At 53.0% G+C, this 57,671-nt stretch carries 52 protein-coding genes, 1 other RNA gene and 1 other annotated feature (1 of these 54 only partly in view); of the genes, 22 read left to right on the forward strand and 31 right to left on the reverse strand.

All coding sequences use genetic code 11. The annotated features are described in order from the left end of the window. Both OLG56_RS15995 and ybaK read left to right on the forward strand, forming a co-directional pair. A protein-coding gene (locus OLG56_RS15995; RefSeq protein ID WP_000421861.1) for a TraB/GumN family protein crosses the window boundary here: on the forward strand, positions 1–92 show its final stretch. The gene continues 703 nt to the left of window position 1, outside the view; only the last 92 of its 795 coding nucleotides appear in the window; its start codon lies beyond the left edge, outside the window; the stop codon is at positions 90–92. Between the two features lie 201 nt (positions 93–293). After that, positions 294–773 carry a Cys-tRNA(Pro)/Cys-tRNA(Cys) deacylase YbaK gene (ybaK, locus tag OLG56_RS16000; protein ID WP_000186618.1) on the forward strand — a complete coding sequence of 160 codons (480 nt, stop codon included), beginning with the start codon at positions 294–296 and terminating at the stop codon, positions 771–773. A gap of 116 nt (positions 774–889) precedes the next feature. Here the strand turns inward: ybaK and ushA are convergent, their stop codons facing one another. Continuing rightward, on the reverse strand, positions 890–2,542 hold the full coding sequence (gene ushA, locus OLG56_RS16005) for a bifunctional UDP-sugar hydrolase/5'-nucleotidase UshA (protein ID WP_001602962.1): 1,653 nt from the start codon (positions 2,540–2,542) through the stop codon (positions 890–892). Positions 2,543–2,714: 172 nt separating this feature from the next. Between ushA and OLG56_RS16010 the strand changes: the two genes are divergently transcribed. Both OLG56_RS16010 and ybaL read left to right on the forward strand, forming a co-directional pair. Beyond that, a complete protein-coding gene (locus tag OLG56_RS16010) occupies positions 2,715–3,935 on the forward strand; it encodes an MFS transporter (protein ID WP_001251593.1) in 1,221 nt (406 codons plus the stop codon). 214 nt (positions 3,936–4,149) lie between these two features. Continuing rightward, the gene (ybaL, locus tag OLG56_RS16015) at positions 4,150–5,826 is read left to right on the forward strand and encodes a YbaL family putative K(+) efflux transporter (protein WP_000546202.1); all 1,677 of its coding nucleotides are present in this window, start codon (positions 4,150–4,152) and stop codon (positions 5,824–5,826) included. A gap of 48 nt (positions 5,827–5,874) precedes the next feature. Here ybaL and gsk read toward each other — a convergent pair whose 3' ends face one another. Beyond that, positions 5,875–7,179, reverse strand: a complete 1,305-nt coding sequence (gsk, locus tag OLG56_RS16020) for an inosine/guanosine kinase (protein WP_000671593.1) — start codon at positions 7,177–7,179, stop codon at positions 5,875–5,877. Between the two features lie 152 nt (positions 7,180–7,331). Between gsk and aes the strand changes: the two genes are divergently transcribed. Next, the gene (gene aes, locus OLG56_RS16025) at positions 7,332–8,303 is read left to right on the forward strand and encodes an acetyl esterase (protein WP_000801786.1); all 972 of its coding nucleotides are present in this window, start codon (positions 7,332–7,334) and stop codon (positions 8,301–8,303) included. On the opposite strand, the gene hemH is transcribed toward aes, so the two are convergent. The 8 genes from hemH to OLG56_RS16065 all read right to left on the reverse strand — a co-directional run bounded on the left by hemH (position 8,300) and on the right by OLG56_RS16065 (position 16,464). Continuing rightward, a complete protein-coding gene (hemH, locus tag OLG56_RS16030; protein WP_001250078.1) occupies positions 8,300–9,262 on the reverse strand; it encodes a ferrochelatase in 963 nt (320 codons plus the stop codon). The genes aes and hemH overlap by 4 nt on opposite strands. 227 nt (positions 9,263–9,489) lie before the next feature. Then, a complete protein-coding gene (adk, locus tag OLG56_RS16035; RefSeq protein ID WP_001220237.1) occupies positions 9,490–10,134 on the reverse strand; it encodes an adenylate kinase in 645 nt (214 codons plus the stop codon). 241 nt (positions 10,135–10,375) lie between these two features. After that, a complete protein-coding gene (htpG, locus tag OLG56_RS16040) occupies positions 10,376–12,250 on the reverse strand; it encodes a molecular chaperone HtpG (RefSeq protein WP_001523272.1) in 1,875 nt (624 codons plus the stop codon). A gap of 110 nt (positions 12,251–12,360) precedes the next feature. Continuing rightward, a complete protein-coding gene (recR, locus tag OLG56_RS16045) occupies positions 12,361–12,966 on the reverse strand; it encodes a recombination mediator RecR (protein ID WP_001195023.1) in 606 nt (201 codons plus the stop codon). Next, entirely contained in the window at positions 12,966–13,295 is a 330-nt protein-coding gene (locus OLG56_RS16050) for a YbaB/EbfC family nucleoid-associated protein (protein WP_000467098.1), read from the reverse strand. The genes recR and OLG56_RS16050 overlap by 1 nt, the downstream gene beginning before the upstream one ends. 45 nt (positions 13,296–13,340) lie before the next feature. After that, positions 13,341–15,269, reverse strand: coding sequence for a DNA polymerase III subunit gamma/tau (gene dnaX / locus OLG56_RS16055; RefSeq protein WP_000121958.1), 1,929 nt, complete (start codon positions 15,267–15,269; stop codon positions 13,341–13,343). After that, positions 13,944–14,008 (reverse strand) — a sequence feature (DnaX frameshifting element). It overlaps the preceding gene by 65 nt. A gap of 113 nt (positions 15,270–15,382) precedes the next feature. Then, positions 15,383–15,934, reverse strand: a complete 552-nt coding sequence (gene apt / locus OLG56_RS16060) for an adenine phosphoribosyltransferase (RefSeq protein WP_207011571.1) — start codon at positions 15,932–15,934, stop codon at positions 15,383–15,385. Between the two features lie 152 nt (positions 15,935–16,086). After that, positions 16,087–16,464: a DUF454 family protein gene (locus OLG56_RS16065; protein ID WP_001189860.1), complete on the reverse strand. Its 378-nt coding sequence runs from the start codon at positions 16,462–16,464 to the stop codon at positions 16,087–16,089. A gap of 68 nt (positions 16,465–16,532) precedes the next feature. Here OLG56_RS16065 and priC point away from each other — a divergent pair, with 68 nt between their 5' ends. The 3 genes from priC to OLG56_RS16080 all read left to right on the forward strand — a co-directional run bounded on the left by priC (position 16,533) and on the right by OLG56_RS16080 (position 18,246). Next, entirely contained in the window at positions 16,533–17,060 is a 528-nt protein-coding gene (priC, locus tag OLG56_RS16070) for a primosomal replication protein N'' (RefSeq protein ID WP_001575715.1), read from the forward strand. Between the two features lie 13 nt (positions 17,061–17,073). Next, a complete protein-coding gene (gene rsmS, locus OLG56_RS16075; protein WP_000051161.1) occupies positions 17,074–17,241 on the forward strand; it encodes a pleiotropic regulatory protein RsmS in 168 nt (55 codons plus the stop codon). A gap of 69 nt (positions 17,242–17,310) precedes the next feature. Then, complete coding sequence (locus OLG56_RS16080; protein WP_080086714.1) at positions 17,311–18,246, forward strand: Rpn family recombination-promoting nuclease/putative transposase; 936 nt, start codon at positions 17,311–17,313, stop codon at positions 18,244–18,246. 41 nt (positions 18,247–18,287) lie between these two features. Here the strand turns inward: OLG56_RS16080 and mscK are convergent, their stop codons facing one another. Both mscK and acrR read right to left on the reverse strand, forming a co-directional pair. Next, entirely contained in the window at positions 18,288–21,650 is a 3,363-nt protein-coding gene (mscK, locus tag OLG56_RS16085) for a mechanosensitive channel MscK (RefSeq protein ID WP_000178238.1), read from the reverse strand. Positions 21,651–21,768: 118 nt separating this feature from the next. Beyond that, positions 21,769–22,422, reverse strand: a complete 654-nt coding sequence (gene acrR, locus OLG56_RS16090) for a multidrug efflux transporter transcriptional repressor AcrR (protein WP_000101755.1) — start codon at positions 22,420–22,422, stop codon at positions 21,769–21,771. A gap of 141 nt (positions 22,423–22,563) precedes the next feature. On the opposite strand from acrR, the gene acrA reads away from it, so the two are divergent. The 6 genes from acrA (at position 22,564) to OLG56_RS16120 (ending at position 29,363) form a co-directional block, all read left to right on the forward strand. Continuing rightward, positions 22,564–23,757, forward strand: a complete 1,194-nt coding sequence (gene acrA, locus OLG56_RS16095) for a multidrug efflux RND transporter periplasmic adaptor subunit AcrA (protein WP_079980911.1) — start codon at positions 22,564–22,566, stop codon at positions 23,755–23,757. A gap of 22 nt (positions 23,758–23,779) precedes the next feature. After that, positions 23,780–26,929 carry an efflux RND transporter permease AcrB gene (gene acrB, locus OLG56_RS16100; RefSeq protein ID WP_039512904.1) on the forward strand — a complete coding sequence of 1,050 codons (3,150 nt, stop codon included), beginning with the start codon at positions 23,780–23,782 and terminating at the stop codon, positions 26,927–26,929. A gap of 495 nt (positions 26,930–27,424) precedes the next feature. Then, positions 27,425–27,799, forward strand: coding sequence for an Hha toxicity modulator TomB (gene tomB, locus OLG56_RS16105; protein ID WP_000344807.1), 375 nt, complete (start codon positions 27,425–27,427; stop codon positions 27,797–27,799). Between the two features lie 27 nt (positions 27,800–27,826). Next, positions 27,827–28,045, forward strand: coding sequence for a hemolysin expression-modulating protein Hha (gene hha, locus OLG56_RS16110; protein ID WP_001280991.1), 219 nt, complete (start codon positions 27,827–27,829; stop codon positions 28,043–28,045). 178 nt (positions 28,046–28,223) lie between these two features. Next, positions 28,224–28,775 (forward strand): maltose O-acetyltransferase, encoded by a 552-nt coding sequence (gene maa / locus OLG56_RS16115; RefSeq protein ID WP_001278791.1) that lies wholly within the window; start codon positions 28,224–28,226, stop codon positions 28,773–28,775. 117 nt (positions 28,776–28,892) lie between these two features. Beyond that, entirely contained in the window at positions 28,893–29,363 is a 471-nt protein-coding gene (locus tag OLG56_RS16120) for a YlaC family protein (RefSeq protein ID WP_000136183.1), read from the forward strand. Positions 29,364–29,418: 55 nt separating this feature from the next. On the opposite strand, the gene ykgO is transcribed toward OLG56_RS16120, so the two are convergent. Then, positions 29,419–29,559 (reverse strand): type B 50S ribosomal protein L36, encoded by a 141-nt coding sequence (ykgO, locus tag OLG56_RS16125; protein ID WP_001197749.1) that lies wholly within the window; start codon positions 29,557–29,559, stop codon positions 29,419–29,421. Positions 29,560–29,564: 5 nt separating this feature from the next. Continuing rightward, positions 29,565–29,825 (reverse strand): type B 50S ribosomal protein L31, encoded by a 261-nt coding sequence (locus OLG56_RS16130; RefSeq protein WP_000801415.1) that lies wholly within the window; start codon positions 29,823–29,825, stop codon positions 29,565–29,567. Between the two features lie 224 nt (positions 29,826–30,049). On the opposite strand from OLG56_RS16130, the gene pdeB reads away from it, so the two are divergent. Continuing rightward, a complete protein-coding gene (pdeB, locus tag OLG56_RS16135; protein ID WP_001642888.1) occupies positions 30,050–31,600 on the forward strand; it encodes a cyclic di-3',5'-guanosine monophosphate phosphodiesterase PdeB in 1,551 nt (516 codons plus the stop codon). 49 nt (positions 31,601–31,649) lie between these two features. On the opposite strand, the gene ffs is transcribed toward pdeB, so the two are convergent. Beyond that, positions 31,650–31,746, reverse strand: an RNA gene (ffs, locus tag OLG56_RS16140) — signal recognition particle sRNA small type. 84 nt (positions 31,747–31,830) lie between these two features. Between ffs and OLG56_RS16145 the strand changes: the two genes are divergently transcribed. Next, on the forward strand, positions 31,831–32,220 hold the full coding sequence (locus OLG56_RS16145; protein ID WP_000961285.1) for an MGMT family protein: 390 nt from the start codon (positions 31,831–31,833) through the stop codon (positions 32,218–32,220). A 32-nt stretch (positions 32,221–32,252) separates the two neighbouring features. Here OLG56_RS16145 and OLG56_RS16150 read toward each other — a convergent pair whose 3' ends face one another. Then, on the reverse strand, positions 32,253–32,822 hold the full coding sequence (locus OLG56_RS16150; RefSeq protein WP_000779802.1) for a YbaY family lipoprotein: 570 nt from the start codon (positions 32,820–32,822) through the stop codon (positions 32,253–32,255). A gap of 214 nt (positions 32,823–33,036) precedes the next feature. On the opposite strand from OLG56_RS16150, the gene tesB reads away from it, so the two are divergent. Then, positions 33,037–33,897 (forward strand): acyl-CoA thioesterase II, encoded by an 861-nt coding sequence (gene tesB, locus OLG56_RS16155; RefSeq protein ID WP_024797536.1) that lies wholly within the window; start codon positions 33,037–33,039, stop codon positions 33,895–33,897. Positions 33,898–33,996: 99 nt separating this feature from the next. Here the strand turns inward: tesB and amtB are convergent, their stop codons facing one another. The 5 genes from amtB to decR form a co-directional block, all read right to left on the reverse strand. Continuing rightward, positions 33,997–35,283 (reverse strand): ammonium transporter AmtB, encoded by a 1,287-nt coding sequence (amtB, locus tag OLG56_RS16160; protein ID WP_000684912.1) that lies wholly within the window; start codon positions 35,281–35,283, stop codon positions 33,997–33,999. Between the two features lie 31 nt (positions 35,284–35,314). Further along, positions 35,315–35,653, reverse strand: a complete 339-nt coding sequence (glnK, locus tag OLG56_RS16165; RefSeq protein WP_000780341.1) for a P-II family nitrogen regulator — start codon at positions 35,651–35,653, stop codon at positions 35,315–35,317. Between the two features lie 212 nt (positions 35,654–35,865). Then, positions 35,866–37,647 carry a SmdB family multidrug efflux ABC transporter permease/ATP-binding protein gene (locus OLG56_RS16170; RefSeq protein WP_001256074.1) on the reverse strand — a complete coding sequence of 594 codons (1,782 nt, stop codon included), beginning with the start codon at positions 37,645–37,647 and terminating at the stop codon, positions 35,866–35,868. Then, on the reverse strand, positions 37,640–39,412 hold the full coding sequence (locus OLG56_RS16175) for a SmdA family multidrug ABC transporter permease/ATP-binding protein (protein ID WP_001235560.1): 1,773 nt from the start codon (positions 39,410–39,412) through the stop codon (positions 37,640–37,642). Before OLG56_RS16175 ends, OLG56_RS16170 begins: the two co-directional genes overlap by 8 nt. Positions 39,413–39,452: 40 nt before the next feature. Beyond that, positions 39,453–39,911: a DNA-binding transcriptional regulator DecR gene (decR, locus tag OLG56_RS16180; RefSeq protein ID WP_061377230.1), complete on the reverse strand. Its 459-nt coding sequence runs from the start codon at positions 39,909–39,911 to the stop codon at positions 39,453–39,455. 112 nt (positions 39,912–40,023) lie between these two features. Here decR and cdsH point away from each other — a divergent pair, with 112 nt between their 5' ends. Further along, a complete protein-coding gene (gene cdsH / locus OLG56_RS16185; protein WP_000987850.1) occupies positions 40,024–41,079 on the forward strand; it encodes a cysteine desulfhydrase in 1,056 nt (351 codons plus the stop codon). Positions 41,080–41,128: 49 nt separating this feature from the next. Here the strand turns inward: cdsH and cof are convergent, their stop codons facing one another. Further along, positions 41,129–41,947, reverse strand: coding sequence for an HMP-PP phosphatase (cof, locus tag OLG56_RS16190; protein ID WP_000113033.1), 819 nt, complete (start codon positions 41,945–41,947; stop codon positions 41,129–41,131). A gap of 99 nt (positions 41,948–42,046) precedes the next feature. Here cof and OLG56_RS16195 point away from each other — a divergent pair, with 99 nt between their 5' ends. Beyond that, complete coding sequence (locus tag OLG56_RS16195) at positions 42,047–43,747, forward strand: SgrR family transcriptional regulator (RefSeq protein WP_207011570.1); 1,701 nt, start codon at positions 42,047–42,049, stop codon at positions 43,745–43,747. A 64-nt stretch (positions 43,748–43,811) separates the two neighbouring features. After that, positions 43,812–44,507, forward strand: coding sequence for a 7-cyano-7-deazaguanine synthase QueC (gene queC / locus OLG56_RS16200; RefSeq protein ID WP_000817203.1), 696 nt, complete (start codon positions 43,812–43,814; stop codon positions 44,505–44,507). 107 nt (positions 44,508–44,614) lie between these two features. On the opposite strand, the gene fadM is transcribed toward queC, so the two are convergent. The 9 genes from fadM to bolA all read right to left on the reverse strand — a co-directional run bounded on the left by fadM (position 44,615) and on the right by bolA (position 55,179). After that, a complete protein-coding gene (gene fadM / locus OLG56_RS16205) occupies positions 44,615–45,013 on the reverse strand; it encodes a long-chain acyl-CoA thioesterase FadM (protein WP_001194543.1) in 399 nt (132 codons plus the stop codon). A 103-nt stretch (positions 45,014–45,116) separates the two neighbouring features. Then, positions 45,117–45,491 (reverse strand): helix-hairpin-helix domain-containing protein, encoded by a 375-nt coding sequence (locus OLG56_RS16210; protein WP_000680322.1) that lies wholly within the window; start codon positions 45,489–45,491, stop codon positions 45,117–45,119. Positions 45,492–45,640: 149 nt separating this feature from the next. Further along, complete coding sequence (gene ppiD / locus OLG56_RS16215) at positions 45,641–47,512, reverse strand: peptidylprolyl isomerase (RefSeq protein ID WP_023197727.1); 1,872 nt, start codon at positions 47,510–47,512, stop codon at positions 45,641–45,643. Positions 47,513–47,802: 290 nt separating this feature from the next. Further along, on the reverse strand, positions 47,803–48,075 hold the full coding sequence (gene hupB, locus OLG56_RS16220; protein ID WP_001043544.1) for a nucleoid-associated protein HU-beta: 273 nt from the start codon (positions 48,073–48,075) through the stop codon (positions 47,803–47,805). A 208-nt stretch (positions 48,076–48,283) separates the two neighbouring features. Next, a complete protein-coding gene (gene lon, locus OLG56_RS16225) occupies positions 48,284–50,638 on the reverse strand; it encodes an endopeptidase La (protein WP_001067723.1) in 2,355 nt (784 codons plus the stop codon). A gap of 185 nt (positions 50,639–50,823) precedes the next feature. Next, the gene (clpX, locus tag OLG56_RS16230; protein ID WP_000130314.1) at positions 50,824–52,095 is read right to left on the reverse strand and encodes an ATP-dependent protease ATP-binding subunit ClpX; all 1,272 of its coding nucleotides are present in this window, start codon (positions 52,093–52,095) and stop codon (positions 50,824–50,826) included. A 251-nt stretch (positions 52,096–52,346) separates the two neighbouring features. Continuing rightward, a complete protein-coding gene (gene clpP, locus OLG56_RS16235) occupies positions 52,347–52,970 on the reverse strand; it encodes an ATP-dependent Clp endopeptidase proteolytic subunit ClpP (RefSeq protein WP_000122257.1) in 624 nt (207 codons plus the stop codon). Between the two features lie 246 nt (positions 52,971–53,216). Continuing rightward, entirely contained in the window at positions 53,217–54,515 is a 1,299-nt protein-coding gene (tig, locus tag OLG56_RS16240) for a trigger factor (RefSeq protein ID WP_001602814.1), read from the reverse strand. A 346-nt stretch (positions 54,516–54,861) separates the two neighbouring features. Further along, entirely contained in the window at positions 54,862–55,179 is a 318-nt protein-coding gene (bolA, locus tag OLG56_RS16245; RefSeq protein ID WP_000973433.1) for a transcriptional regulator BolA, read from the reverse strand. Between the two features lie 303 nt (positions 55,180–55,482). Between bolA and OLG56_RS16250 the strand changes: the two genes are divergently transcribed. After that, positions 55,483–56,061, forward strand: coding sequence for a lipoprotein (locus tag OLG56_RS16250; RefSeq protein ID WP_001539323.1), 579 nt, complete (start codon positions 55,483–55,485; stop codon positions 56,059–56,061). Between the two features lie 43 nt (positions 56,062–56,104). Continuing rightward, positions 56,105–57,580 (forward strand): muropeptide MFS transporter AmpG, encoded by a 1,476-nt coding sequence (gene ampG / locus OLG56_RS16255; RefSeq protein ID WP_000098482.1) that lies wholly within the window; start codon positions 56,105–56,107, stop codon positions 57,578–57,580. The last annotated feature ends 91 nt before the right edge of the window (positions 57,581–57,671 follow it).

Raw genomic sequence — 57,671 nt, forward strand, 5'->3', positions numbered from 1 at the left:
CGCTGCTGGCACTGCCGCCGGGACGCTACGTGGTAGCCGTAGGGGCGCTACATCTGTACGGCGAAGGCAACCTACCGCAAATATTGAAATAAAAAAATGGCCAATATCGCTATTGGCCCGTCAAAGAGGAATTTCATCGTTATTATTATCCCGACGCTTTCGCTTCGGATCTTCAGATTGTCGCTCAAAGTTGCCGCAACTGCCAAGACCTAATGCACAAGATTATACTATTTTTTAGTCCGCTTTCGGGCGTATGCTGATGGCAAATCACGTCTGTAGTAAGAAGGAACGTTATGACACCCGCAGTTAAGTTACTCGAAAAGAATAAGATTCCGTTTAACATTCACACCTACGATCACGATCCGAATGAAACTAACTTTGGCGATGAAGTGGTGCGTAAGCTCGGGCTAAACGCCGATCAGGTGTATAAAACGCTTTTGGTTGCCGTGAATGGCGATATGAAGCAACTGGCCGTCGCCGTGACGCCTGTAGCCGGGCAGCTGGATTTGAAAAAAGTCGCCAAAGCTCTGGGCGCGAAAAAGGTCGATATGGCCGACCCGATGGTGGCGCAACGCACCACGGGATATCTGGTCGGCGGGATCAGTCCGCTGGGACAGAAGAAACGGCTGCCCACGCTGATTGACGCGCCAGCCCGCACGTTTGCCACTATTTATGTTTCCGGTGGTAAACGCGGGCTGGATATTGAACTGGCGGCTGACGATTTGGCCGCCATACTGGGTGCTAAATTCGCTGATATCGCGCGTCGGGATTAAGCCTGCGTAAAATACATTGCCGGATAGCGGCGCAAACGCCTTATCCGGCCTACAGCAGACATAATCCGTAGGCCTTAAGGCTGCGCGCCATCAGGCAGAAATGGCTATCCGTACCGCTACAGCCAGCTCACCTCGCCTTTTGGCGTAAACGCCGCCGCATCCAGCGGTGAATTTTGCTGAATAAACTCTTTCAGCACTTCCGCGTCAATAAACCCGGTATTCACGTATCCCGGTTTGTTATCGATGCGCGGATAACCATCGCCGCCCGTGGCGTTGAAACTCAGCGTCGCCATGCGATAGGTTTTGGCCGGATCAACAGGCTCGCCTTTGATTTTCAGATCGGTGAGCTTGCCCTCTTTGGCGACAAAGCTCACATTGGCGAACTGTGGATAGGCGCCGGAGTCCGGCTTCATCTGCGCTACGGCGGTGAGATAATCAACCACCTCTTTGCCACTCATATCGGCATACACCACAATGTTGCCGAATGGCTGTACCTTGAGCACGCTTTTATAGGTAATATCTCCCGCCTCAATCGAGTCGCGAATACCGCCGCCGCTCATCACGCCAAAATCGGCACCGGTGCGCGCGATCTGCGCAGCCAGAATCACCCGTCCCATATTGGTCTGGACAAATCTGACCTTACTGCGATCGCCTTCAAGAAGGCCATTCACGCTACCAATTTTCACCTCCAGTTGCGCTTTACCTTTATTCTGGAACGGCGTTAATAACGAGAGCATTTGCGGATTTTCGGCGATTTCCGGCGTGTAAAGTACACGCTCGCTTTTCCCGTTATCCCAGGTCACTTTTTTCTTGAGATTTACCGGAATAAGCTGGTAGTTAACCATTTTCATCTCGCCGTTACGGAATTCGAAATCCGCGCGGCCCACATATTTACCCCACTCATGCGCCTGCACGATCCAGATGCCATTTTGCTTATCCGGCGCGCAGGGCGTTCCCGGTACGTAATTCACCTGTTTTTTATTTTCCGACGCCATGCATACCGGGTCTTGTGAGTGACCGCCCACAATCATCGCCAGCGAACCGGCAGGCAGGCTACGCGCCATCTCAACGTCGCCCGGCGCATTCGAACCGTGATCGCCGTTGTCATAATGTCCCATATGCGTGGTCGCGATAATCACGTCCGGTTTTTCATTCATATTAAGTTCCTGAATCACCACCTTTGCTTCTTCAGCAGGTTTACGAAACTCAATATCAGTGAAATATTCCGGGTTGCCTATTTTCGCCGTGTCATCGGTGGTTAAGCCGATTACCGCGATTTTTATATCCTGGCGTATAAAAATAGCCCACGGCTTAAACAGACGCTCGCCGGTACTTTTTTGATAAATATTGGCGGAAAGAAAGGGAAACTTCGCCCACTTTTCCTGCTGGCGCAATACGGTGAGCGGGTTATCAAATTCATGATTACCGACGGCCATAGCGTCGTAGCGAATCAGATTCATCCCGCGGAAATCGGGCTCCGCATCCTGGAGATCGGATTCCGGCACCCCGGTATTAATGTCGCCGCCGGATAACAACAGGACGCTTCCCCCCTCTTGCGCCACCTCTTTACGGATACTGTCCACCAGCGTTTTTTGCGCCGCCAGACCATATTCGCCATATTCGCTGCGCCAGAAGTGACCGTGGTGATCGTTGGTATGCAGGATAGTAATTTTATAGGTTTTATCTTTTTCGTAAGCCTGTGCAGGCTGAGTCGTCAGCGCGAACGCCGCCAGTAACGCCAGCGCCACACCCCGTTTCAAAAATTTCATCTTTCTCTCCCTGACTCAATATCAACCGCAGAAATTACCTTTCCTTGCAATAATAGACAAATATGTTTTCAGAATTGAGACTTCCTTCAAACACATTTCACAGGTATGTTAGGCAAGTAATAATTACACATCCTACTATCTCCAACATCGCATAAAATTTAAGTGACTTTCTATGGCCATGAGTGAACCAACCCAGCCGTTAGCCGGCGCGCCCGCAGCGGCCGCTAAAGCACGTACTTCGTTTGGTATTTTGGGCGCGATCAGTCTTTCCCATCTGCTGAACGATATGATCCAGTCGCTAATCTTAGCCATTTATCCCCTGTTGCAGGCGGAGTTTTCGCTGACTTTCGTCCAGATAGGTTTGATCACCCTGACGTTCCAGCTCGCCTCATCGCTACTGCAACCGGTCGTCGGCTACTGGACGGATAAGTATCCCATGCCGTGGTCGCTGCCTGTCGGCATGTGTTTTACCCTGAGCGGGCTGGTACTGCTGGCAATGGCGGGAAGTTTTGGCGGCGTATTGCTCGCTGCGGCGCTGGTGGGTACCGGCTCGTCCGTTTTTCACCCGGAATCGTCCCGCGTGGCGCGCATGGCCTCCGGCGGACGTCATGGTCTGGCGCAGTCTATCTTCCAGGTCGGCGGAAACTTCGGCAGTTCATTGGGCCCGCTGCTGGCCGCCGTGATTATCGCGCCCTATGGCAAAGGGAATGTCGCCTGGTTTGTGCTGGCCGCGCTGCTGGCGATCGTGGTGCTGGCGCAGATCAGCCGCTGGTATGCAGCCCAGCACCGGATAGCGAAAGGCAAGCCAAAAGCGATAATCGCTAACCCGCTGCCGCGCAATAAAGTCGTGCTGGCGGTCAGCGTGTTATTGCTACTCATTTTCTCGAAATATTTTTATATGGCGAGCATCAGTAGCTATTACACCTTTTATCTGATGCAAAAATTCGGATTATCAATACAAAACGCGCAGCTCCATCTGTTTGCCTTCCTGTTTGCGGTGGCTGCCGGGACGGTAATCGGCGGGCCGGTGGGCGATAAAATCGGCAGAAAATATGTGATATGGGGCTCTATTCTCGGCGTCGCGCCGTTTACCCTTGTTTTACCCTACGCCACGCTGTACTGGACGGGGATTTTAACGGTGATTATCGGCTTTATTCTCGCGTCGGCGTTTTCCGCCATTCTGGTGTATGCCCAGGAGCTGCTGCCAGGACGCATCGGTATGGTTTCCGGCCTGTTTTTCGGGTTTGCCTTCGGAATGGGAGGCCTGGGCGCAGCGGTGTTGGGGCTGATTGCCGACCATACCAGTATCTATTTAGTTTATAAAATCTGTGCTTTCCTGCCGCTTCTGGGGATACTGACCATATTCTTACCTGATAATCGACATAAAGCGTGATTTTATGGCGGTTAAAGGTACGCTTTAACCGCCTGTACATCCTGATGCCATCTTGCTTTGTCCATCCCATACTTATCACTTTTACGTTCCGTGCTCTTTTTGCCTTCAGATCGTATCTTTTTATAAAACACAACCATTTTTTATAAACATCCTGATTGAAATTGTCATAAACTATTACCCGGAGTTTTGGAGTCCAGCAACCAAAGGAGACGGAATGCATCACGCTACCCCGCTTATCACCACCATTGTCGGCGGCCTTGTGCTCGCTTTTATTCTCGGCATGATTGCCAACAAATTGCGTATTTCTCCACTGGTGGGATATCTGTTAGCGGGCGTTCTGGCGGGACCTTTTACCCCTGGTTTTGTTGCGGATACCAAACTGGCGCCGGAGCTGGCGGAGCTCGGCGTGATTCTATTGATGTTCGGCGTCGGGCTGCATTTTTCGCTGAAGGATTTGATGGCGGTAAAGTCTATCGCCATTCCCGGCGCTGTCGCTCAGATAGCGGTGGCGACGCTGCTGGGTATGGCGCTTTCCGCCGTGCTGGGATGGTCATTAATGACCGGCATCGTTTTTGGGCTCTGTCTGTCTACCGCCAGTACCGTCGTCCTGCTGCGCGCGCTTGAGGAGCGACAACTCCTTGATAGCCAGCGCGGGCAAATCGCCATCGGCTGGCTGATTGTCGAAGATCTGGTGATGGTGCTGACGCTGGTCTTGCTGCCCGCCGTTGCCGGCATGGTGGAAAAAGGCGATGTCGGCATAGCCTCGCTGGCAGTCGATATGGGGATAACCATTGGTAAAGTGGTAGCGTTTATCGCCATCATGATGCTGGTCGGACGCCGCCTGGTGCCGTGGATTATGGCCCGCAGCGCCGCCACCGGCTCGCGCGAATTATTTACCCTTTCCGTACTGGCCCTGGCGTTAGGCATTGCGTTTGGCGCGGTAGAACTGTTTGACGTCTCTTTTGCGCTGGGCGCGTTCTTCGCTGGAATGGTGCTTAATGAGTCGGAACTGAGTCACCGGGCGGCGCACGATACGTTGCCGCTGCGCGACGCCTTTGCCGTCCTGTTTTTTGTTTCCGTCGGCATGTTGTTCGATCCGTTAGTCTTGATCCAACAGCCGCTGGCGGTGCTGGCGACGCTTGCCATTATCGTCTTTGGTAAATCGATCGCTGCGTTTTTCCTGGTGCGTATGTTCGGCCACTCGCCGCGAACCGCGCTGACCATTGCAGCCAGCCTGGCGCAAATCGGCGAGTTCGCCTTTATTCTCGCCGGACTCGGCATGGCGCTCAACCTGCTGCCGCAAGCGGGACAGAACCTGGTGCTGGCAGGCGCTATTTTGTCGATTATGCTTAATCCCGTACTGTTTACCCTGCTGGAGAAGTATCTGGCGAAAACCGAAACGCTGGAAGAGCAAACTCTGGAAGAGGCTATCGAAGAAGAGAAGCAAATTCCGGTGGATATCTGTAATCATGCCCTGCTGGTGGGTTTTGGCCGCGTAGGCAGTCTGCTGGGAGAAAAATTACTGGCGGCGGGGATTCCGCTGGTGGTTATCGAAACGTCCCGTACCCGCGTGGATGAGCTGCGCGAACGCGGGATTCGCGCCGTGCTGGGCAACGCCGCTAACGAAGAAATCATGAATCTGGCGCATCTGGACTGCGCCCGCTGGCTGTTGTTGACCATCCCCAACGGTTACGAAGCCGGCGAGATTGTCGCCTCAGCGCGGGAAAAAAGTCCTGATATCGAGATAATCGCCCGCGCGCACTATGATGATGAAGTGAAATATATTACCGAGCGGGGAGCCAATCAGGTAGTGATGGGCGAGCGAGAAATTGCCCGGGCGATGTTGGAACTGCTTGAAACGCCGCCCGCAGGTGAAGTCGTCGCCAGTTAAGGGTTTGCCGGACGGCCCGATGCGCGCAGCGCTATCGGGCAAGCCAGATTAGCGATCCCAGTACGACTCTTCCAGGCTGTCCTCACGCTCCGGCAGCCCGCGTGTCAGACGCGGAGAATGCTGGTTCAGTACCTGATAACTGACACGGTTAGCATATTTACACACCTGCGCCAGCGACGAATAGGTCAGCCAGGTGAATTTGTGCTTACTGGAGTTCGGTACGTTGCTACGATGGTAACTGTTCGCCGTAATATCGTGCAGCAGCGCCGCCAGCGCGCCATCGCCCGCGCCGTTGGTGTTCATGATTTTTTCCGGCCCGCCCATATACGGCGCAATATGCGAATAAACGCGCAGCGGATTAGTACAATCTTTATGGCGCATTGCCCGGCTAAATTCATACTGGTTAAATTCAGCAATAGCCCCCGGCAGCAGAGGATGCTGGGTTTTACGTTTTGCTTCCTCTTCGGTGAAGCCTGCCATATATAACCCTATCGGCCCGGCGGTGCATAACACCAGGTCGACCCAGTCCAGCGCCTTATCCGCCGCCAGCAGCGGGTCGTTTTCGCCGGTCAGCGCTTCCGCTTCTTCTTCATTCATTGCCAGAATCGAGACATTCTCTTTGAGAAACGCCTGCCACCACTGCGGATTATCGGCGATCACAAATTTGGTGCCCAGCGTCATGACAACCGGCACGTTATGCTTTTTCGCGTATTCGATCGCTTTCATCGTCGCGTCAGGCATCGGTTCGCCAGGCTTACAGCGCACCAGATATGAGGTCAACACCAGCGCGGAAGCGCCAGCGATCACCGCTTCCGGAATACTTTCCGCCCGTAGCTGATTCATATGGCCGGGGCTGATAGCGAAGGTACGCTCGCCGGATTCGCCAATCAGCGTGAAACAGCGGCCAATCGGGCCATCTACCGCTTGCAGATAATTCAGGTCGGTACGGCTGGAAGTATTACACAGGTAGCGATAAGCGTAGCTGCCAATCTCAATATTGCTGCACATCACGCCCAGTAACACCGAACGGTCATCCGCCAGTACCGAGTAATTATGCATCGTATTGCCTATGGTGCCGCCAGCAAACTGATGGGTGATCAGATTTTCCCGCGTCAGTTCCTGATACAGCTTCTCCGCCACCTCGTCTTCTATCACCAGAGAATGCCCGGCGCTTAATCCATAGCGTGTAATAAAATCGTCATCCACTTTCGCCTCAATATCCACCAACGTCTGGTCGATACCGACGACCCAGGAGGCGTTGGTTTCCTGTTCTGGCTGAATTTGTTGCAACAACGGGTCACGCGCATTGACGGGAAAATAGTGTTTGGATTTACGTTTACCGGGAAATTTCATGATTGTGCTTACGGATGAATAACGGAGCGCTGCATGGTAGCACATTCCCCCCGCTGCGCGCGACGGACGATGGCGTTTCAATATCGGACGACGAGATCGCAGTTTCTCCAGCCGCGTTTTTTACAATGGTTCACTTTCACAAGGAGCGTTTTATGAAGCCGGAAAATAAAATTCCCGTACTCACCCGACTGTCAGACGAAATGACAGCCGTCGTAAACTTCCAGCAACCAGGCCTTCCCCCCTGGCCTGCCGATGGCGATATTGAGACCCAGCGTCAGTATTATCTTCTTGAGCGCCGTTTCTGGAATGCCGACGCGCCGTCCATGACCACCCGCACCTGCGCCGTCCCTACGCCTTATGGCGATGTAACAACCCGGCTCTACTCGCCGCAGCCGACCAGTCAGGCCACCTTATACTATCTGCACGGCGGCGGATTTATCCTCGGTAATCTGGATACGCATGACCGGATAATGCGTCTGCTGGCGCGTTATACCGGCTGCACCGTGATCGGTATTGATTATTCGCTGTCGCCGCAAGCGCGTTATCCGCAGGCCATTGAAGAAACCGTCGCGGTATGCAGCTACTTCTCTCAACATGCCGATGAATACTCGCTCAATGTGGAGAAAATCGGTTTCGCCGGGGATTCCGCAGGCGCCATGCTGGCGCTTGCCAGCGCGCTCTGGCTACGTGATAAGCACATTCGCTGCGGTAACGTTATCGCGATTCTGTTGTGGTATGGGCTGTATGGGTTGCAGGATTCGGTAAGCCGCCGTCTGTTCGGCGGCGCGTGGGACGGCCTGACGCGTGAAGATCTGGACATGTACGAAAAGGCCTATCTGCGTAACGATGAAGATCGGGAATCGCCCTGGTATTGTCTGTTTAATAACGATCTCACGCGCGATGTGCCGCCCTGCTTTATTGCCAGCGCGGAGTTTGATCCGCTCATTGATGACAGCCGCTTGCTGCACCAGACATTACAGGCGCACCAGCAGCCCTGCGAATACAAAATGTATCCCGGCACGCTGCACGCCTTTCTGCACTATTCGCGAATGATGACAATCGCCGACGATGCCTTGCAGGACGGCGCACGCTTCTTTATGGCGAGGATGAAGACGCCGCGTTAACGGTACGGCGCCGTGAGTTTCAGCATCATATCAATATGTTCCGGCGTCGCGTTCAGCGCCGGAATGTACGCATATTTTTTGCCGCCCGCTTCAAGGAAGATCTCGCGATTCTGTTCCGCTATCTCTTCCAGCGTCTCCAGACAATCCGCGGCAAATCCCGGACACATGACCTGAATATGGCCAGTCCCCTTTTCACCCAACATTTTTAGCGTTTCATCGGTGTACGGCGTCAGCCACGGTTCACGGCCAAAGCGCGACTGGAACGTCATCATTACCTTTTCCGGCGGCAGTCCCAATGCGGAAACCAGTTCACGCGTGGTATCGCGACAGCGCTGCGGGTAGTCATCGCCTTCATCCGCATAACGTTGTGGAATGCCGTGATAGGAGAGCAGAAGCACATCCGGCTCGCCGTGTCTGGCGAACGACTCACGCGCGCTTTTCGCCAGCGCATCGATATAAGCGCCGTCATCCGCGTAATCGCGAATAAATGAGATACCGGGAATACGACGTTTACGCGCCAGTATCCGCCCCAGTTCGTCCCAGACTGCGCCCACCGTTGAGCAAGAGTATTGCGGGTACAACGGCAGCACGACGATATGGTCGACGTCGCTTGCTAACAGTTCATCGACAGCGCTTTCCAGCGAGGGCGAGCCGTAGCTCATCCCCAGCGCGACGGGCGTGTCTGGCAGCCGCGCGGCCAGCGCCTGTTGCTGTTCGCGGCTATATACCATGAGCGGCGAACCGCCATCCATCCAGATAGATTGATAGAGTTTCGCGACGCGCGGCGAACGCAGCGGTAAAATAACGCCACGCAGCAGCGGCCACCACAGCAGACGAGGAGTATCCACCACGCGTCTGTCGCTTAAAAATTGTTTCAGGTAGCGCTTTACCGCTTCGGGAGTTGGGGCATCTGGCGTGCCAAGGTTAGCCAGCAGGATACCGGTTTTCGTCTGACGCATTGCCGCCTCTTATCTATTCAAATTGTTGATAATTGTAGCGGAAAAGTGATAAAGAAGAACTAATTGCTGCGAGAGGTAAGACGAGAATTTGCCGAATGGCGCTAACGATGCCAGTAGGCCGGATAAGGCGTTCAGGCCGCATCCGGCACCGATTGCCTGATGGCGTTACGCTTATCAGGCCTGCGGGATAATGGCAGGCCTGATAAGCGGTTCACTACGCGAAAAAATTAACCGAGGATTTTTTCCAGCGCTGCGCGCACGTCGGCAACGGCCTGCGTACCATCAACTTTAGCGTATTTGGTGTTGCCCGCTTCCGCTTCTTTCTGGTAGTAGCCAATCAGCGGCGCGGTCATCTGATGATATTCCACCAGACGTTTGCGAACGGTCTCTTCCTGATCGTCTTTACGGGTGGTCAGATCTTCGCCGGTGACGTCATCTTTGCCTTCCACTTTCGGCGGATTAAACTTTACGTGGTAAACGCGGCCAGAGGCGGCGTGTACGCGACGACCCACAATACGGTCAACGATCAGTTCGTCCGGTACGTCGAATTCCAGCACGTAATCCACGACAATACCCGCTTCTTTCATCGCGTCAGCCTGCGGGATCGTGCGCGGGAAACCGTCCAGCAGAAAACCGTTACGGCAGTCTTCCTGGGCGATACGCTCTTTAACCAGCGCAATCACCAGTTCATCGGTCACCAGTTTACCGGCGTCCATGATATCTTTCGCCTGTTTGCCCAACTCGGAGCCTGATTTCACTGCGGCGCGCAGCATATCGCCAGTGGAGATTTGCGGAATACCATATTTCTCCATGATGAACTGAGCCTGAGTTCCTTTACCCGCGCCCGGAGCGCCAAGCAGAATAATACGCATTACGAAAATCCCCTCAAAGGTTGTCGATATTTTTTAAAAAGCGCTAAACGATACCACCATCACGCATTTCGCTCAAGGAAGCCGCCTGATGCTGAAACGGTTAACGAAGAGAAATCCAGAAAAGAGAAGGTATTATAAAAAATGCCGGATGGCGCTGGCGCTTATCCGGCCTACAAACAGTACTCGTCCGTAGGCCGGATAAGACGTTTCGCGTCGCTATCCGGCAATCAGATGAGCGTTATCAGGACACCAGCAACTGGTTCATACGGCGGATAAACTGGTTCGGATCTTCCAGCGTACCGCGTTCAGCGAACAGCGCCTGATCCAGCAGCAGCTCGACCCACTCTTTAAACTGCGCTTCATCCTCGGTATCGGCAGTGCGTTTGACCAGCACATGATCCGGGTTGAGCTCAAAGATGTATTTCACTTCCGGCACGGACTGACCGGCCGCGGCGAACAGTTTCGCCATCTGGGTGCTCATTTCATCCGCATCGGTGGTGACAATCGCCGGCGTGTCGGTTAAACGGTGCGTCAGACGCACCTCTTTCACGCGATCGCCCAGCAGGGTTTTGACACGCTCCACGAACGGCTCAAGCGCCTTTTCCGCTTCTTTCGCGTTTTCGTCGACTTCATCTGCCAGTTTTTCGATGGACTCATCGGCTTTAGCGACCGACTGGAATGCTTTACCGTCAAACTCGGTCAGGTAGTTCATCATCCACTCATCGATGCGATCGGAGAGCAGCAGCACTTCGATGCCTTTCTTACGCAGCAGTTCCAGGTGCGGGCTGTTTTTCGCCGCCGCATAGCTGTCTGCGGTGATGTAGTAGATTTTTTCCTGCCCTTCTTTCATCCGGGAGACGTAATCTTCCAGCGACACGGTCTGGGCGGAAGAGTCGGTATGGGTGGAGGCAAAGCGCAACAGTTTGGCGATCGCTTCCTGGTTGGCGTGATCTTCCGCCGGGCCTTCTTTCAACACCAGACCGAACTGTTTCCAGAAGGTTTGGTATTTTTCCGCGTCGTCTTTCGCCAGTTTTTCCAGCATTTGCAGAACGCGTTTGGTCAGGGCGCTGCGCAGATTACGCGTTACCGTGCTGTCCTGCAGGATTTCACGGGAGACGTTCAACGGCAGGTCGTTAGAATCAATCAGGCCGCGCACGAAACGCAGATAGTTCGGCATGAACTGCTCGGCATCGTCCATAATGAATACGCGCTGTACGTAAAGCTTCAGACCATGTTTGTGATCGCGGTTCCACAGATCCCACGGCGCCTGCGACGGGATATACAGCAGGCTAGTGTACTCCTGCTTACCTTCCACGCGGTTGTGGCTCCAGGTCAGCGGATCGGTGAAATCATGCGCGATGTGCTTGTAAAACTCGTTGTACTCGTCGTCTTTAATTTCCGACTTGTTACGGGTCCACAGCGCCTGGGCCTTGTTGATTTTCTCCCAGGAAATCACGGTTTCGCCGTCTTTTTCTTCCCGTTTTTCAATCTCTACCGGCAATGCGATGTGATCGGAATATTTACTGATAATCGAGCGTACGCGCCAGTCATCGAGGAATTCATCTTCGCCTTCACGCAGGTGTAAGGTGATTTCCGTACCACGGTCATTTTTGGTGATATCGGCAACGGTGTATTCGCCTTCGCCTGCCGATTCCCAGAACACGCCATTTTCCGGCTTGTCGCCTGCCGCACGAGTACGTACGGTCACTTTATCGGCCACAATAAACGCGGAATAGAAGCCTACGCCAAACTGACCGATGAGCTGGCTATCTTTCGCCTGATCGGACCCCATTGATTCGAGGAAAGATTTGGTGCCGGACTTGGCAATGGTGCCTAAGTGGTCAATCACCTCATCACGATTCATCCCCACGCCGTTATCGGCAATGGTCAACGTACGCTTATCTTTATCGAAAGAGACGCGCACACGCAGCTCGCCATCTCCTTCATACAGGTCCGGGTTTGACAGAGCGCGGAAACGCAGCTTATCCGCCGCATCTGAGGCGTTAGAGATGAGTTCACGCAGGAAGATTTCTTTATTGGAATAAAGAGAATGGATCATCAGGTGCAGAAGCTGTTTAACTTCTGACTGAAAACCACGCGTTTCTTGTCCTTTCATGTGGATAGACCTCAACAATGCCATTTTTAATGGTAAAAATACGTTGAGGGTGAGATGGGGACAAGCGGGTGTGATTTCAAGCGGAGGCCGCGAATGCCGCCTCCGTTTGTTCAGAAAATAATCTTATGGCGTCCCGCCAGCGAGTGGGACAGCGTCGTACCGTCGACCATCTCCAGTTCGCCGCCAACCGGCACGCCGTGGGCGATACGACTGGCTTCGACGCCGGCCTCCGCGCACAGCTCGGCAATATAGTTCGCGGTAGCCTCCCCTTCAACCGTCGGGTTGGTCGCGAGGATCAGCTCGCTGATTTTTTCTGACGCCAGCCGCTGTTCCAGACGATCGAGACCGATATCATCCGGCCCGATGCCGTCCAGCGGCGACAGGTGGCCCATCAGCACGAAATACCGCCCGGAAAATTGCCCGGTCTGCTCAATGGCGTAGATATCCGCAGGACTCTCCACCACGCAAATCTGGCCGTTTTCCTGACGCCGCGGGTTCGAACAGATATTACAAACATCCTGCTCGGTAAAGGTGCGGCAGTCGGCGCAGTGGCCAATTTCCGACATCGCCCGGGTCAGCGCCTGCGCCAGGCGCATTCCGCCGCTGCGATCGCGCTGCAACAGGGTAAACGCCATCCGCTGCGCCGACTTAGGGCCGACGCCCGGAAGGCAGCGCAACGCTTCCATAAGCTGAGTTAACAGCGGACTGGTTTGCATCAGAATGGCATCTTAAAGCCTGGCGGCAGTTGCATACCGGAAGAGACGGAGGCCATCTTCTCTTTTTGCGTCTCTTCAATGCGGCGCGCCGCATCGTTGAAGGCCGCAGCGACCAGATCCTCCAGCATCTCTTTGTCATCTTCCAGCAGGCTTGGGTCAATTTCCACGCGGCGGCAGTTATGCGCGCCGTTGATGGTAACCTTCACCAGACCCGCGCCGGATTCGCCGGTCACTTCCAGCTGCGCAATCTCTTCCTGCATTTTCTGCATTTTTTCCTGCATCTGCTGGGCCTGCTTCATCAGATTGCCCAGACCGCCTTTTCCAAACATAAGCTCTCTCTCTTGATGGTTCACAATCGCAAGCCGGGCTTACGATCAAATGGGGCGGATACTCTCTTCATCCAGCTCGGCGTCGAAGAATCGACGCAGCGTCTGAATGTTATTATCCGCGATAATTGACTCACGCGCTTGCGCGAGTTTCTCTTCATAAATGGCCTGACGCCATTCCAGCGGCGTACGCACCGCGGGATTATCATCTTCAACGATGGTCAGTTCAACCGTCGTTCCCGTCAGATCGCTGAGCGCTTGCGCCAGCTTTTGCTGCGCGCCGCTGGAATTGAGGTGCCGCTGCGTCGAGCGCAGATGCAGACAAACCGCGTTGCCGTTCTGCTCCTTCCAGGCATTAAGCGCCACCTGCTCCACCAGCTTAGGCAAAGAAAGCTGGCTTACCTGCGCCGCCCACGGATCGCGCTCAATCGCTTCCGCCGCCAGTTTAGCCGCCAGCTCCGGCGTTTTTTCATGCTCCAGAGCTTTCTTAAGCGCTTTTGGCGTAGCCACCACTTCTTTGGTTTGTACTACCGGCGTGGTGGCCTTCCAGCGATAAGCCTCTTTCTTTACTGGCGCCGTTTCCAGCGCAGACGGCGCCGGGCGCGCCTGTACGCGCTCCGAAACCGAGGCCAGCCGCTCCAGCGCAGAGTTATTCACCGGCCGCGCGCGGGATGCGGCTGCCGGTTCACTCTTTTTTGTTTTGGTTACTCCCTGCGCGCGCTGTAGCTGATTGCGCGCCGCCAGCACCTGACTGGTAGACGCCGGCAGCGGCGCTGGCGATGTCTGCGGCGCGGGCGCCGACTGCTGCTGCACCTGTGGCGGCGTCATTACCGCCGTTGGGGCCACGGCCGCAAAAGACTGCCGCGGCGTTTCAGGCTCCGGCAAGGGCATACGCGGGTGAAACGCCAGCGCACGCAGTAACGTCATTTCAACGCCCATCCGCCGGTCCGGCGCCCAGGGCAATTCTTTGCGACCAATCAACAACGTCTGATAATAGAGCTGAAGGTCGCCGGGAGGCACCGTCCGGGCAAGTTCGCGCATCCGTTGCTCGATAGCCGCCATATCGCTGCCTAACGCGGCAGGCGAAAGTTGCACCATCGCAATACGGTGCAGCAGGCTAAGCATTTCGACCAGCAGCGCTTCCCATTCAATACCGCGCGCCGCCGCCTCGTTGATAAGCGACATGACGCGTTCGCCGTTAGCGTCAACCACTGCCTCGACTAATGACAAAGCCTGGTCGTCGTCCAGCGTACCGAGCATGGCGCTTACCGCCTGCGTCGAAACCTGCCCGTCGCCGCTGGCGATCGCCTGGTCAGTCAGACTTAATGCATCGCGCAGGCTGCCGTCAGCCGCACGTGATAACAACTGCAACGCGCGGGGTTCGTGAGCGATATGTTCCTCATTGAGAATATGCTCAAGCTGATGGCGAATCTGTTCAACATCCAGAGCTTTGAGATGAAACTGTAGGCAGCGCGACAAAATGGTCACCGGCAGCTTCTGCGGATCGGTGGTCGCCAGTAAAAATTTCACATGCGCTGGCGGCTCTTCAAGCGTTTTAAGTAACGCATTAAAGCTGTGGCGCGACAGCATGTGGACTTCATCGATCAGATAGACTTTAAAGCGACCGCGCGCAGGCGCGTACTGGACGTTATCCAGCAGGTCGCGGGTGTCTTCGACTTTGGTACGCGATGCGGCGTCAATCTCAATGAGATCGACAAAACGCCCCTGCTCAATTTCCCGACAATTATCGCAAACGCCGCACGGCGTCGCGGTAATACCGGTTTCGCAGTTCAGCCCCTTCGCCAGCAGTCGGGCGATAGAGGTTTTACCGACGCCGCGCGTGCCGGAAAAAAGATATGCGTGATGAATGCGCCCTAACGACAAGCCGTTCGCCAGTGCGGTCAGCACATGTTCCTGGCCGACGACGTCAGCAAAGGTTTGTGGGCGCCATTTTCTGGCTAAGACCTGATAACTCATTGGCAGGCTCTGAAACGCTGGAAGGTGGATTCATAGAAGGGTAATGCTAACACAACCTCGCCGATACAGCGAGGTTGTCTCTCTGGCTAAAATAGCAGTGCGGATAGCCTGAATCAATGCCCTGGAAACGGCACCAGGCTATAACAGGTAATCCCCTGCTTTTCCAGACGCTGCTCGCCGCCCAGATCGAACAAATTGATGATGAACGCCGCATCGGTGACTTTCCCGCCCAGACGACGGATCAGCTTCACGGTCGCCTCAATGGTGCCGCCAGTCGCCAGCAGATCGTCCACGACCAGCACGTTGTCGCCAGGTTTAATCGCGTCGACATGGATTTCCAGCTGATCGGTGCCGTACTCTAATTCATAGGTCTCGGCAATAGTTTCACGCGGTAATTTGCGCGGTTTACGTACCGGAACAAAACCAACGCCCAGCCCAAGCGCAACCGGCGCGCCAAACAGGAAGCCACGCGCTTCGGTGCCGACCACGTTGGTGATACCCGCATTTTTATAACGCTCAACCAACAGTTCAATACTGAGCGCGTAGGCTTTCGGGTCTTCCAGTAAGCTGGTGACATCACGGAAAAGAATGCCCGGTTTCGGGTAATCCTGAATGCTTTTGATGCTGTTTTTGAGAAACTCAAGCTGCTGTGCAGTCGCGGTCATGGATATATGCCTGCTAAGTACGGTGTTACTCACGGCGCAATACTTTTCGGTCAGGGGTAACGCTCGGTTACTCTTTGACCGCCTGCGCCTGTGCTCGAAAACGGTCGAATTTACTGGCTGTGAACGACAATTGCAACAGCGATTCGTGTGCTTCAGCGCTTTTGTTGCTTTTCATCAATCACCGGTATCCGCCACATAAAAATCAGCAGACAGGCCAAAATAACCAACAGCAGCACCCGCACCCACATCATATTCACCAGCCACAGCGATATACCAAAGGTCAGCAATATCAACGCGATCGCTCGCGGTTTCGCTCCCGGCGGCATGGCCCGATAGCGCTGCCAGTGGCGCAGATAACCGCCAAACCATGAACGGTATAACAACCAGGCATGGAAACGCGGCGACGAGCGGGCGAAACACCAGGCCGCCAGTAAAATGAACGGCGTAGTCGGCAACAGGGGCAAAACCACGCCCAATGTCCCTAATACTACCGCCAGCCAGCCAATGATGATTAAAATAGTACGTTGCATAATGCGAATCGTTATCAAACAGAAGGCTACTGTAGCACAGCCTGTCTTATTTTCATCGGGGTGTTGAATTGAAAACCGCTATGCTGTTACAGACGCTGGAAGAGAGGCTGGCGACGCTACGCCAACGCTGCGCGCCGCTGGCGCAACATGCGACGTTAAGCGCGCGCTTTGACCGACACCTTTTCCGTACCCGCAGTACTCTGTTGCAGGGATATCTGGAAGAGGCAGACGCCAATCTCGCCGCGTTGCGTCAGGCGGTAAAACATGAGCAACTGCCGCAAGTCGCCTGGCTGGCGGAACATCTGGCTTCGCAACTGGAGGCGATATCGCGTGAAACCGCCGCCTGGTCGCTGCGCCAGTGGGACGCCGCCGCGCCAGGGCTTGGCCGTTGGCAGCGCAGACGAATACAGCATCAGGAGTTTGAACGTCGACTACTGGCGATGACACAGGAGCGCAAAATTCGTCTGGCGCAGGCGACCGGCCTTGTCGAACAACAAACGCTGCAAAAGGAAGTCGAGATCTATGAAGGACGGCTGGCGCGCTGTCGACATGCGCTGGAGAAAATAGAAAACGTACTGGCGCGTTTAACCCGTTAACCCTGGAGAAAGTATGTCGCTTGAAAATGCCCCTGATGAAGTCAAACTGGCCGTGGATTTAATTGTGCTGCTTGAAGAGAATCGCTTACCGGCACGAACGGTGCTACGCGCGCTGGAAATAGTTATGCGAGATTATGAAAACAAGTTAAAAAGTACGGAAGACGACTCGCAAACAGAGTAATTGCCCTCTGGTTTGTCCTCGTTGTCGCTGACAGAGTGGTCGCTACAGTCAGGCAACAAGGGACGGGTCATGGAACGTCTACCCACCACGCCGCACGATGCGGTATTTCGACAGATGCTGATGCAAAAAGAGGTCGCCCGCGACTTTCTGGCTCTCCACATGCCAGAAGACTTTCTTGCAATCTGCGATCTGGATTCACTGAAGCTGGAGTCAGGGAGTTTTGTTGAAGACAATTTACGCAGCCGCTATTCAGATATCCTCTACTCTTTACATACCCAACACGGCCCCGGGTATGTTTACGCGCTCATTGAACATCAGAGCAAATCAGACCGGCTGATGGCTTTTCGCCTGATGCGTTACGCCATTGCCGCCATGCAGCGTCATCTGGATGCCGGTCATGATACCTTGCCGCTGGTGGTGCCAATCCTTTTTTATCACGGTCCGGAAAGCCCGTGGCCCTATAGCCTTAACTGGCATAATATGTTTGTGAAACCGGATATGGCGAAGGCCTTATACAGCTGCGAATTTGCGCTGGTCGACCTGACGATAATGCCGGATAATCAGCTTTTGCAGCATCGGCGGATAGCGATGTTAGAGCTCCTGCAAAAACATATTCGTCAACGCGATTTAAGCGAACTGCTCGACCCCCTTATCACGCTTTTAACGCAGGATCATTTGACGGACACGCAGCTCAGTGTGCTGATCAACTATATGTTGAAAGCAGGAAACGCCGCAGAACCCGGAGCGCTGATTCGTCAACTGGCGCAGGGCGCGCCGCAGTATAAGGAACAACTGATGACAATAGCGGAATGGCTGGAAGAAAAAGGCCGAACGGAAGGGTTGCAAAAAGGCCTGCAAAAAGGGCTTGAGCAAGGTTTAGCACAAGGCCGTGAGGCCGAAGCGCGCGCTATTGCCCGCAAAATGCTTGCCAACGGGCTGGAACCCGGGCTCATCGCCAGCGTCACCGGCATTACGCCGGAAGAGCTTTCTACGCTTTCGCATTAGCGGCGCCGCGCGCACTCATAAAGCGCGCGGCCCACCGCCTTTTAGCTTGCCGTAGGCGCCAGATCGCCGCCGTTGAGATCGCGCTTCACTTCAGTGACTTCGTCGCCCTTCGCGTTATGCAGATGCACCTCAAGCTGGTTAAAGGCGATATTGATATCATTTTCACGGCACAGTCGATCGATCGCGCGGTTCAGTTCATCCACCGTATGGCTACGATCGCGCAATTCACGCACGTACAGACGCAGTTCATGATCCAGAGTGCTGGCGCCAAAGGTGGTGAAGAATACGGCAGGTTCCGGATCGTGCATCACCTTCGGATGCTCCATCGCCGCCTGTAGCAGGACTCTTTTCACTTTCTCCAGATCCGAGCCATAGGCCACGCCAAGCCGGATCACCAGACGTGTCGTGGTATCGGACAGGGACCAGTTAATCAGCCGCTCCGTCACGAACGCTTTGTTCGGAATGATCACTTCTTTACGATCAAAATCGGTAATAGTGGTGGCGCGAATACGAATCTTACTGACCGTGCCGGAGTAGGTGCCGATCGTTACCGTATCGCCAATGCGTACCGGACGTTCGAAGAGGATGATTAAACCCGAGACAAAGTTACCGAAGATCTCCTGTAGCCCAAAACCGAGACCCACCGACAACGCCGCCGCCAGCCACTGGAGTTTATCCCACGAGACGCCGAGCGATCCGAATACTGTCATCGCGCCAACAGCGATAATGACGTAGTTAAGGATCGTGGTGATCGCATACGAAGCCCCCTGGCGCATATTCAGACGTGAAAGCACCAGCACTTCCAGCAGGCCGGGTAAGTTGCGGATGAGCGCCCAAGCCACCATCGCGGCAATAATGGCGAATAGCAAGCTGCCCATCGTCACGCTTTTCACCACCGCAGCGCCAGCTTCGGAGCCGTTGTAGTGCCACAGCGTGATGCTATCAAGATAGCTGAATACGGTGATCAAATCGGACCAAATCGCCCAGAACATAACGCCGAACAGGGCAAGCATTAGCAGCATCGTGATACGTAATGTTTGCTGGTTAATTTGCTCCAGCGCGATGGCGGGTTCTTCCTGTGGCTCCGCGCCTTCCGCTCCCTCTTTTACCAGGTTCTGACGACGAGCCAGCGCGCGTCGCCAGGCAATCCGGCGCGCCGCTACGCTTAACCCGCGCAGCACCGTTTGATAAAGCAGGTTCCAGATAATGACCAGATAGACGGTTTCAATCCAGCGCCCCGCCAGGCGCAGCGTGGTATAGAAATAGCCGGTCGCCGTTAATACCATTAACGCCACCGGAATGATGGAAAGAATCGTCACGGTCACCAGTCGAATGCCGTGAGATTCTTTATCGCGCCAGCTTTCCCGGCACAGTGGCCACACCAGCAATGTTATGACCAGCAAATTGAGGAAAATAACCGCCTGCCCCAGCACGTCATCCATCAGATTCAGCGGCGACAACTCCGCCACCACAGACCAAAAGTGCAGCGGCAGCAATGCGAGGCTAATGCGTACAATCTGGCGACGCCAGTGGCTGGTCAACTGCGCCGGCATACCAAAATGGCGTATCGCCACGCCCTCTTTTTCCAGCACCTTCCAGCACAGTCCAAAGACCAGCCAGAACATCGCGAGCTTTTTACTAAAGGCCCAGAGCAGATCGCTGATATTTAGCTGCATGGTCAGCAAGATCAGTCCAAGCGCGAGGATAATCAGGCACACCGGCAGCGCGCGGATCAGATCGATCAGAATAGCTTTTGGCGTATTGAGCTGACTATCGTTACGCAGCGATCCCACGGCGGCGGCCAGCTTCTGTTGATACGCTTTTAACCATTTCAGACGCCAGCGGATTAAACCGGCGATGAGCAAGAGCGGCAACCCGGCCAAAAAAGCAATAAATACCGCGGGCCAGGCTTTTTGCCAGTTCACCGTGATTTTCATGGCGCTGAATTGCTCTTTTAACGTTTGGGGGAACGCTTTAAGCCAGTCCCAGTCCATAGGGCGGTTACTGTTCACCCAAAAAATCTGCTGCGTCAGAATGGCTTTCAGATTTTTCGAGACGCTCATCAACTGCTGCTGGTTAACTTGCAGGTTAATCGCCATCATCAGCTGGTTACCCAACTGTTTATTTAGCTGATCCAATAGCTCACGGCGCATCTCCACCACCTGAAGCAACGCATCATGAACTTCATCATTTACCTCGCTGGTATGCCCCTCCTCCAGCTTGTCGACAAAGGCATCGCTTTGGAATAAGGCATCACGCTGCTGGTTGATTTCAAACTGCTCCAGACGCAAATCCGCAATGCGGTTGGTCATATCTTCGAGTTCGTCGGCGGAGGGCAGGGTTTGCTGCTGTTGATAAAGAATACGCGACAGCAACAGGCTGCCTTTTAAGACGGCAATCTGTTCTTTGATATTTCTTTCCGACTGCAGCGCGCGATCGAGCCAGTTTTTCACTTTAATGTTTTGCTGCATCAACATATTGCCGTTTTCGGTCGCGACAATCAGACGCTGGCTGAGTTGATGGTTAATATCCAGTTCCTGTTTTACCAGCGGGTTCGCCTGGATACGCGCCGTTTCGTCCGGCGAAATGGCCTCCTGGGCCGTTTTTTCCGTTAGCGTAAGTCGTTTACTGTTGACCGCCTCCTGTAAAAGTTGAAGCTGATGTTCAAGGCGATTACTGTTGGCCGTCACGTAATCGCGCTGTTTTTGCAGGGTGTCCTGCAAAACGGTATTCCCTTCAAGACTCTTACGTTGCTGGTCGATCTGCGCATTAAGCAGCGCCTGTTTTGCCTGTAATAACACCTGTTGGCTGGGGCGAAGCGCGGCTTCCCCGACGTTATTGCCGTCCAGACGGTTACGGATTTGCTGTATTTGCTGCGAGGCGGTATACATGGCGTTTTGCACGCGCTCAGGCTGGGTCTGTAGCGAAACAAGCTGGCTGTTATAAGCGGCAAGATCGTTTTGCGAATTTTGCAAATCATCCAGTACCTGCGCCACGCGCAGCTCAAGCTGACGTAGCGAAAGCGCACTCAGCGTTTTTCGCATTTCATCATCATTATCGACGTCGCTCAGCGCATTCAACGCAGCCGTCGCCTGACGCATTTTTTCAGGCGCCTGCGCCACCTTCTGCCGTAGCTGTACGGTCTCCTCTTTCACCCGCTCGATTTTCTCCAGCGTAGCTAACGTATCAATAAGGTCCTGCTGGACGAGCTTATCCTGGGCGGAGAGATCTTTTTGCTTATTCAGCGTATCCAGCTGGTTTTGCACATCCGCTTTTGACGGCAGGTCGCCATTCGTTTGCCCCCGGGCAAATGCCAGAGACTGACAGGACAGCAGGATAATAAGGACGCTAATTGTAATAAAAACAAAATGCTGTGAACGTTTATAAAGCTGCAACATAGTCATGAGAATGAAGTGTCTGAACCGGCAAGCAGACCGGAAATAATTGAGTCGCAAGAATATCACGCCTGTAACAAACAGAATAGCGACACAGAAAATGTCCAGGAGTTTTCCTGGAATATTATCAGGGGGAGCCGTTGACCGTCGACGCGCGCAGCGTCGGACACAATTGATACATCTCCAGCAGGATCGTGACGTAGGCGCGAGCTTCTTTTTTTAAATCAAACGATTGCGGAGCAAATAACCAGTTTTCCATGAGCCCTGAAATAAAGCTGCGCATCAGTATCGCCGCACGACGGGTCAGCAGATTTTCAGGCAGCATTTTAGCATTAATACAATGTTTTAACGTTTGTTCAATCCGATCGTAACTTTCCAGACAAAGGCTACGCTGCGCCTGTTGAACCACAACCATTTCTCCGACAAACTCACATTTATGGAATATAATCTCCATCAATAAGCGGCGTCGTTCTTCTGTTACAGTAGCTTCAAGAATATGAACTAAAATTTCTCTTAATACAGATAGTGGATCGTCGGGGAATTTTGCCTGATACTCAATCTCAAGCTCACCAATATTGGATTCTGATAGCTCCCAGATCTCACTGAATAAATCCGACTTATTTTTGAAATGCCAATAGATTGCGCCGCGCGTCACGCCAGCAGCGTTCGCAATCTCCGCCAGCGAGGTTGCCGATACGCCTTGCTGCGAGAACAAACGCAGGGCCACATCCAGGATGTGTTGTCGTGTCTCCAGCGCTTGTTGTTTGGTTTTTCGTGCCATATGTCGGTGAATTTACAGGCGTTAGATTTACATACATTTATGGATGTATGTACCATAGCACGACGATAATATAAACGCAGCAATGGGTTTAAGGACCTTTGACCATTGACCAATTTGAAATCGGACACTCGAGGTTTACATATGAACAAAAACAGAGGGTTAACGCCTCTGGCGGTCGTTCTGATGCTCTCAGGCAGCTTAGCGCTAACAGGATGTGACGACAAACAGGACCAGCAAGGCGGCCAGCAGATGCCAGAAGTTGGAGTTGTCACACTAAAAACGGAACCACTGCAAATCACAACTGAACTTCCGGGTCGTACCGTTGCTTACCGTATCGCCGAAGTTCGCCCGCAGGTAAGCGGCATTATCCTGAAGCGTAATTTCGTTGAGGGAAGTGATATCGAAGCGGGAGTCTCTCTCTATCAGATTGATCCTGCGACCTACCAGGCGACTTACGACAGCGCTAAGGGCGATCTGGCAAAAGCGCAGGCCGCCGCGAATATCGCTGAACTGACGGTGAAGCGTTATCAAAAGCTGCTGGGTACGCAGTACATCAGTAAGCAGGAATACGATCAGGCGCTGGCTGACGCGAAACAAGCGACTGCCGCCGTTGTCGCAGCAAAAGCCGCCGTTGAAACCGCACGTATCAACCTGGCGTATACCAAAGTCACCTCACCGATTAGCGGTCGTATTGGTAAGTCATCCGTAACGGAAGGCGCGCTGGTACAGAACGGTCAGGCGTCGGCGCTGGCGACAGTGCAGCAGCTGGACCCTATTTATGTCGATGTGACCCAGTCCAGCAATGATTTCCTGCGCCTGAAGCAGGAGCTGGCAAATGGTTCGCTGAAGCAGGAAAACGGCAAAGCGAAGGTCGATCTGGTGACCAGCGACGGTATCAAATTCCCGCAATCCGGTACGCTTGAGTTCTCCGACGTGACCGTTGACCAAACCACCGGATCTATTACTTTGCGCGCCATCTTCCCTAACCCGGATCACACCTTATTGCCAGGAATGTTCGTTCGCGCACGTCTGCAGGAAGGGACAAAACCGACGGCATTACTGGTTCCACAACAGGGCGTTACCCGTACTCCACGTGGCGATGCCACGGTGCTGGTGGTTGGCGCTGATAACAAAGTGGAAACCCGCCAAATCGTCGCAAGCCAGGCGATCGGCGATAAGTGGCTGGTGACTGACGGGTTGAAAGCGGGCGACCGCGTAGTCGTCAGCGGGCTGCAAAAAGTACGTCCTGGCGCACAGGTTAAAGTGCAGGAAATTACCGCGGATAACAAACAGCAAGCCGCAAGCGGTGATCAACCTGCTCAGCCCAGGTCTTAACTTAAACAGGAGCCGTTAAGACATGCCTAATTTCTTTATCGATCGCCCTATATTTGCGTGGGTGATCGCCATCATCATCATGTTGGCAGGGGGGCTCGCGATCCTCAAATTGCCGGTAGCGCAATATCCGACGATTGCGCCACCAGCAGTGACGATCTCCGCAACCTACCCTGGCGCTGATGCGAAAACGGTACAGGATACCGTCACGCAGGTTATCGAACAGAATATGAACGGTATCGATAACCTGATGTATATGTCCTCCAACAGTGACTCCACGGGGACCGTGCAGATCACGCTGACCTTTGAATCCGGTACCGATGCGGACATCGCGCAGGTTCAGGTTCAGAACAAGTTGCAACTGGCAATGCCGTTACTTCCCCAGGAAGTACAGCAACAGGGCGTAAGCGTTGAGAAGTCCTCAAGTAGCTTCCTGATGGTAGTGGGCGTCATTAACACCGACGGCACCATGACCCAGGAGGATATTTCGGATTACGTTGCCGCCAATATGAAAGATCCGATCAGCCGTACCTCTGGGGTGGGCGACGTCCAGCTGTTTGGTTCGCAGTATGCGATGCGTATCTGGATGAATCCGACAGAGCTGACCAAATACCAACTGACGCCGGTCGACGTGATTAACGCGATCAAAGCGCAGAACGCCCAGGTCGCGGCAGGTCAGCTCGGTGGTACGCCGCCGGTAAAAGGCCAGCAGCTTAACGCATCGATTATTGCCCAAACGCGTCTGACCTCAACGGATGAGTTTGGCAAAATCCTGCTGAAGGTGAATCAGGATGGCTCTCAGGTTCGTCTGCGGGATGTAGCGAAAATTGAGCTTGGCGGCGAAAACTACGACGTCATCGCGAAATTTAACGGTCAGCCAGCGTCAGGTCTTGGCATCAAACTGGCTACCGGCGCCAACGCGCTGGATACCGCTACCGCTATTCGCGCCGAACTGAAAAAAATGGAACCGTTCTTCCCGCCAGGGATGAAAATCGTCTACCCGTATGACACCACGCCGTTCGTGAAGATCTCTATTCATGAAGTGGTAAAAACGCTGGTCGAAGCGATTATCCTCGTGTTCCTGGTGATGTACCTGTTCCTGCAGAACTTCCGCGCGACGTTGATTCCGACTATTGCGGTTCCGGTGGTGTTGTTGGGAACCTTTGCCGTGCTTGCGGCATTCGGTTTCTCGATAAACACGCTGACGATGTTCGGGATGGTGCTCGCCATCGGCTTGCTGGTGGATGACGCCATCGTGGTGGTCGAGAACGTCGAACGTGTTATGACGGAAGAAGGCCTTCCGCCGAAGGAAGCGACGCGCAAATCCATGGGCCAGATTCAGGGCGCATTGGTGGGTATCGCGATGGTACTGTCGGCGGTATTTATTCCGATGGCCTTCTTTGGCGGCTCAACCGGGGCAATTTATCGTCAGTTCTCTATCACCATCGTATCGGCGATGGCGCTGTCGGTGCTGGTCGCGCTGATCCTGACGCCCGCGCTGTGCGCGACGATGCTCAAACCCGTCGCCAAAGGCGATCATGGCGAAGGGAAAAAAGGCTTTTTCGGCTGGTTTAACCGCCTGTTCGATAAGAGCACGCATCACTACACCGATAGCGTAGGCAATATTCTGCGCAGCACCGGGCGTTATCTGCTGCTCTATCTCATTATCGTCGTCGGTATGGCTTATCTGTTCGTTCGTCTGCCAAGCTCTTTCTTGCCGGATGAAGACCAGGGCGTATTCCTGACAATGGTCCAGCTCCCCGCCGGCGCGACGCAAGAGCGCACGCAAAAAGTGCTGGATGAGGTCACGGATTACTATCTGAACAAAGAGAAAGCCAACGTTGAATCGGTATTCGCCGTCAACGGCTTCGGTTTTGCAGGGCGCGGTCAGAATACCGGTATTGCATTCGTGTCGTTGAAAGACTGGGCCGATCGTCCAGGCGAAAAAAATAAGGTTGAAGCGATTACCCAGCGGGCAACCGCAGCGTTTTCACAAATTAAAGATGCGATGGTCTTCGCCTTTAACCTGCCGGCGATTGTTGAACTGGGCACCGCAACCGGGTTTGACTTCGAGTTGATTGACCAGGCGGGACTTGGTCATGAAAAACTGACCCAGGCGCGTAATCAGTTGTTCGGCGAGGTAGCGAAATATCCTGATCTGCTGGTAGGCGTTCGACCTAACGGCCTGGAGGATACGCCGCAGTTTAAAATCGATATCGACCAGGAAAAAGCTCAGGCGCTGGGCGTGTCTATTAGCGACATCAATACCACGCTGGGCGCAGCATGGGGCGGCAGCTATGTAAACGACTTTATCGATCGCGGTCGTGTGAAGAAAGTTTACGTGATGTCCGAAGCGAAATACCGCATGTTGCCGGATGATATTAACGACTGGTACGTTCGTGGTAGCGATGGTCAGATGGTGCCATTCTCCGCATTCTCCTCTTCCCGCTGGGAATATGGTTCGCCACGTCTGGAACGCTATAACGGTCTGCCTTCGATGGAAATTCTGGGTCAGGCGGCGCCAGGCAAGAGTACCGGTGAAGCGATGGCGATGATGGAAAAACTGGCCAGCAAGCTGCCGTCAGGCATTGGGTATGACTGGACCGGGATGTCCTACCAGGAGCGGTTGTCCGGCAACCAGGCCCCTGCCCTGTATGCTATCTCGCTGATCGTCGTCTTCCTGTGTCTGGCGGCATTGTATGAGAGCTGGTCTATCCCGTTCTCCGTAATGCTGGTTGTTCCGCTTGGGGTTATCGGCGCGCTGCTGGCTGCGACCTTCCGCGGACTGACTAACGACGTTTACTTCCAGGTGGGCCTGCTCACAACCATTGGGTTGTCGGCGAAGAACGCGATACTTATCGTCGAATTCGCCAAAGACTTAATGGATAAAGAAGGGAAAGGTCTGGTAGAAGCGACGCTGGAGGCCGTCCGGATGCGTTTGCGCCCGATTCTGATGACCTCGTTAGCGTTCATGCTGGGGGTTATGCCGCTGGTTATCAGTTCCGGCGCGGGTTCCGGCGCGCAGAATGCGGTAGGTACTGGCGTACTGGGCGGGATGGTAACGGCAACCGTACTGGCTATTTTCTTCGTACCGGTCTTCTTCGTGGTGGTACGCCGCCGCTTTAGCCGTAAAAGCGAAGATATTGAGCATAGTCATTCGACAGAACATCGCTGATTTGCTCACTGTAGATAAGGCCGCGCAAGCGGCCTTTTTTACGCAAAAATCATAAAATACGCTTATTGTTAGATTGATTATTTTTTGCCATATTAATAAAAGGTATAATCCTTACTGCGTTAAAGGCTTTTCTTAGGAAAGTTGGCCATTTCTTAATTCAGCCATTAATTAAGAAATATTAAGAATATTCCTGGCTATTTTCTCCTGTCAGAGTCTATTGTTTTAGCCTGAAAAGCTAAAAAACGTTAACCCAATGATTACACAAACAATAAAACTGGTTCCTTTTTAGGCGACCGACGATCACTGTTAAAATTCGAAAAAGTATGGCAACACGCGGCTTTCACGCAATTGTAATTTTTCGTAATATGACGATGAAAAGTTTTTTAGAGTAGATTATAGTTAAATCATAAGGTGACGTGGGAAGTACCAGGTTAGTTAGTTGTATCCATCCCGAAGGTGTTCGGTTAGTTTAAGCCACTAAAAAGGGGATGCATTATGGACGAATACTCACCCAAAAGACATGATATAGCACAGCTTAAATTTCTTTGCGAAACCCTGTATCATGACTGTCTTGCAAACCTTGAAGAAAGCAACCATGGCTGGGTTAATGACCCGACCTCAGCAGTCAACCTGCAGCTCAATGAGCTGATAGAGCATATTGCAACTTTCGCTCTTAATTATAAAATTAAGTACAATGAAGACAATAAATTGATTGCGCAGATAGATGAATATCTGGACGACACCTTTATGTTGTTCAGCAGCTATGGTATTAATACGCAGGATTTGCAAAAATGGCGTAAATCGGGCAACCGCCTGTTCCGTTGTTTCGTCAACGCCACCAGGGCTAATCCTGTTAGTTTGTCTTGTTAAAAATTATTACAATCATAGGTAGAATTTATGTCTGATAAACCATTAACTAAAACTGATTATTTGATGCGTTTACGGCGCTGTCAGACAATTGACACTCTGGAGCGCGTCATTGAGAAAAATAAATATGAATTGTCCGACAATGAGCTGGCTGTATTTTACTCAGCTGCGGATCACCGTCTTGCAGAATTGACAATGAACAAACTCTACGACAAGATCCCCTCTTCAGTATGGAAATTCATTCGTTAATCACGCTACATTACTTTTTAGAGAACACGCAGGTGTTATCTGCCTCCTCGTTCTGGCTAATAACACAACGGGCTATTATAAAACAGTGATATAGATCACATACCAATAGCAGGGAACGTTCCCTCTAATACTTTATTATTGCTTCTATTGCGATAATATCCACCAAGGGGAGCGCGCGATGAGTGACGAAAAACAAAAAATGATCGCTGGGGCACTGTATTGCCCGACCGATGAAACTTTATGCCAGGATCGACTGCGGGCGCGTCAACTCATCCATCAATACAATTATACTACGCCTGATGAAATAAATAAGCGTCAGGCGATTTTACGCGACCTGTTGGGTCGATGCGAAGACGCCTATATTGAACCTTCCTTTCGTTGCGACTACGGCTATAATATTTTTCTTGGTCACTCCTTTTACGCTAACTTCGACTGCGTCATGCTTGATGTTTGCCCAATTCATATTGGCGATAATTGTATGCTCGCGCCAGGGGTACATATCTATACCGCCACGCACCCGCTGGACGCCGTCGAACGCAACAGCGGCAGAGAATTCGGTAAACCCGTCACTATTGGAAATAACGTCTGGATAGGCGGACGAGCCGTCGTTAATCCTGGCGTAACCATCGGCGATAACGTCGTCGTCGCTTCAGGCGCTGTGGTGACAAAAAACGTACCGCCAGACGTCGTGGTAGGCGGAAACCCGGCGCGAATCATTAAAAAATTGTAGCCAAAATGATAACTGTTATGCTAATTCGGAGCTAATCTGTTACTTTTTTCACGTTACACCTCCCTTTAAAATGGGCTGTTATTACCTCCTATGTCGCAGAAATCATGAAGGCAAAAGATGACAGAGATACAGCGCCTGCTTAGCGAAACTATTGATGACTTAAACGTCCGTGAAAAACGCGATAACAGGCCGCGTTTTAGTATCAGTTTTATCCGCAAGCATCCTGGGTTATTTATCGCGATGTATGCGGCCTGGTTTGCGACGCTGGCGGTCATGCTGCAATCAGAAACGCTGGTGGGGTCAGTGTGGCTGTTAGTGGTGTTATTTATCGCATTTAATGGCTTCTTCTTTTTCGACATCGCCCCGCGTTATCACTATAACGACATCGATGTGCTGGACCTCCGGGTCTGTTACAACGGCGAATGGTACAACACCCGCTTTGTTCCCCCCACGCTCATTGAGACGATTCTTCAATCTCCACAGGTGGATAATGAACATAAAGTCCAGCTGCAAAAAATGGTTGCCCGTAAGGGCGAACTTTCCTTCTACGATATTTTTACGCTGGCCCGCGCAGAAGCCAGCCGGTAATAAAAAAGTGCGCACCCTCCCTGGTACGCACTGCTTTCCCTGAACTGTTGTTTTTTTAACGCCTTTTTTTACGCCCCTGAACCGCCTTAAAACGCGGATTTGTTTTACAAATCACGTATAAGCGTCCTTTGCGTTTGACTATCTGGCAATCCGGATGCCGTTGTTTTGCATTGCGAAGTGAGTTTAACACCTGCATTTCATTTACCCCCTTTTAGCGCCGATAAAATGACCGAAACGTTTCTGGAAGCGTGCGGCGCTACTTTCGCTATCAAACGTTTTCTGTCTACCGGTATAAAAAGGATGCGATTTTGATGACACATCAATAGTGACATACGGATATGTCACGCCGTCCAGTTCGATTTCACGTTCAGTTTTGATAGTTGATCCCACTTTCACATATTCATTTGCGCTGGTGTCGTGAAATACGACGGTGCGGTATACAGGATGAATATCAGGTTTCATTGCGCCCTCTCAATTATGTTATAACATAACAGTAAAATACGCTATCAACGCTCCTTTTTCAACCGGTAAACATTCACGATCTCTTCCTGGCGGCAAAAGCAATGTGGCGTAACGCGTTAGTCTGGCCCCTATATCTGTAAAATCGATAAAATAGCTTTATCATTCGAGGGCGCGATTTACGATCGGATATACTTTCTCTACGCTGTGTTTATAAGGACATCACTGTGACAACACGACATCTGGTCAGCCTGGTAACGGGAGTGCTTATCCTGTCTGTCCTTTTCCCGATAGGATTGAGTCTGTGGCTGGCGCACCGTCAAGTTGAAAAAAGGTTTAACGAAGAGCTGGATATCTTCTCGTCCCGGGTGGCGCTACGTACAGAAAGGGTCAGTGACCAGGCAAAAGCCGCGTTAACGCATATTGCCTCCTTTAAAGGCGAGCCCTGCAGCAGCGCCCATTTACTCGCCATGCGCCGCGTGTCTTATAGCTTTCGGTATGTCCAGGAAGTTCTGTATCTTAAAAATTCGATTCCCGTTTGCTCCTCACTTGAAAAAGAGAGCCATATTCCCGCTTTCCCTCCGCCCATGAAAATCACTCGCGACGGTTATCGCGCCTGGTTTACGGCGCAAAACGATCTGGGTATAAAACGCTATATGGCGGCACTCGGGAGCGACAGCTATATCGTGATGATCGACCCGGCGTCCTTTATCGATGTGATTCCGTTTGGCGCATGGCCGATTGACGTCGCTATTATTGGCCGGGAACGCAATACTGTGGTTGCCAGCAGCGGTAACCTTGACCTCGCTATTCTTCCGCTCATTCACCATGAGACGCCCCTGCGGCTGGAAAACCGAGGCATTCAGTATGCTATTCACCCCTTTCCGGAAATGGGCATTACTATCGTAAGCTGGGCACCGACCGCTCCGCTGGAAAGGAGCTGGTATCGACAGGCATTTATCTGGCTACCGGCGGGCATCGTAACGGGTCTGCTGGCTGCGGCCTTTATTCTGCGTATTTTGCGTCGGCTACAGTCGCCCCGCCACCGTCTCCAGGATGCGATAGACAATCGCGAAATTAACGTACACTATCAGCCTATTGTCTCCCTGAGCAGCGGAAAAATTGTCGGTGCCGAAGCTTTAGCTCGCTGGCAACAGGCGGACGGCACCTTCCTTTCGCCGGAAATTTTTATCGCGCTGGCTGAACAAACCGGGCTCACGGAGCCGCTAACCCGGCTAATCATCGAAACCGTTTTTGAAGACATGGGGAGTTGGTTAAAGTCCCATCCCGAACAACATATTTCAATCAATCTTGAGGCATCCGATCTGGCGTCGGAAACGTTGCCGACGCTGTTAAGCACGCTGCTGAACCGTAGCCAAATTTCTCCGTCGCAAATCGCGCTTGAATTAACGGAGCGCGAGTTCGCCGATCCGAAAACCAGCGCGCCCATTGTCGCCAGATACCGTAACGCGGGACATTCCATTTATATTGATGACTTTGGCACCGGCTATTCCAGCCTCAGCTACTTACAAAATCTGGATGTGGATGTCCTTAAAATTGATAAATCTTTTGTCGATGCGCTGGAATATAAAAACGTCACGCCGCATATTATTGAAATGGCGAAAACGCTCAAACTTAAGATGGTCGCAGAAGGCATCGAAACGATCAGGCAAGAACAGTGGCTACGCCAGCATGGCGTGCATTATGGTCAGGGCTGGTTATACAGTAAACCCCTACCCGCTACGGCATTTATTCTTTGGGCGGAACAGCGGCTATAACGTCGCACAGCAGAAAAGAACAGTGTGGAGAGGCACAAATGGGTGGGGGCCCTGCCAGCTACATCCCGGCACACGCGTCATCTGCCTTGGCTGCTTCCTTCCGGACCTGACCTGGTAAACAGAGTAGCGTTGCGGGAGAACCAACAGAGCCCCCATTGAGAGCGTTGTGAACCAACGCGCAGACGCATTATCACTGCTATATCGTGCAATTGCAACCCATCAGGCATCGGATGCTGGTTTCTTGCGCATCCGGGCTTTCCTCCCCCCTTATTCCAGATTATCCTGAAGCATTAACGCAGGATTCTATTATGGATATTCAGGACACATTTCCTCAACGCGTCTGGCAAATCGTCGCTTCGATCCCGGAAGGGTTTGTCACGACCTACGGCGATGTCGCCCGGCTTGCCGGTTCGCCTCGGGCGGCGCGTCAGGTCGGCGGAGTTTTAAAACGTCTGCCGGAAGGCAGCACTTTACCATGGCATCGGGTGGTGAACCGCCACGGCGCGATATCACTTACCGGGCCGGATCTACAACGGCAACGTCAGGCATTACTGGCGGAAGGCGTGGTGGTGTCGGGAAGCGGACAAATCGATTTACAACGCTATCGCTGGGTGTATTAACCCTCTCCGTAACGGAGAGGGTTGGCGCAGGATTAATACTGGGTAGGCGCAGGAACGGCAGAAGACGGATTGACCTGGGTCGGTGAGGTCGATGGAACCGTCGTCGTCGCACCGCCGCTGGCCTGCACAGGCACCGCCGTTTGCTGTACCGGTACCAGCGTCAGATCCGCTTTAGTGCCGCCATTGTTAATCACCGGTTTCACGCTATCGGTAATAAATACCAGCTTATTATCAACGGTGATGGCCGCGCTCAGGAGAATGCGCGCGTTAGGTTGAATATCTGATGGGTTAAACGGCAACACAAAACTGAAAGGCGCCTGTTTACCTTCGGTACGTACCGCTTTTTGCGACAGCACCTTAGACGGCGCATCAGCCAGCGAAGCATCTGAAAGCGTCACGGTCAGCACCGCATCTGGCGGCAGAGCGACCTTCTGGCGGATCCAGACGGTACCGGAAACATTGGGTTGCTGAATAGTAGACTGGTTAGCTGTAATCGACATGTTAGGGTTTGGCGCAGGCGTCTGGATATCAGCGCTTTTATCAGCGCAGGCCGCCAGAGATATCGCAACCGCTAAACCACTTACGATGTGCACGAGTTTCATTCAATTCTCCTTATCATCAATGCACCAGCAGGCCTTTCCCCCCGCCGGAAGAGTGGTTAACAGAAACATAACGTGATTAAGTGTGGCACATGTCACTCATTTTTGCCTGGAATTGGTCTGTTATTCAGACTTTTGTACCCATCGGACCACTTGCAAAATTGCGTTATACTCTGCCCTACCTCGCTTCGGCATCGTTGTCACCTGGAGAGTATGTATGAGTCAGACACTGAATAATTTGCTGACATTATTGAATCTGGAAAAAATTGAAGAAGGACTCTTTCGGGGCCAAAGTGAAGACTTAGGGCTGCGCCAGGTATTTGGCGGTCAGGTGGTGGGCCAGGCGCTCTATGCCGCCAAAGAAACGGTGCCGGAAGCGCGACTGGTGCATTCATTCCACAGTTATTTTCTGCGGCCAGGCGATAGCCAAAAACCCATTATCTATGACGTAGAAGTGCTGCGCGATGGGAATAGCTTCAGCGCCCGCCGCGTTGCCGCTATTCAGAACGGGAAACCCATCTTTTACATGACCGCCTCATTCCAGGCGCCGGAACCGGGTTTTGAACATCAAAAAACCATGCCGACGGCAGTCGGGCCGGAAGGACTACCGTCAGAAACGGAAATCGCGCAATCGCTGGCGCATTTACTGCCGCCGATTCTGAAAGAAAAGTTTCTCTGCGATCGCCCGCTGGAAATTCGTCCCGTCGAATTTCACAATCCGTTGAAAGGTCACGTCGCCGCGCCTGTGCGTCAGGTATGGATTCGCGCCAATGGCATCGTTCCGGATGACATTCGCGTCCATCAATATTTACTGGGATACGCCTCGGATCTGAATTTCCTTCCCGTCGCGCTTCAGCCTCACGGCATCGGTTTTCTGGAAAAGGGCATTCAGATCGCCACTATCGATCACTCTATGTGGTTCCATCGTCCGTTCAATTTTAATGAATGGCTACTTTATAGCGTGGAGAGCACTTCCGCCTCCAGCGCCCGGGGCTTTGTTCGCGGCGAGTTTTATACTCAGGATGGCGCGCTGGTCGCTTCAACCGTGCAGGAAGGGGTAATGCGTAATCACAATTAAAAAACATGCCGCTATGCGGCGTTAATGGCCTGATGACGCTGCGCTTATCCGGCCTACGGTAAACTGGATAAGCGCAGCGCCATCAGGCATGTTGCGCAATCACGCGTTATACGCATTCTCGCCGTGACTGTTCACATCCAGCCCCTCGCGCTCCTGCTCTTCCGGTACACGCAGTCCAACAAGGATATCCGCCAGTTTGTAACCAACAAACGCGACAACGCCGGACCAGACGACCGTAATAGCAATACTTTCCAGCTGTACCATCACCTGATGTCCCATCGTAACGCCGTCGACAAAGCCAACGCCGCCCAGCGAACTGGCGGCAAAAACGCCGGTCAGGATACAGCCGACTATTCCGCAAACGCCATGAACGCCAAATACGTCGCACGGATCATCTACCCGTAACAGACGTTTAAGCATGGTGACTCCCCACAATCCCGCCAGCCCCGCAATAACGCCGATAACCAGCGCGCCGCCAACACCAACATAGCCACAGGCTGGCGTCACGCCGACCAGACCGGCAATCGCGCCGGAACACGCCCCCAGCAGGGAAGGCTTACCGCGTAGCGTCCACTCGCCGATAATCCACCCCAGAATCGCGGCGGCGGTCGCCACCACGGTGTTCACAAAGGCCAGCGCTGCTATCTCGTTTGCGCTACCAGCAGAACCCGCGTTAAATCCAAACCAGCCGATATACAGAATCGCAGTACCGGTAAAGACCATCGGCAGATTATGGGGTTTAAATGCTTCTTTCCCAAAGCCGACGCGTTTGCCAATTAAATAAGCCCCTACCAGCCCGGCGATAGCGGCGTTAATATGCACCACCGTACCACCGGCAAAATCCAGCGCGCCGTGAGCAGCCAGCAGGCCGCCGCCCCACACCATGTGCGCAATCGGGATATAAGAGAGCGTGAACCACACCACGACAAAAATCAGTACCGCCGAAAAACGAATACGCTCCGCCAGCGCGCCGACAATCAGCCCGACGGTAATACAGGCGAAAGATCCCTGAAACGCGACATGAATATACTGATAAATCGTACCCGTTACCGCCGTCAACGCGATATTCTTCAACATCGCCCCATCGGCATTACCGAAGAAATGATTCCCTTCGCCAAAAGCCAGCGAATAGCCGTACACCACCCATAAAATACAGACCAGCGCAAAGGTGACGGTCACTTGCGTTAACATTGACAACACGTTCTTAGCGCGAATTAATCCGCCGTAAAACAGCGCGATACCCGGTATCGTCATGAACAGCACCAGCGCGGTGCAAATCATCATAAAAGCACTATCCGCTTTATCGGCAACCGCCGGCGCGGCTATCGTTAGCCCAGGCAGCAGCGCCAGTGAAGCCAGTGTGGTTTTTATCATCGCTATCTTCATTTTTTCATTTCCTGTTGCTGTGTGGCGGGTCTTACAGCGCTGCTTCGTCAGCTTCGCCGGTACGAATCCGAATAACGCGCATGAGCTCCGCGACGAAAATTTTGCCGTCGCCAATTTTTCCGGTGTAAGCCGCTTTACTGATGATATCGATCACCTCTTCCAGTTGGTCGTCGGCGATAGCAACATCAATTTTGACCTTCGGCAGGAAATTCACGCTGTACTCCGCGCCGCGATACAGTTCGGCGTGTCCTTTCTGACGGCCAAACCCTTTCACTTCGGTGACGGTCAGTCCCTGAATGCCAATGGAAGAAAGCGCCTCCCGCACATCCTCCAGCTTGAACGGTTTGATAATCACGGTAACCAGCTTCATAGAACCCTCCAGTCAGAATTAGGTAACGGCTGCCGCCGCGCATGGACTCTTCAGAATGGATATTGCAAAGGATGTGCCAGAAGCTGGCGAGCGAGGAAAAGCGCGGTTAGCGGCGCGTCTTTATATTGACGCGCCCCAACATTGAAGCAGGGAAAGAAAAACGCACCACGACGGTGCATGATGGGCGAGGTTTTGCCCTGTGGCGCAAAACCTTACGCCGCAGGGCCGGGTTCTTCGTGTACGCTGGCGGCTAACTCCTCGCCAACTAGCTGTAATTGATACATTTGCCAGTAGCGCCCTTGCGCCGCCAGCAATTGTTGATGCGTCCCGCGCTCCACCGCCTGGCCGCGATGGAGAACCAGAATGGTATCCGCCTCCACGATTGTCGATAGCCGATGGGCAATAACCACCAGCGTGGTGCGCTCGCGAATCGCCGCCAGCGCCTGCTGTATCGCCTGCTCAGTGCCGGAATCGATGCTGGCCGTCGCTTCATCAAGAATTAATATTTGCGGGGCGTCAACCAGCACGCGCGCCAGCGCCAATAGCTGTTTTTGCCCGACGGACAACGTATTTCCCTGCTCGCCGAGATGCGTATGCAGCCCGTCGCTCAGGCCGCGCGCCAGGTCTGCCAGTTGTACCGTTTCCAGCGCCTGCCACACCTGCGCCTCGGAGACATCGCGCCCCAGCGTCACATTAGCCAGAAAGGTATCCGCCATCACTACCGGGTCCTGTTGAACCATCGCCACGCCCTGGCGTAAAACGCGATGATTAAGAGAGGAGATCTCTCGCCCATCCAGCCGAATTTCGCCTTGCGTCAGAGGGTAGTACCCCATTAATAAGCTGGCGAGCGTGCTCTTCCCGCTGCCGGTGTGCCCCACCAGCGCCACAAAGCTACGGGACGGTACTGATAGCGTAATGTCCTGTAAAACAAGATTATCGTCGCGGTAAGCAAACGACAGATGATCAATATCAATCGCCCCGCTTTGTAACGGCCTGTCGTCGCTGCCATAGCGCTGGCGCGGGCGATCCATCAGTTCAAAAACACGCTCTCCCGCCACAACCGCCTGCTGTAGCATGGATTGCTGGGTGGTCAGTTCAATGAGCGGCTCGTTCAGACGTGACAAATAGCTAATGAACGCATACAGCACCCCGACCTCAATCGTGCCGGCAGACGTAAAGCTGAAAAGCATCAACAAACCACACAAAATGAGCGCAGAAAAGAGGCTAAGCAGCGGACGCAATAAAAAGCCGTCTAAGCGTAGCGTCTGCATCCGCGCCATGTAGTGCGAGCGGCTGGCCTCGCCCATGCGTTCGCCGAAGCGCGCCTGCTGGCGAAACTGCTGGATTACGCTCATCCCGTTGATGATTTCGTTAAAGCCGTCGTTAATATCCGCCAGATATGCCCGCACGCGGCGTACAATCGGCGTGCTGTAGCGCTGATAAATGATCATCACGGTCAATACCGCCGGAAAAATCAAAATCGCCACCAGCGCCATCCGCCAGTCAAGGCTGAACATGGCGACCAGCATGGCGCCGATCAACGCCGCGCTACGTAATACCGTCGCGACGACCGTGACGTACAGATCGCGGATGACTTCCGTATCGTTGGTCACGCGTGAAATTAATTGTCCGACAGGCTGCGTGTCGAAGGCGCTTAGCGGCTGACGCAAGGCGGCATCCATGACGTCCGTGCGCAAGGACTGAACCACGCCAACGGCCGCCCGGTTAAATAATAAAGACTGGGCGTAATGCAGACCCGCCGCCAGAAACTGTAGCCCCACATAGGCGGCCGCCAGCCCCGCGACCTTGCCCAACGGTAAATGGTGGCGGGCCACCATGTTATCAATGAAATAGCTGATCAGCAGCGGACCGCTAACCTCCGCCGCTGCCGCAATCCACAGCATCATCACCGCGACAGAGAGCGGTTTTCGCCATGGCGAGCCATACGCCAGCAACCGTTTCAGCGTCGGCCATAGCTGTCCAAAACTACGCATTCACCGCCTCCTCGCCGCGTTCCGGCGCGTCATCCAGAGCGGCCTCCAGTTGCTGATAGCGATACATATCGCGATACCAGCCAATCTGCTGCGCCAGTTGATCGTGATCGCCGCGCTGAACAACATGACCATGTTGCATAACGATAATTTCATTGGCGTCGGTCAGCGCGGATAAACGATGCGCGCTGATGATGACCGTACGCCCTTCGCCCCACTGGCGCAAATTATGCAAAATCTGATGCTCCGTGCGGCCATCTACTGCAGAAAGCGCATCATCGAGAAGCAGAATTTCCGCATTTAACAGTAGCGCTCTGGCAATCGAGATACGCTGTTTTTGCCCTCCCGATAACATGACGCCACGTTCACCTACCTGCGTGTCGTAGCCCTGAGGCAAGCGGAGAATATCCTCATGTACGCTGGCTAAACGCGCCACCTGTTCAATCTCCTCCTGAGTCGCCTCCGGGCGTCCGAGCGCAATATTATTGGCAATAGAGTCCGAGAACAAAAACGGCGTCTGGCTGACGACCGCCAGTCGGCTACGCCAGCTATCCAGTTGCAGATGCGTCAACGGCATGTCATGGAATCGGATCTCTCCCTGCGTCACATCAAAATGGCGCTGGATAAGCGACAATATTGTGCTTTTCCCCGCGCCGGTCGGACCGCATATCCCCAGCATCTGACCCGGTTTAAGACGAAAGTTCACATTCTCCAGCGCCGGATGCGTCGTTTGCGGATAGCAAAACTCACGAATGGCCGCCGTCAGTTCGCCGCGCCCCGCCGGGACCGGCTCTTCGCCATCCTTAACTACCGGCGCTTCCGCCAGCATGGCGCGGATGCGGCTGTAAGCGGCGCTACCCCGCTCCACGATATTAAACATCCAGGCCAGCGCCAGCATCGGCCAAATCATCAACCCCAGATACATCATAAAGCTGGTGAGTTCGCCCAGCGTCAGGCTGCCGTTAACCACCATCCAGCTTCCGCCGCTAATCGCGAGCAGGTTCGCCATGCCAATGGCGATGTAAATGGTTGGATCAAAACGCGCGTCAATACGCGCCACGCGCATATTTTTCTTGCCGGTATCTTCGGCATCCGCCGCAAACAGCGAAGACTGGCGGTCCTCCAGACCAAACGCTTTGATCATGCGGATGCTGGTCAGACTCTCCTGCGTGCGGTCGTTCAGGCTGGAGAAGGCGGCCTGCGCCAGTTTGAAATAGTCATGCAGCCGATCGCCGTAACGTTTGATCATCAGCGCCATAATCGGCATCGGCAACAGCGCTAATAGCGTTAGCTGCCAGCTAATTTGCGTCGACATGACAATCAGTACCGCGCAGCCCATTACCAGCGAGTCAACCAGCGTCAGAACGCCCTCGCCCGCCGCAAATACGACGCGATCCACATCATTCGTCGCACGCGCAATAAGATCGCCCGTCCGATGGCGCTGATAAAATTCAGGATGCTGACGACTCAGCTGGCGATAATAATCTTCACGCAGTTCGACGGCTAATTGATAAGAAGCGCCAAATAGCAGCACGCGCCAGACATAGCGCAACAAATAGACCACTACGGCGATCAGGGCAATGGTGCCAATCCACATCGCTATTCGGCCTGGAGTAAAATGCTGTGCGGTTACGCCATCCACGACAATCCCCACCACTTTGGGCGGGATTAGCTGAAGCATCGCAATAAGCATAAGCAGGGCCACCGCGCCAAGATAGCGACGCCATTCCCGGCGAAAGTACCAGCTTAATTGAGCAAATAATCGCACGCGTTATTTCCTGATATGATTTCCGGCAATACCGGGAGAATTATTCAATGGGCAGAGAGGTGGTGTACTTAATCTGTTCCATCGCAAAACTGGAGGAGACGTCTGACAGTCCTGGGACGCTATTGACCAGACGTTTATAGAAGTCGTCATACCGCTTCATGTCGGCCACCTGAACTCGCATCAGATAGTCGTATTCCCCCGCCATCCGCCAGAAGCCAAGCACTTCCGGCATCTCAGAGACGACGGTCACGAACCGACAGTACCATTCACTGCTGTGGTGCTGCGTTTTTATCAACACAAAAGCGGTTAACCCCAGCCCCAGTTTTTCCGGGTCCAGCAGCGCGACCCTGCCAAGCAGGATACCGTCATCTTCCAGGCGTTTAAGCCGCTTCCAGCAAGGCGTTGTCGTCAGATTAACGGCATCCGCCAGCGCCTGCAAAGAGAGGGTACAGTCCTGCTGCAATAAGCAAAGCAGTTTACGGTCAATTTTATCTAACATACCCACTCCATAGAGAATATTTTTCTCCTTACATTGTAATTTAAAGGCCAAATAGCAACAATTTTTTCCGTACTTTTCGCTACTCTTGGCACAAAATGATAAATGGATATTAATGATGAGTAGCAATTGGGTTAAAAATGCCATTAATGAAATTAACGCTGACCACCAGCGCTCGGCGGATACGCATCTTATTCGTTTGCCCCTGTCGGCATTTCCAGGTATCCAGCTTTACCTGAAAGACGAAAGCACGCATCCCACCGGTAGCCTCAAGCATCGTCTGGCGCGCTCGCTGTTCCTTTATGGGCTGTGCAATGGCTGGATTAAAGAAGGCACTCCGATTATTGAAGCGTCATCAGGCTCAACGGCGATTTCCGAAGCCTGGTTCGCGCGTTTACTGGGACTGCCGTTCATCGCCGTCATGCCCGCCTGTACCGCAAAACGTAAAATCGAACAGATTCAATTTTACGGCGGCCACTGTCATTTTGTGGAGAGCGCCTGCGAAATTTATGCCGCCTCCGAGCGGCTGGCGCATGAACTGAACGGTCACTATATGGACCAGTTTACCTACGCAGAACGAGCTACCGACTGGCGGGGCAACAATAATATTGCCGACAGTATTTTCCGCCAGATGCGCAACGAACCCCATCCGGTACCGCGATTTATCGTCATGAGCGCCGGAACGGGCGGAACCTCTGCGACGATTGGGCGCTATATTCGCTGCCAGGGCTATGATACTCAGCTCATGGTGGTGGATCCGGAAAATTCCGTCTTTTTACCTTACTGGCAGGATCGCGACGCTTCATTACGCAGCCCGGTGGGCAGTAAAATTGAAGGAATTGGTCGTCCGCGAGTAGAGCCTTCTTTTATTCCGGATGTCGTGGATGAGATGCTGCGCGTGCCGGACGCCGCCAGCGTTGCCACCGCACACTGGCTGGAAACGCAGCTAGGCCGTAAAGTCGGTGCCTCTACCGGCACGAATATGTGGGGAGCGCTGCAGCTTGCGGCCCGGATGCGCGAGGCTGGAGAAACCGGCGCTATCGTGACGTTATTGTGCGATAGCGGCGATCGCTATCTGGATACCTATTACCATCCGTCCTGGGTTAGCGACCATATCGGCGATTTGACGCCGTGGTCAGCGGCCATCGCAAAATTACTTACCGGCGACTAGACACCAAAAAAAAGCCAGACTGAATGTCTGGCTTGCTGGAAGAGATCTCTCATTCGGGGGAATAAGGTAGATGCGGATTGTCCAGCCAATGCGTCAAAAAGTGTGATACCGCTTGATTACCACAATGTCCGATAACCGAAAGGTGTGGCAACGCGGCGATAAGCTGCGGCATGGCATTGCCCATAATGAGCCCCCGCCCGACGCTGCCCAGCATTTCCCGATCGTTCATCGCGTCGCCAAATGCCATGCAATCTGCCAGTGAAAGCCCTAAATGATTGCTCAATACCGCCAGCGCCGATCCTTTATTGCACCCCAGCGGTAGCACTTCCAGGCAGTCGACGGCAGAGAAACAGAGGTGAGCGCGTTCTTCCATCGCCTCATTGAGCTGAATGCGCAAACGGATCAGATCGTCATGATCGCCGCAAAAACAGATCTTCGTCACCTGATGGGCCGGAATGCTTTTTATATTGATAACCTGATAACGAAAGCCGCTGTAGACGTGCGCCTGGAGTAGCGCGGGGATCTCCTGGCCTGTAAACCAGCCGTTGTCATTAAACACATGCATACTGGCTCGGGTATCCCAGGCATGATGCATCACCGTATCGGCAACCTGAGGATCGAGATCCTGACGATGCAGCACGTCGCCTTCCAGCGAGTGAATTCGCGTCCCGTTACCGGTAATAAGATAAGCGTCCAGTGAAAGCGTCCCCAGAATATGCCGCATCTCCAGCACATGACGACCCGTAGCGAATGTCAGAGTGATATCGCGTTCGCGCAGACGCGCCAGCGTGGCGATCGTTTCTCTACCCAAATGGTGATCGGGCATTAATAACGTGCCATCCATATCAAATGCTGCCAGACGGGCCATCTCTTTCTCCACACTGTGACGCGGTTAACTTGTTGTTCAGTATTACCTGAGATATACGGAAGTAATAGTGAACAGATAAAAGGAAGTGTTCCGGGTTTTATGAGGCTACTGAATCGGCTTAATCAATATCAACGCCTCTGGCAGCCTTCCGCCGGGGAAACGCAACATGTCACCGTTAGCGAACTGGCCGAACGCTGTTTTTGTAGCGAGCGCCATCTGCGAACGCTGCTGCGTCAGGCCCAGCAGGCAGGTTGGCTAAGATGGGAGGCGCAGTCCGGGCGCGGGAAACGTGGACGGCTCCAGTTTCTGGTCACGCCGGAATCGCTCCGCACCGCCATGATGGAACAGGCGCTAGAAAAAGGGCAGCAGCTCAACGTACTGGAACTGGCGCAGCTGGCGCCTGGCGAGTTACGGGCGATGCTCCAGCCTTTTATGGGCGGCCAATGGCAAAACGATACGCCGACATTGCGTATTCCCTACTATCGTCCGCTTGATCCGCTGCAGCCGGGTTTCCTGCCAGGACGCGCGGAACAGCATCTCGCAGGGCAAGTTTTTTCCGGGTTAACGCGCTTCGACCGCGATAGCCAATATCCTTGCGGGGATTTGGCGCATCACTGGAAGGTTTCCGCCGACGGTTTACGCTGGGATTTTTATATTCGATCCACGCTGCACTGGCATAATGGCGATGCGGTGGATACCGCGCAGCTACACGAACGCCTGGAAAGGCTGCTTACCCTACCCGCGCTAAGCAAATTGTTTATTAGCGTCGCACGGATCGAAGTAACGCATCCTCAGTGCCTGACCTTTCTCCTTCACCGACCTGATTACTGGCTGGCGCATCGTCTGGCGAGCTATTGTAGCGGTCTGGCGCATCCTGACCTGCCGCTTATCGGCACTGGTCCTTTTCGCCTGGCGTTGTTCACGCCGGAACTGGTGCGTCTGGAAAGTCATGACCATTATCACCTCAGCCATCCGCTGCTGAAAGCGATTGAATTCTGGATCACCCCGCAACTGTTTGCCCAGGATCTGGGCACCAGTTGCCGCCATCCGGTGCAGATTGCCATCGGCAAACCGGAAGAGCTGGCGACGCTGAGTCAGGTAAGTAGTGGTATCAGCCCTGGCTTTTGTTATTTAACCCTCAAAAAGGGCTCACGGCTCAACGTACAGCAGGCGCGGCGTCTGATACATATTATCCATCATACTTCGCTGCTAAAAACCTTGCCGGTAGATGAGAACTTGATTATGCCAAGTCAGGGGCTACTACCCGGCTGGACAATCCCGCAATGGCAGGACGTTGATGAAACGCCATTGCCGAAAAAACTTACCCTGGCGTACCACCTTCCCGTAGAGCTGCATACGATGGCGGAACAGCTTCGACATTACCTGGCGACGCTCGGCTGTGAGTTAACGTTGATTTTTCATAATGCCAAAAACTGGGATAACTGCCCTGCGTTGGCGCAAGCGGATCTGATGATGGGCGACAGGCTGATCGGCGAAGCGCCGGAATATACGCTGGAGCAGTGGCTACGTTGCGATCAGATCTGGCCGCATGTCCTGGACGCGCCTGCGTTTTCCCATCTGCAGGCTACACTTGACGCTCTGCAAATTCAGCCCAATGAAAAAGATCGCCGCGCCGCGCTACAACAAGTTTTTGCCAACCTGATGGATGACGCCACACTTACGCCGCTGTTTAATTATCACTATCGCATCAGCGCCCCACCGGGCGTTAACGGCGTTCGACTCACCCCTCGCGGCTGGTTTGAATTTAGCGAAGCCTGGCTTCCGCCGCCTTCGCCGTGAAGAAGCTGGTCGGGATTATCCGTACGCGTTACCATATTGGCTTTCGTCATTGATCAGGATAACTATGAAACGCGCCGTTGTTGTATTTAGTGGAGGTCAGGACTCCACCACTTGTCTGGCGCAAGCGCGGCATCAGTATGATGAAGTGCATTGTGTCACGTTTGATTATGGTCAGCGCCACCGCGCAGAGATTGATGTCGCGCGCGCGCTGGCGTTAAAACTTGGCGCACGCGCGCATAAAGTGCTGGATGTCACTTTGCTGAACGAACTGGCGGTCAGCAGCCTGACGCGAGATAGCATTCCGGTGCCGGACTATGAACCGAACGCTGACGGTATCCCCAATACTTTCGTACCGGGACGCAATATTCTCTTTCTGACGCTGGCGGCGATTTACGCTTATCAGGTCAAAGCCGAAGCGGTGATCACCGGCGTTTGCGAGACCGATTTTTCCGGCTATCCAGACTGTCGCGATGAGTTCGTCAAAGCGCTGAATCACGCGGTAAATCTGGGCATGGCGAAAGATATCCGTTTCGAAACGCCCTTAATGTGGATTGATAAAGCTGAAACCTGGGCACTGGCCGATTATTGGGGCCAACTGGAATTGGTTCGCGAAGAGACGCTGACCTGCTATAACGGCATTAAAGGCGATGGCTGTGGTCATTGCGCGGCCTGTAATCTGCGCGCTAACGGCCTGAATCATTATCTGTCGAATAAAGCGGCGGTGATGGCGGCAATGAAGCAAAAAACCGGGTTAAGGTGATTGTTTTGCCGGATGGCGGCGCACGCGCCTTGTCCGGCCTGGCGATATTCACCATGGTCAATATCGCCAGGCCGGATCAGTTCAACGCCATCAGACAGCGAGGGGCGTTATTGCACCATCTGTTCCAGCTTTTCACGCAATTCGCCTTCCAGCGGCAGCGCTTTTTGCGTTTTTAAATCAATACAAACAAACGTGATGAGCGCATCGGCCACCACCTGCCCTTCTGGCTCCAGCGTAATCGTCTGGCTTAATACGCCGCTTTTACCGTTAAGCTGTTGTACCTGGCTGGTCACGGTCAGTAGATCGCTCAATACCGCCGGGCGACGGTAATTTATGTTGATGTTTACCACCACAAAAGCAATATTGCGGGCCGTCATCCACTGAAAGCTGTCGCTGTTTTCCAGCCCATCCCAACGGGCCTCTTCCAGAAACTCCAGATAGCGGGCATTATTAACATGTTGATAAACATCAAGATGATATCCACGAACTTTGATTTGTGTTTGCATAGCGCAATAACCTTACGTTGTTGTTATAAGTAAACGACAAGTACAGAGGTCATAACTGGTATGACCTCTACAGTCTGGCAAATTTTGGCCACTGTGCAAGTGATTACAATGTTAAAACTGCCAGATTACGCTCCACCAGCGCGCTTCCCATTCCCGGCACCTGCTTTAAATCATCCACCGTTTTAAAAGGACCATACTCCTCCCGATAGCTCACAATAGCCTGCGCTTTTTTCAGCCCAACGCCGTTCATCACCCGCGCCAGATCCTCCGCAGACGCGGTATTAATGCTCACCCTGGTACCTTCATCATCGCTGGCTTTAGCAGGTAATGCCGCTTTGGCGGAGGATGAAGAAGGCGTATCCGCTTTTGTTTCCACCGCTGCATTTTTTGCGACAGGCGTCGCCGCCAGTGCGCTATGGGCCATGCCCGCGCAGGTTAAAGAAAGTGTAATAAGCAGTGCTTTAATTCCGTGTTTCATACTGTTTTCTCCTTGTTTGTTAACAGTGCAGCCACGATAGCGGGGCGGAGAAAAACGAACAAACGGCAATTCTCAGAAATGGAAAAGGCCGCGAAAGCGGCCTTTGTGGGATACAACGTTTTGCAATTTTTTGCGAAGCGCCTCGACGATTACTGCTGTTCCAGAGCGTCGCCGATTTTGATTTTCGCCTCTTTACGCAGATTACTCATCAGCGCTTCAAAGACAATTTGCGCATTGTTCTGCGTGATGCCCTGCACCATCGCTTTTTTCTGCGCTTCCGGCATGGCACCCGCTTTCACCTCGTCAAACGCCAGCAGAACGACGTTACCCTGCATATCGTTCGCCACGCCATAAACTGGCTTATCTTTCGTCGGAAGGCTTAATGCAAAGGCCGCCTGACTCACCGGATCCTGACTGGTACGACTTAACGTTTTAGGCTCGCCAAAACTCAGACCCGCCGCTTTCATCGCTTCCGCGCCTTTGCCCGCTTTCAGCTCGACCAGCAGTTTTTCCGCATCCAGCTTCGCCTGTTGTTCCGCTTTGTTATGCTTCACCAGGGCAGTGACCTGTTCTTTCACTTCTGCCAACGGCTTCACGGCTTCAGGTTTATGTTCGCTCACGCGTACAACAAAAGCCCGGTCGCCATCCACGGTGATAATGTCTGAATTCGGCCCCGGCGTACCGTTTTCGCCCACCAGACCGCCATTAAAGATAGCATCGGCTACCGGTTTGAAGTTCAGCTCTTCCGGTAAGGTGTCACGGCTAAACCAGCCGGTTTCAACGGCTTTTACGCCAGCGACCTGTTCAGCGCCTGCTAACGACTCATTGTCGTTGCTTGCCGCATCGCTCACCTTCTGCTGCAACGCATAGTAAGCATCCAGCGCTTTTTCTTGTTTCACTTTCGCGGCAATGTCGTCGCGAACCTCGCTTAACGGTTTCACTTTGGCAGGCTGAATATCATCCAGACGCGCCACCAGAAAACCGACAGACGACTTAATCACGCCAGATATCTGGCCTTTTTCTTTTAATCCGGCGTTTTTCAGTTCCGGCACCGTGGCAGACTCTTCCAGCCAGCCCATATCGCCGCCATTACGCGCAGAGATGATATCGGTAGATTTCTCTTTCGCCAGCGTGGCGAAATCTTCGCCCTTGTTCAGCGCATCCAGTACCGCTTTCGCATCATCTTCCGTTTTGGTCTGAATAATGCTGTAACGAATGCGCTCCGGCTGAGTAAACTGATCTACATGCTGGTCATAATAGGCCTGAATATCCGCATCGCTGACCGGTGCCTGCATCGTCGCGGCATCCAGCTTGATATAGCTTACGCGGAACTGTTCCGGCGTCATAAAGCGGGCTTTATTCTGATCGTAGTAGCTGGACACTTCCTGATCGGTCACCTGCTGCTTCGCCGCCAGCGCGTTGACATCAATAACGGCTTCACGCACCACGCGCTGTTGAGAGACTAATGCCGCCAGTTCGTCGGTTTCCCCTTTCAGCATAAAATCAGTACCGGCCACGCCGTTGATCAGTTGCTGAGTGGTAAGCTGGTTACGCAGCGCCTGAGCGTACTGATCGGCGGTCATTCCCATCTGATTCACAATCGCGTTATAGCGGTTGTTGTCAAACTTACCGTCCACCTGAAAAGCGGGAGTGGCGAAAATCGCCTGCTTTACCTGCTCATCGCTGATGCCCAGTTTCAGTTCGCGGGAATATTGATCCAACAACGCTTCATCTATCAGACGATTCAGCACCTGCTGGCGCAGGCTTTTCATATAACCTTCGTTGGCCGCCAGTTCAGAATACCTGTCGCCCAACTGCTGCTGCATACGGTTACGTTCGTTATTAAACGCATTCTCAAACTGTGCCCGGCTGATTTCCTGGCCATTCACTTTTGCGGCGTAGTTATTGCTTCCGCCAATCAGGTAACCACTAACGCCGGTCAAAATGAACGATACGATAATGAGAACGAAAATAATCTTGAGCACGAGACTGTTTGCAGCCGTGCGTAAGCTGTCCATCATGGTGTAACCACACTCCGCTGTAGGTGACTTTACACTTTATCTTTCAGGCGGCTTCTCTGCTGGCTACCGAGTGATTCGCTCAGTTGCCGCGTCGACGCAACCTGAATGATTTGCGTATATAGACTTCACGCGCATCGCATTTTCTGAACGCGGCGCACAAAAGCCTATTGTGACAAGAAACGAGGGCAATTGTCAGCCCGCAACGCACAGAAAGTCCCGAATCGCCAATAAAAAAGGCACATCAGTTGATGCGCCCTTGTACTTTGTCACATCCCCCGAGGGGATCACGCTTAGTTTACCGCGTCTTTCAGCGCTTTACCTGCACGGAAACTCGGCACTTTGGCAGCGGCGATGGTGATCTCTTTACCTGTTTGCGGGTTGCGACCAGTACGGGCAGCACGCTCTTTAACAGCAAAAGTACCAAAGCCTACCAGTGCAACGTCATCCCCTTCTTTCAGAGATTCGGTAACAGAAGCAATAATCGCATCTAACGCACGTCCAGCCGCAGCCTTAGAGATATCAGCCCCTGCAGCAATTTTTTCGATCAGTTGAGATTTATTCACTCTTCTCTTCCTCTTTATAATTTATATCGCACCTGAATCCTTCGAAGTACGACCGCGCAGCAGTTATATCAGGCCTGCCACGCCCTTACAACACCCGTTAATGGTGGCAGACCCAATCAACCATCTAAATTAGCTATACAAAAAAAGGCTGGCAAGTCCGAAATAGCCTGCCAGCCCTGTTTTTATTAGCGCTATTTGCGCGAGGTCACTATTTTGCGGTTACAACCTGCATTCCAGACGGTTCGTTTTGCAGAGCAAGCGTCAGAACTTCCTCAATACGCTTAACCGGGTGAATATCCAGATCGGCAATCACGTTGTCCGGAATTTCCTCCAGGTCACGTTTATTTTCGAATGGAATTAAGACCGTTTTAATCCCGCCGCGATGCGCCGCCAACAGTTTTTCTTTCAGGCCGCCGATCGGCAACACCTGACCGCGCAGCGTGATCTCACCGGTCATTGCCACATCTGCGCGCACCGGATTACCGGTCAGGCAGGAAACCAGCGCGGTACACATCGCGATACCGGCACTTGGACCGTCTTTCGGCGTTGCGCCTTCCGGCACGTGAACGTGGATATCGCGTTTTTCGTAAAAGTCCGGATTAATACCCAGTTTTTCCGCGCGCGCGCGCACCACGGTCAGCGCCGCCTGAATAGATTCCTGCATCACTTCACCGAGCGAGCCGGTGTAGGTCAACTTGCCTTTGCCCGGTACGCAGGCGGTTTCGATGGTCAACAGATCGCCGCCCACTTCCGTCCACGCCAGGCCCGTCACCTGACCTACGCGGTTTTCGCTATCCGCACGGCCATAATCAAAGCGCTGGACACCGAGGTAGTCGTGCAGATTATCGCCGTTAATTTCGATATGTTTTAACGACTTATCGAGCAACAGTTGTTTAACCGCTTTGCGGCACAGTTTGGAGATTTCACGCTCCAGACTACGTACGCCCGCTTCACGCGTGTAATAGCGGATAATACCGATAATCGCGCTATCGTCGACCGTCAGTTCGCCTTTCTTCAGCGCGTTACGCTCGATCTGCTTCGGCAGCAGGTGACGTTTAGCAATATTCAGCTTCTCGTCTTCGGTATAACCGGACAGACGGATCACTTCCATACGATCCAGCAGCGGCGCCGGAATGTTCATGGAGTTGGAGGTGGCGACGAACATCACATCGCTGAGATCGTAATCCACTTCCAGGTAATGATCGCTGAACGCCACGTTCTGCTCTGGATCCAGCACTTCAAGCAGTGCGGAAGCCGGATCGCCACGCATGTCAGAAGACATTTTGTCGATCTCATCGAGCAGGAACAGTGGGTTTTTAACCCCCACTTTCGCCATTTTTTGGATCAGTTTACCCGGCATAGAGCCAATGTAAGTCCGGCGATGACCGCGGATTTCCGCTTCATCACGCACGCCGCCCAGCGCCATACGGATGTATTTACGCCCTGTTGCTTTAGCGATGGACTGGCCCAACGAGGTTTTACCTACCCCCGGCGGCCCCACCAGACACAGGATCGGCCCCTTGATTTTATTTACACGGCTTTGAACCGCGAGATACTCAAGGATGCGGTCTTTCACGCGCTCCAGACCATAATGGTCAGTATCGAGGATTTCCTGCGCCTGACGCAGGTCTTTTTTGACCTTGCTACGCGCATTCCACGGCACCTGCACCATCCAGTCGATGTAGCCGCGCACCACGGTCGCTTCCGCCGACATCGGAGACATCATTTTCAGCTTCTGCAGTTCCGCTTCCGCTTTCTCTTTCGCCTCTTTCGGCATTTTCGCCGCGTCGATCTTACGCTTCAGCGCTTCGTTTTCGTCCGGCGCGTCGTCCATCTCGCCAAGCTCTTTCTGAATCGCTTTCATTTGCTCGTTCAGATAGTACTCGCGCTGGGATTTCTCCATCTGCTTTTTCACGCGGTTGCGAATGCGTTTCTCAACCTGCAGCAGATCGATTTCAGATTCCATCATCGCCATCAGATATTCCAGACGTTCGTTAACGTCGGACATCTCCAGTACGGACTGTTTATCCGCCAGTTTCAGCGGCATATGCGCGGCGATGGTGTCAGCCAGACGTGCGGGGTCGTCAATGCTATTGAGTGACGTCAGCACTTCCGGCGGAATTTTTTTGTTCAGCTTGATGTAGCCTTCGAACTGGCTGATAGCGGTACGCACCAGCACTTCTTGTTCTCGCTCATCAATGGCTGGCGAATCAAGGTACTCCGCCTTCGCGGAGAAATGTTCGCCGTTGTCAGACAGCGCGGAAATACGCGCGCGCTGTAACCCCTCGACCAGCACTTTTACGGTGCCGTCAGGCAGTTTCAACATCTGCAAAATAGAGGCCACGGTCCCGACGGTGAAAAGATCGTTTACACCCGGCTCATCCGTTGATGCTTCCTTCTGGGCGACCAGCATGATTTTTTTATCATGGTCCATAGCCGCTTCCAGACAACGGATAGATTTTTCCCGCCCTACAAATAAGGGTATGACCATGTGCGGATAAACCACCACATCGCGCAAGGGCAATACGGGGATTTCAATGCGTTCAGAACGCTCAGGATTCATAGAGCTCTCTCTTAGTTTAGTGTCCGCCAGGTAATCAGATAGTATAGCTGTGCTCCATACCACCTATAACATGTACGTCAGTATATGGGGATGTTTCCCACACATTCAACGGCGTGTTTACAGGAAAAACGAAAGGGGAGATAAAATCCCCCCTTTTTTGGCTAACTGATTGTATGAATGTTTAATTATTCGCCAGAAGCCTGCGCTTCCGGTTTGCCGTAAATCAGCAACGGCTTACTCTGACCGGCAATAACGGACTCGTCGATCACCACTTTTTCGACGTCTTCCATAGATGGCAAATCGTACATGGTATCCAGCAGCGCCGCTTCGACGATAGAACGCAGGCCACGGGCGCCGGTTTTACGCGCCATTGCTTTCCTGGCGATAGCGTCCAGCGCTTCGTCACGGAATTCCAGATCGACGCCTTCCAGGTTAAACAGCGCCTGATACTGCTTGGTCAGCGCATTTTTCGGCTCTTTCAGGATTTGAATCAGCGCTTCTTCGCTGAGTTCGTTCAGCGTCGCCACCACTGGCAGACGACCGATAAACTCAGGAATCAGACCAAATTTGATCAAATCTTCCGGTTCAACCTGCGACAACAGCTCGCCTTCGCTGGCTTTGTCGGACTTCGCTTTCACCGTCGCGCCAAAACCAATGCCGGAGCCGGTTTCAACACGGTTAGCGATCACTTTATCCAGACCGGCAAACGCGCCGCCGCAGATAAACAGAATCTTAGAGGTATCTACCTGTAAGAATTCCTGCTGCGGATGTTTGCGACCGCCCTGCGGTGGAACCGCGGCAACGGTGCCTTCGATCAGTTTCAGCAACGCCTGCTGTACGCCTTCGCCAGAAACGTCGCGGGTAATGGACGGATTGTCTGATTTACGCGAAATCTTATCGATTTCATCAATGTAGACAATCCCACGCTGCGCTTTTTGCACGTCGTAGTCGCATTTCTGCAACAGTTTCTGAATGATATTCTCGACGTCTTCCCCCACGTAACCCGCTTCGGTCAGCGTGGTCGCATCCGCCATAGTGAACGGCACATCCAGCAAGCGCGCCAGCGTTTCCGCCAGCAGCGTTTTACCGGAGCCGGTCGGTCCAATCAGCAGAATGTTGCTTTTGCCTAACTCGACGCCATTGCTGGTATCGCCGTTACGCAGACGCTTGTAGTGGTTATAGACCGCCACCGCCAGCACTTTTTTCGCCTGCTCCTGGCCGATAACGTAATCGTCCAGGTGAGTACGAATTTCATGCGGCGTCGGCAGCGCACTACGTTCACGGTGCGGAGCAACTTCTTTAATTTCTTCGCGAATAATGTCGTTACATAAATCGACGCATTCGTCGCAGATATACACGGATGGACCGGCAATCAGCTTGCGCACTTCATGCTGGCTTTTGCCGCAAAAAGAGCAGTACAACAATTTGCCCGAGCCATCTTTGCGTTTATCTGTCATGAGTCAAAACCTCTTCTTTGTTCTTTGTGCCGCACACGACGACGCAAATGCCATTCTCAGGCGCAAGCCGCTAATCAGCGTTGTGCCGCCCTTCATTAGTATATACACAAAATCATTCGAGCTACATCAAGGCGGCAACTCAGCGACTCCCCACGCGCTTACATAAGTAAGTCACCGGGAGGCGCGCTGGCAGCCAACACCGAGGTAGCGTGAAGGATGAAGTGTATAGCGGCACACTTGCGTCCAGGGCATCAATTACGATGGGTCAAAATTGAGTCAACCAAACCGTACTCTACCGCTTCAGGCGCGGAGAGGAAGCGATCGCGCTCAGTATCACGTTCAATCTGCTCAAGAGATTGACCCGTATGATGCGCCATAAGTTCATTCATGCGCCCTTTTACTTTCAAAATTTCGCGGGCGTGAATTTCAATATCCGTCGCCTGGCCCTGATAGCCGCCCAGCGGCTGGTGGATCATGACGCGAGAGTTCGGCAAGCAGAAACGTTTGCCTTTCGCCCCGGCAGTCAGCAAAAACGCCCCCATAGAGGCCGCCTGTCCCATACAAATGGTGCTGACGTCTGGCTTAATAAACTGCATGGTGTCATAGATGGACATCCCCGCAGTAATTACGCCGCCAGGAGAATTAATGTACAGATAGATATCTTTTTCCGGGTTTTCCGCTTCCAGGAACAGCATCTGCGCCACGATCAGGTTAGCCATATGGTCTTCGACCTGGCCGGTCAGAAATATGACGCGTTCCTTAAGTAGACGAGAATAGATATCAAAAGAGCGCTCACCGCGTGAGGTCTGTTCAATGACCATCGGCACCAGCGCCATATGAGGGGCCAAATTATCTCGTTCTCCGCTGTATGACATTTCCGTCTCCTGGATAAAAATTGAAAAAACCTGCTGTACTGATTGTAACCTGATGGACGGATTATCAGCCAGTCCCTCTGTAATGGGTACGGCATCGCCATAATTCAAGCATAACAATCTTTTGCTCTAACGCTAACACTGAAACGCGGTTTTCGCACCCTTACCATGCAAAATGCGTGACAAAAAAAACCCGTCACTGAAAGGTGACGGGTTTTTGTGCAAATTTCGTGCTTTTAACGCGAAAAATTACGCCTGCTGGTTCATCAGCTCATTGAAGGAAGTGGCTTTTTCAGACACTTTCGCTTTTGCCAGAACCGCTTCAACAGCCTGTTCTTCCAGAGCGACGTTACGCATATTGTCCATCAGCTCTTTATTTTTGCTGTAGAACTCAATCACTTCTTTCGGATCTTCGTAAGCAGACGCCATCTCTTCGATCAGGCCTTTAACGCGTTCTTCGTCCGCTTTCAGCTCGTTGGTACGAATGACTTCGCCGAGCAGCAGACCGACAACTACACGACGCTTAGCCTGTTCTTCGAACAGTTCGCGCGGCAGCTCCAGAGCCTGTTTCTCGTTACCACCAAAACGCTGCGCAGCCTGACGACGCAGAACGTCGATTTCGCTGTCGATCAGCGCAGCCGGTACGTCGATGTCGTTAGCTTTTACCAGACCTTCGATCGCCTGAGACTTAACGCGGTTACGTACCGCGCCTTTCAGCTCGCGCTCCATGTTTTTACGCACTTCAGCGCGCAGACCGGCTACGGAACCATCTTCAACGCCGAAACGTTTGATGAATTCTTCGGTCAGTTCCGGCAGTTCGCGTTCTTCAACTTTCTTCAGGTTGATAACGAACTTAGCCGCTTTACCTTTCAGGTTTTCAGCATGGTACTCTTCCGGGAAGGTCACATCGATAGTGAACTCTTCGCCAGCTTTGTGGCCTTTAACGCCGTCTTCAAAGCCCGGAATCATACGCCCCTGGCCCATCGCCAGAACGAAATCGGTCGCTTTGCCGCCTTCGAACTCTTCGCCGTCTACAGAGCCGGTGAAGTCGATGGTCACGCGGTCTTCCACATCAGCAGCGCCGTCTTTTTCTTTCCAGGTCGCCTGCTGCTTACGCAGGGTGTCCAGCATCACATCAACGTCAGCGTCGGTGACTTCAACAACCGGTTTTTCAACTTCGATGGACTCGAGGCCGGTCAGTTCAACTTCCGGATAGACTTCAAACTCGACGGAGTAAGTGAAGTCTTCACCCACTTTGTATTCGCCCGGAACATAGTTCGGCGCGCCTGCCGGGTTAATTTTTTCTTTGATGATCGCGTCAACGAAGTTGCGGCTCATCAGATCGCCCAGCACGTCCTGGCGAACAGAAGCGCCATAACGCTGAGCGACGATATTCATCGGTACTTTGCCTTTACGGAAGCCGTCAATACGTACTTTTTTCGCTACGTTGACCAGCTCGCTTTTTACAGCGGTCTCGATGCTGTCAGCAGCGATTGTAATCGTTACACGGCGGCCAAGGCCCTGAGTGGTTTCAACTGAAACTTGCATCTTGTTACCTCAAAAAATCACAGTGCTCGGTCAACTCTACTCCGCAAGCACGTGCTATTTGCTTCGCGGAACCGGGATGTTCTCATAATCAATCACATTCCCTGTCGTCAGAATCATCCCGAAGACGTTCATATATAAGACGGCGCATTATAGCGGCATCACTTTTGTGAGTCGAGAACGGTGATTGTGCGATGCTGCGGCGGTTTTCACAATTCTCGGCTAATTTTTGTCTGAATACTGTACGACACGATCAAAATTCAGACAAAACAAAACGGCCCGCAGGCCGTTTTCACATAATTCTGTAGCAACATACTGGAAAAGCGGAGGTAGTTGCAAATCCGTTTTGCTACGCGATGCTTCCCGCGCCGCGACAAGGAGGCGACGCGAAGATAGTATCCTGCAACCCTTCCCACTCTTTGAGGGTATAAGTATGCAGTGCCAGCGCATGTACGGTTGTGGAGAGTTCCGCCGTTAACGTACCGTAAATCATCCGATGACGATTAAGAAAACGTTCGCCTGTAAAGCGATCGCTCACCAGCACGACCTTAAAATGGCTTTCCGATCCTGCTGGAACATTGTGACGATAGCTTTCATCCACAACTTCGAGAAACACGGGGTCGAACGCTGTCCTTAATTTTTCTTCTATTTGCTCACGTATCATCATGAAAATCTCCTCCGACAACGCTGTGATGTCACCCATCCCTTTAAATACTAGCCGCTTTTACCGTTTCCATTACAGCATGACAACAAAAATTTAGCTTTCGTCTGATTATTTCAGCCAAACGTATGAAGTTTACTGCCTTAATCATTCTTTTAGCGCTCAAAATCCCCGCTCGCGCCGTTATCAATACCAAATCGGACATTACGACGAATTTACCTGCGTTGACCACTTCCCCTCGCCGTTAGCGGTGTTATGATGGCGGGAATTTTTACCTATCACGTTTTAAGCGTCATTGAGAGCCTGAATATGTTAAAAAAACTTCTCTTTCCGTTAGTCGCTCTGTTTATGCTGGCAGGATGCGCCACACCGCCGACGACCATTGACGTCGCGCCGAAGATCACCTTGCCACAGCAGGATCCGAGCCTGATGGGCGTCACCGTTAGCATTACCGGCGCGGACCAACGCCAGGATCAAGCGTTAGCGAAAGTCACGCGTAACAACCAGCTGGTAACGTTAACCGCCTCCCGCGATTTACGCTTCCTGTTACAAGAAGTCCTGGAAAAACAGATGACGGCGCGGGGCTATATGATCGGGCCTAACGGCGCGGTTAATCTGCAGATTATTGTTAACCAACTGTATGCTGATGTTTCCCAGGGCAGCGTGCGCTACAACATCGCGACCAAAGCGGATATCGCGATTATTGCGACCGCGGCAAATGGCAACAAGATGACCAAAAACTATCGCGCCAACTACTCTATTGAAGGGGCATTCCAGGCCTCTAACCAGAATATTGCCGACGCGGTGAACAGTGTTCTGACCGATACTATCGCTGATATGTCTCAGGACACCAGTATTCACGATTTTATCAAGCAAAACGCCCGTTAATAGCAACAACAAGACCCGACAGAAGCCGGGTCTGTAGATGCCTATGTCAAGTCAATATTTACGTATTTTCCAGCAACCGCGTTCAGCCATTCTGCTGATATTGGGTTTTGCCTCCGGCCTCCCGCTGGCGCTCACCTCCGGTACGCTACAGGCGTGGATGACCGTCGAGAATATCGATCTTAAAACGATTGGCTTTTTCTCGCTGGTTGGTCAGGCCTATGTGTTTAAGTTTCTCTGGTCTCCGCTGATGGACCGCTACACGCCGCCTTTTTTAGGTCGACGTCGCGGTTGGTTACTCGCCACCCAACTGTTGTTACTGGCGGCGATTGCGGCGATGGGCTTTCTTGAACCCGGCACGCAGCTACGCTGGATGGCGGCGCTGGCGGTGGTGATTGCTTTTTGCTCCGCCTCGCAGGATATCGTGTTCGACGCCTGGAAAACCGATGTGTTACCCGCAGAAGAACGCGGCGCGGGCGCGGCAATCAGCGTGCTTGGCTACCGGTTGGGGATGCTGGTTTCCGGCGGACTGGCGCTATGGCTGGCCGATCGCTGGCTCGGCTGGCAGGGCATGTACTGGCTGATGGCGGCATTGCTGATCCCCTGCATTATCGCCACCTTACTGGCGCCGGAACCGACCGATACTATCCCGTCCCCGAAATCGCTGGAACAGGCCGTCGTCGCGCCGCTACGCGATTTCTTTGGCCGTAATAACGCCTGGCTGATTTTACTGCTCATTGTGCTTTATAAATTGGGTGACGCCTTCGCCATGAGCCTGACCACCACCTTTTTGATTCGCGGCGTCGGCTTTGACGCCGGCGAAGTCGGCGTGGTCAATAAAACGCTGGGCCTGCTGGCAACGATCGTCGGTGCGTTATACGGCGGCATATTAATGCAGCGTCTTTCGCTGTTTCGCGCGCTGCTGATTTTCGGCATTTTGCAAGGCGCGTCCAACGCCGGTTACTGGTTGCTCTCCATTACCGATAAAAACATGTTCAGCATGGGCGCGGCGGTCTTTTTCGAAAATCTGTGCGGCGGGATGGGGACTGCCGCCTTTGTCGCCTTATTAATGACGCTATGTAATAAGTCGTTTTCCGCAACACAGTTTGCCCTACTGTCGGCCCTCTCCGCAGTAGGCCGCGTTTATGTTGGTCCCGTAGCGGGCTGGTTCGTTGAAGCGCACGGCTGGCCGACATTCTACCTCTTCTCGGTTGTCGCCGCCGTTCCCGGGCTGTTACTGTTGCTGGTCTGTCGGCAAACGCTGGAATATAGCTGGCAGAGCGAGCGTTTCATTCCCCGCACGCAATACCGTGGCGCCTACAATTTCGCGCTTTCAATCCTGCTCGCGGGCGTCGCTTTGCTGGCGGTATGGGTACTCCTGCTGACCATGAACGCGGTGGATTACACCAACTTCTCATTCCTGCCCGGATTGCTTGAGACCGCGGTAGCGGTTGCCGTGTGCGGCATTGTCTTTGGCGGGTTGCTGGACTACCTGGCGCTACGAAAAACACGCCTGCTCTAAAACATTATTTGCCGTTGTAATAACGACCCGGAATTATAACGGCTAAATAACCATCAATTGATAAAAAATATATTTGTCTTTTTGTGCGCAA

Source organism: Salmonella sp. 2018103, from assembly GCF_026247685.1.
Lineage (GTDB): Bacteria > Pseudomonadota > Gammaproteobacteria > Enterobacterales > Enterobacteriaceae > Salmonella > Salmonella enterica.

Coding starts and splice junctions, on each gene's coding strand:
- fadM (WP_001194543.1), bottom strand. CDS start 45,013: ATGCAAACACAAATCAAAGTTCGTGGATATCATCTTGATGTTTATCAA.
- glnK (WP_000780341.1), bottom strand. CDS start 35,653: ATGAAGCTGGTTACCGTGATTATCAAACCGTTCAAGCTGGAGGATGTG.
- OLG56_RS16130 (WP_000801415.1), bottom strand. CDS start 29,825: ATGAAACCTGATATTCATCCTGTATACCGCACCGTCGTATTTCACGAC.
- ykgO (WP_001197749.1), bottom strand. CDS start 29,559: ATGCAGGTGTTAAACTCACTTCGCAATGCAAAACAACGGCATCCGGAT.
- queC (WP_000817203.1), top strand. CDS start 43,812: ATGAAACGCGCCGTTGTTGTATTTAGTGGAGGTCAGGACTCCACCACT.
- clpX (WP_000130314.1), bottom strand. CDS start 52,095: ATGACAGATAAACGCAAAGATGGCTCGGGCAAATTGTTGTACTGCTCT.
- ybaL (WP_000546202.1), top strand. CDS start 4,150: ATGCATCACGCTACCCCGCTTATCACCACCATTGTCGGCGGCCTTGTG.
- ampG (WP_000098482.1), top strand. CDS start 56,105: ATGTCAAGTCAATATTTACGTATTTTCCAGCAACCGCGTTCAGCCATT.
- ppiD (WP_023197727.1), bottom strand. CDS start 47,512: ATGATGGACAGCTTACGCACGGCTGCAAACAGTCTCGTGCTCAAGATT.
- hha (WP_001280991.1), top strand. CDS start 27,827: ATGTCTGATAAACCATTAACTAAAACTGATTATTTGATGCGTTTACGG.
- cdsH (WP_000987850.1), top strand. CDS start 40,024: ATGATGAGTAGCAATTGGGTTAAAAATGCCATTAATGAAATTAACGCT.
- OLG56_RS16145 (WP_000961285.1), top strand. CDS start 31,831: ATGCTGGTTTCTTGCGCATCCGGGCTTTCCTCCCCCCTTATTCCAGAT.
- htpG (WP_001523272.1), bottom strand. CDS start 12,250: ATGAAAGGACAAGAAACGCGTGGTTTTCAGTCAGAAGTTAAACAGCTT.
- recR (WP_001195023.1), bottom strand. CDS start 12,966: ATGCAAACCAGTCCGCTGTTAACTCAGCTTATGGAAGCGTTGCGCTGC.
- tig (WP_001602814.1), bottom strand. CDS start 54,515: ATGCAAGTTTCAGTTGAAACCACTCAGGGCCTTGGCCGCCGTGTAACG.
- adk (WP_001220237.1), bottom strand. CDS start 10,134: ATGCGTATTATTCTGCTTGGCGCTCCGGGCGCGGGTAAAGGAACTCAG.
- OLG56_RS16050 (WP_000467098.1), bottom strand. CDS start 13,295: ATGTTTGGAAAAGGCGGTCTGGGCAATCTGATGAAGCAGGCCCAGCAG.
- ybaK (WP_000186618.1), top strand. CDS start 294: ATGACACCCGCAGTTAAGTTACTCGAAAAGAATAAGATTCCGTTTAAC.
- mscK (WP_000178238.1), bottom strand. CDS start 21,650: ATGACTATGTTGCAGCTTTATAAACGTTCACAGCATTTTGTTTTTATT.
- tomB (WP_000344807.1), top strand. CDS start 27,425: ATGGACGAATACTCACCCAAAAGACATGATATAGCACAGCTTAAATTT.
- OLG56_RS16150 (WP_000779802.1), bottom strand. CDS start 32,822: ATGAAACTCGTGCACATCGTAAGTGGTTTAGCGGTTGCGATATCTCTG.
- OLG56_RS16080 (WP_080086714.1), top strand. CDS start 17,311: ATGGAACGTCTACCCACCACGCCGCACGATGCGGTATTTCGACAGATG.
- acrR (WP_000101755.1), bottom strand. CDS start 22,422: ATGGCACGAAAAACCAAACAACAAGCGCTGGAGACACGACAACACATC.
- apt (WP_207011571.1), bottom strand. CDS start 15,934: ATGACCGCGACTGCACAGCAGCTTGAGTTTCTCAAAAACAGCATCAAA.
- hemH (WP_001250078.1), bottom strand. CDS start 9,262: ATGCGTCAGACGAAAACCGGTATCCTGCTGGCTAACCTTGGCACGCCA.
- cof (WP_000113033.1), bottom strand. CDS start 41,947: ATGGCCCGTCTGGCAGCATTTGATATGGATGGCACGTTATTAATGCCC.
- OLG56_RS16065 (WP_001189860.1), bottom strand. CDS start 16,464: ATGCAACGTACTATTTTAATCATCATTGGCTGGCTGGCGGTAGTATTA.
- decR (WP_061377230.1), bottom strand. CDS start 39,911: ATGTTAGATAAAATTGACCGTAAACTGCTTTGCTTATTGCAGCAGGAC.
- OLG56_RS16170 (WP_001256074.1), bottom strand. CDS start 37,647: ATGCGTAGTTTTGGACAGCTATGGCCGACGCTGAAACGGTTGCTGGCG.
- bolA (WP_000973433.1), bottom strand. CDS start 55,179: ATGATGATACGTGAGCAAATAGAAGAAAAATTAAGGACAGCGTTCGAC.
- tesB (WP_024797536.1), top strand. CDS start 33,037: ATGAGTCAGACACTGAATAATTTGCTGACATTATTGAATCTGGAAAAA.
- rsmS (WP_000051161.1), top strand. CDS start 17,074: ATGTCGCTTGAAAATGCCCCTGATGAAGTCAAACTGGCCGTGGATTTA.
- OLG56_RS16195 (WP_207011570.1), top strand. CDS start 42,047: ATGAGGCTACTGAATCGGCTTAATCAATATCAACGCCTCTGGCAGCCT.
- ushA (WP_001602962.1), bottom strand. CDS start 2,542: ATGAAATTTTTGAAACGGGGTGTGGCGCTGGCGTTACTGGCGGCGTTC.
- OLG56_RS16210 (WP_000680322.1), bottom strand. CDS start 45,491: ATGAAACACGGAATTAAAGCACTGCTTATTACACTTTCTTTAACCTGC.
- OLG56_RS16120 (WP_000136183.1), top strand. CDS start 28,893: ATGACAGAGATACAGCGCCTGCTTAGCGAAACTATTGATGACTTAAAC.
- OLG56_RS16010 (WP_001251593.1), top strand. CDS start 2,715: ATGGCCATGAGTGAACCAACCCAGCCGTTAGCCGGCGCGCCCGCAGCG.
- clpP (WP_000122257.1), bottom strand. CDS start 52,970: ATGTCATACAGCGGAGAACGAGATAATTTGGCCCCTCATATGGCGCTG.
- acrA (WP_079980911.1), top strand. CDS start 22,564: ATGAACAAAAACAGAGGGTTAACGCCTCTGGCGGTCGTTCTGATGCTC.
- acrB (WP_039512904.1), top strand. CDS start 23,780: ATGCCTAATTTCTTTATCGATCGCCCTATATTTGCGTGGGTGATCGCC.
- dnaX (WP_000121958.1), bottom strand. CDS start 15,269: ATGAGTTATCAGGTCTTAGCCAGAAAATGGCGCCCACAAACCTTTGCT.
- maa (WP_001278791.1), top strand. CDS start 28,224: ATGAGTGACGAAAAACAAAAAATGATCGCTGGGGCACTGTATTGCCCG.
- OLG56_RS16250 (WP_001539323.1), top strand. CDS start 55,483: ATGTTAAAAAAACTTCTCTTTCCGTTAGTCGCTCTGTTTATGCTGGCA.
- amtB (WP_000684912.1), bottom strand. CDS start 35,283: ATGAAGATAGCGATGATAAAAACCACACTGGCTTCACTGGCGCTGCTG.
- gsk (WP_000671593.1), bottom strand. CDS start 7,179: ATGAAATTTCCCGGTAAACGTAAATCCAAACACTATTTTCCCGTCAAT.
- aes (WP_000801786.1), top strand. CDS start 7,332: ATGAAGCCGGAAAATAAAATTCCCGTACTCACCCGACTGTCAGACGAA.
- lon (WP_001067723.1), bottom strand. CDS start 50,638: ATGAATCCTGAGCGTTCTGAACGCATTGAAATCCCCGTATTGCCCTTG.